Raw genomic sequence first — 57,343 nt, forward strand, 5'->3', positions numbered from 1 at the left:
CCAGCCAAGCCCTGCGGCCACTGGCCCATTTCATCAAACCGATCCGTGGTGGCGCCTTAGCGAATGCGCAATTTCCGGCGGCCATGATCGATACGGTTGGGGCGTTTCAAAAGCCGGCGCGCTGGTAAATCCGCATTGGCGATCAGGGGGACAAGAGTTGACTGCCTTCAAGACGATTGATTCCGAAGACCTGAGCATCGCCAAGGTGTTTCAGTCCTTCTACAAGGTCCCCGATTACCAGCGCGAATATGTCTGGGGCGAGAAGGATGCCCAGGGCGAGCGCGGCGACGAGGTCGAGCAGTTCCTGCAGGATATTTTTGGCGAATTCGAGCAGGCGACCAAGGACGATGCGCCGGAATATTTCATCGGCACCATCGTGGTTTGCGCCGACAAGGACGGTGTGCTCGATCTGATTGATGGGCAACAGCGCACCACCACCAGTTTCCTGACACTGTGCGCGTTGCGGGATGCTTTGGCCGCTCTTGGCGCTGAAACACCGGCCACGCTGTCAGATCAGATTTTGTCCAGCAGCACCGACTGGCAGGGAGATACCGTCAACCGGATGCGCCTCGATCTGCAATATGAGGACGCGCAGGGCGTGATGGCCGAATACGGTGAAGGCAAGGGCTATGACGCGCGCAAGGACGGCACACGCTCGATCCGGAATCTGGCCAATGCCTATGCCGCCATTCGCGAGTTTCTGAAGGACAAGTTTGGCGATGATGTGCAAGCTGTCCGGCGCTTTCACGGCTATTTCACCAACAAGGTCAAGCTGATCCGCATTCAGACCCCGGATGTCAGCCGGGCGCTCAAGATCTTTGAGACCATCAATGATCGCGGCGTCGGCCTGGACGCGATGGACCTGCTGAAAAATCTGCTGTTCATGAATGCCAAGGCGGACCAATTCCGCAAGCTGAAGGATGAGTGGAAGGCACTGACACAGGCGCTCTATGGCGCGGGTGAAAAGCCGCTTCGCTTCCTGCGCTATTACATCCTCGCCAATTTCAATGTGCGCGACGCCAAAATCCGCGAAGAGGACATCTACAACTGGTTGGTCAAGGCCAACGATCAGACCAACCATATCGGCGATCCGCTGGGCTTTGCTGTCCGGCTCAAAGAAGCGGCGCTGGACTATGCCAATTTTGCTACGCTCAAGAACCAGCAGGGTCATTTGGAAAGCGGGCTGGCCAACACCAGGGCGCTGGGCGGCAGTGCCATCAAGCAACATCATATCCTGCTGTTGGCCGGGCGGCATTTGACGGGCGAACGGTTCACGCGACTTTGCAACGCGATTGAAGAGGTGATGTGCGTCTGGCTGATTGCTGGCGTTTTGACCAAGGATTATGAACGCGCCATCGCCCAAGGCACAAAAGCCCTGCGCGAAGTGAAGACCGATGCCGATCTGGATGCCTTCATCACCAGCTTCGTCGATGGTCAGAAATCGCTTTATCATGAACGGTTTCGCCAAGCCCTGCTTACGCTGAAAAGCTGGAATGTTCGGCAGTTTCGCCTGAAATATCTCCTCGCGAAGTTTACCCAGTATTTCGACATTCAGGCATACGGGGCTGCCGGCAAAGACCAACTGGGGCCTTATCTCGTCTCGAAGGTCGAAGTAGAGCACATCCTCGCGCGGGGGGCGGATGAAGCCGCGCAGGCAGAATTTGGCGACGGCGCGAAGGATATCAATCTGACTGAGAGTCTCGGCAATTTTGTGCTGCTGGAGAAGGCTGTAAACATCGTGGCGAGTAACGCCGCCTATTCTGTGAAAGCCGCGCAATACCCGAATTCGCAGTTCCTCCTGACCCGGTGCCAAACCGAACTGATGCAGGTAGGCGTGAACGATCAGATCACGCGAGCCATGAAAAGGCTCGACCCAAGCCCAACATGGACAGCCGAGACCATCCGCCAGCGCCAAGAGTGGTATGCTGATGTTGCCTTGGATGTTTGGGGCCTGCGACATGTGAAGCCGCACGATATTTTCGACGAAATGTTCGGCTAACGCGAAAGTCCATAGAATATGGCCAAACTGACTGAATCCCATGTCGAGGAAGCCGCGCTCGAATGGCTGGGCGAGATGGGCTGGCAGGTGGTCTATGGCAATGATGTCTCGCCAGACAGCGCGCGGCCAGAGCGGGCTGCCTATGGCGATGTGCTGCTGCTGGGGCGGCTGCGGGAGGCGGTGGCGCGGCTCAATCCCGATGTGCCAGAAGACGCGCGCGAAGATGCCCTGCGTCAGGTGGTGGCCGCACAAACGCCATCGCTGGTCGAAGAAAACCGGCGTTTGCACCGCATGATGGTCGAAGGCGTGCCGGTGGAATATCACGCGGCGGATGGCGTGATCCGCGGCGATCGGGTGCGTTTGATCGATTTCGACGGGCTGGAAACGGACAAAGACAGCAACGACTGGCTGGCCGTAAACCAATTCACCGTGATTGAGGCAGGGCATAATCGCCGCCCCGACATTGTGCTTTTCGTCAACGGCCTGCCGCTGGCCGTGGTGGAGTTAAAGAATCCCGGCGACGAAAACGCCACGATGGATGGCGCTTTCAACCAGTTGCAGACCTACAAGCAGCAGATTACCTCACTGTTTCGCACCAACGCGCTGTTGGTGATCTCTGACGGGCTGGTGGCGCAGACCGGTTCGCTGACGGCCGACGAAGAGCGTTTCATGCCGTGGCGGACGATGGACGGCGCGACCATTGCCGCCAAGGGGCTGCCCGAGCTTGAAGTCCTGCTGAAAGGCGTTTTCGACCGTGAGCGCCTCTTGGTGCTGATGCGCGATTTCACGGTGTTTGGCGATACAGGCAACGGCATCGCCAAGATTGTGGCGGGCTATCACCAGTACTTCGCCGCGCAAAATGCGATTGCGGCCACGCTGCGCGCGCTGCCTTCCGCGCGGGGCACAGGCTCTGAGCGCGACCGGCGGATTGGCGTGATCTGGCACACGCAAGGTTCGGGCAAGAGCCTGCTGATGGCTTTTTACGCGGGGCTTCTTGTGCGCCATCCCGTGCTGGAAAACCCCACGGTGCTGGTCATCACCGACCGTAACGATCTGGACGATCAGCTGTTCGGCACGTTTTCGATGTGCAGTGACCTGATCCGGCAAAAACCGGTTCAGGCCGAAAGCCGCGATCATTTGCAGGCCTTGCTGGATCGGGCTTCGGGCGGGGTGATTTTCACCACGATCCAGAAGTTCGCGCCCGCCGATGGGGATGCCTACCCCGCGATCAGCGACCGGCAGAACATCATCGTTATGGCGGACGAAGCGCATCGGTCGCAATATGGCTTTCGCGCCCGGATTGATCCCAAGACCGGCAAGCGCGCCTATGGCCATGCCAAATATCTGCGTGACGCACTGCCCAATGCCTCGTTCATCGGCTTTACCGGAACGCCGATCGAGACTGACGACGTCAACACGCCCGCTGTGTTCGGGGAATATGTCGATATTTACGATATCTCCCGCGCGGTGGAGGACGGGGCAACGGTTCCGATCTATTACGAAAGCCGTCTCGCCCGGATCGAACTGCCCGGGGACCAAATCCCGCTGATCGATGCCGAGATCGAGGAACTGACCGAAGACGAAGCCGAGCGGGATTCGGAGAAGCTGAAAGCGCGGTGGGCGGCGGTTGAAAGGCTGGTTGGATCAAAGGAGCGGCTGAAGTTGATCGCGGCCGATCTGGTGGAACATCTGGAAAACCGCCTTGCTGCGATGGATGGCAAAGCGATGGCGGTGTGTATGAGCCGCCGCATTTGCGTGGCGCTCTACGACGAAATCATCGCCTTGCGGCCGGACTGGCATTCGGACGATGACGCAGAAGGCGTAATCAAAATCGTTATGACCGGCGCCGCGTCCGATCCGCCGGAATGGCAGCGCCATATCGGCGGCAGAAAGCGGCGCGATGATCTCGCCAAACGGGCGCGCAAAGTGGGCGATCCGCTCAAGTTGGTCATCGTGCGCGACATGTGGCTCACGGGCTTTGACGCGCCCTGCATGCACACGATGTACATCGACAAGCCCATGCGTGGCCACGGGCTGATGCAGGCCATTGCCCGCGTCAATCGCGTGTTCCGCGACAAGGAAGCCGGGTTGATCGTAGATTACATCGGCATTGCCCAAAACCTGAAGGCGGCTTTGGGGATTTACTCTCCATCCGATCAGGAACAGGTCGGCATCGACGAAGCCATGGCTATCCGCGTCATGCTTGAACGCTTCGACATCGTACAGGCTATGTTCCACGGGTTTGACTGCGCGCCCGGCATTCAAGGCACACCTGCCCAGCGCCTCAAATGTCTGGCGGAGGCTATCGAATGGATCTTAGCGCGCCAGCATGAAGTGGCGCTGCACCAAACCTCGGACGATGCCAAAAAGGCGGCGCATCGCCGGTTTCAGGATGCCGTTCTTGCATTGGGCAAGGCCTTCGCTTTGGCCGCCGCCAGCGATGAGGCAAAAGCCATCCGCGATGAGGTTGCCTTTTATCAGACCATCCGGGCGGCCCTGGTGAAAAGCTCCGGCACTGGCAAGACGGAGCAAGAGCGGGAATTTGCCGTCCAGCAGTTGATCGACCGGTCAGTCGTCACCACCGAAATCATCGACATCCTGCAAGCGGCGGGCCTGACATCCCCAGACATCTCGATATTGTCGGACGAGTTTCTGGCCGAGATGAAGAATTCCGAGCGACCCAATCTGGCGCTTGAGGCACTGAAAAAGCTGCTGGCAGACAAGATCCGCTCTCGCTCGAAAACCCACGTAGTCGAGAGCCGAAAATATTCCGAACGGCTGAGCGAAGCTATCGCGCGCTACCACACCAATGCCATTAGCACCGTCGAGGTGCTGCAAACGCTGATCGAACTGGCCCGCGAAATCCGCGAGCAGCAGACGCGGGGCGAGGCCGAAGGTCTGACGCCCGAGGAAGAGGCATTCTACGACGCGCTGGCTGACAACGATAGCGCCGCAGAAATCTTGGGCAATGACAGCTTAAAGGTGATTGCAGCAGAATTGGTATCCAGCCTCAAATCCAATGCCAGCGTCGACTGGGCACATAGAGAATCCGCCCGTGCGAGGATGCGTGTTCTGGTGAAGCGCATTTTGCGTAAATACGGCTATCCCCCAGACCTGCAAGATGCTGCGGTGCAAACAGTGTTACAACAGGCTGAATTGCTTGCCGGGCGCTGGCAATGAGTTCGCCGGCATTCAAGAGCCAACTTTGCGTCTGCGTGCCGGCGTCCCAAAGTCAGCTGCGAGGCCTAGCGCTTTCCTGAATTCGGCGGCACAAAACACGTGCTGAATAGTGCACTGACGATTGCGGGGAGCGATGTTATGCAAGTGCTACGATCATCGTGTTAACCGTAAATGGCCTTCAGACATAGGCTCTTAGACGGGCAAAAGTTGCGTGCTGTGGGGAATTGGCGTATGGTCTTGTTGAAAGTTTAGCTAATTCATAGCGTTATTGGACGAAAGCTGGTCCTGTAAGCGGCACCACGGGTTTCTTCCCATAAAATCTCAAAATATTGATTTGGCTAGATTTTCCGTCGATTTCGTCTTCCGGATGCTCTCGCTTTGCGCCAGAATTTCGCACCGCGGTTTACGCCAGGTGGGGGCATTTCCGGGGAAAACGGGAGCCTGGCAAAAGGCGTTGCCGCCAAATAGGCACGTTTGCTGCTGTGGCTGCCGTCAGGAGAAGTTCTTGAGATCCGGCCACATCTCGGTCAGCGATGGCTTCACGTTTTCGCACAGCGCGATCACCTTGCCGTTTTCATATGCCATGGCATAGCGCGACCAGGTTTGGCCGAGCAGCGTGACCTTGCGGCAATAGGGCTGCATGGCGGCCAGGTCATCCTGCACCGACAGCACGTGGATGGGATGCTGTCCGCGCAGGCCCCAGAGGTAATACTGGTTGTGCCCGCTCAACGCTGGCGGCAGGTCGTGGCCGTAGAGATCGAGCGCGGCCGCTTCGCCATAGTTGTCCACCTTGATGGCCGTGACCGCGCGCTCCGGCGCCGGGATGCGGGCCCAGGCTGCATCGACCTGCCGCGCGAAATCGCGCCAGCCCAACTGGTCTGCCATGCTCTGTGGCAAGGCTGTGCCGGCAAAGCTGCGCTCTTGCTGCTGCGGCGCCAGCCCGGTTGCCCGCACATAGCGTTCCAACGCGGCTGGTGACAGGATCGGCAGGGCGACCGGCGCGGCCAGGGCGGCGACAATGACGGCTGCTACGGCGATCGCCGCCACACCCACTTTGACCGGCATGCTTTTAACCCAGGGTGTCAGCGCCGTCGCGCCGATCACGAACAAGGTGGGGTAGAGCGGCGCCAGATAATAGTCCTTGCCGTGACCAAGGCGCACGATGACGATCACCACGACCGCGCCGATCACCAGGAAACGAAGATCGGCCAGGCGCCTTGCCAGGAACGGCGCCGCCAGGCCCGCCATCCACAGCGGCGCGAACGCCGGGTTCATCACCAGCACCTGGTTGACGAGGAACGGCATGGCATCGACCGCCGCGTTCTTGCCCTTGGCCGCTGCTGCCAATTCCAGGAACGGAAAGCCGTGGGCATATTGCCAGAGGAAAGACGGCACCGCGATGATGGCGGCAATCGCCACGCCGCCCCACAAGGCCGGCCGCCGCAGCAGCACGCGGCCCGGCGTGACGAGCAGGCCGGCGGTTAGGCCGACCATCCAGAACAGCATGGCATACTTGATCTCAAGCGTGAGCCCGACCAGCAGCCCCGCCCCCAGCAACGCGCGATCATCACCGTCGCGACCGGCTTTGACCAGCAGATAGGCAAGCGCCGTCCAGGCCAGCGGCTCGAAAGCCGAGGTGTTGAGCGTGGCAACGATGCCCATCAGCATGGGCGCGAGGGCGCAGGCCAGGCCGGCCATCGCCTGTGCCAGCCTTCCCCCGCCCAGCAGCCGCGCGAAGCGCATCGCCAGCCATACCAGCGCCCCGCCCGCCAGCGCCGTCGGCACACGCAAGCCAAAGGCGCCCCATCCCAGCTTGAACAGGCCAGCGGCGAGCAAGGGCACGCCGGGCGGCTGGTCGACATAGCCGAACGCAGGGTGCTGTCCGCAGACGATGAAGTAGAGCTCGTCGCGGAACAGGTCGTACCGCCCGGCAAACAGCAGGTGGACTGCAGCAACGGCAAGGCCCGCAACCAGCGCCAGGCGCTGGTCCGGACATTTGGCGCTGGAAACAGGCACTGTCATCGATCCATTCCTGCGGGCATCAGTTCGAGGGCTCGCCCACGTCGATGCGGTTTCCATCCGGATCGGCGAACACGAAAGCGCGCTGGCCATAGTCCTTGTCGGCCAGGCGTTTGATGATCCGCACACCTTTGCTTTCGCAGATGGCGTAGAGTGCCGCCACGTCGCTGACGTAGATATGCATGACGTTGGTGGTCGACGGCTTGTGACCGGGCGTGCGGCTCAGGTGAATTTCCGCGCGCCCCTTCTTGAGGACCATGAAGCCGACCGGAGATCCGTTCTCGAATACTTTCTCAAAGCCGAGCACGCCCACGTAAAAGTCGTGCGCGGCGTGAATGTCCCGCACGCTGATTCCGGGTGCGGCGCGTCCGAACGTGATGTCAGCTATTCCAGGTTCCACCATCGTCTTGTCCTTGCCAGGCAGGGGCGGCGGTGCGCGTGCCGATTGCGGAGCGGTGTCCTTGGCGCGGTGTTGAACACCGGCCGATTATCCATGTCAACCAATGGGCTGATCGGCCGGGCAAAGCTGCCAGCGGTCGGGCATGGCTGCCATGGCACGCGAGTCCGCCAGGTGGCCATGGCATCGTCCATCAAGCCGCGACTGTACAATCGTACGGTTTTTCGCTACGCCGCGTGCGGGACCGGAAAAACCGGCAGGCCGGGAGAGAGGATTGGCTATGCGTATCGGCACCGAATCGGGACTTACAGCCGCAGACACTCACGGCATTCTGCTGCGGCCGGAACACGAGGTCTTGCAGTCGAGCGACTCGCTGGAATGGCAGTCGTTCTATGCCTCGCACCAGCGCGAGGCCCCCTATGCCGACACGTTCGGCGGAAATGACCATCATCTCATCATCGTGCATCTCAATGGCCCGGTGCGCATCCGGCGCGAACTGAGCGGCGAACGGCGCGAGGCGCGGATCGGCACCGGTGGGCTGTTTATCCTGCCGGCGCAGCGCGACTTCGGCGTGGCGCTCATGTCACCGCTGGAGACGGTGCACCTCTACGTCCATCGCAAGCTGATCGCGGCGACAGTGCGCGAACTGTGCGACGATGCGCTGGACTCGGTGGAGTTCCTGCCGCGCATGGGAGAGCACGATCCGCTGCTCGAACAACTGGCGCGGCTGGCCTGCACGATGATCAAGGAGCGGCAATCCGATCTGTTTGCCGACAGCGTCGCCCGCCTCATCGCCGCGCAACTGGTTCGCCATCATGCTCTGGCAAAACGGGTGGAACTGCCGCGGATCACCGGGCTCCAGCCGAGCCAGATCGCCCGGGTGCGCGCTCTGGTTGCAGAGAAGATGGAAGCGCCGATCAGCGTGGACGATCTTGCCCGTGCGGCCAATTTGAGCCCGATCCATTTCGCGCGCCAGTTCAAGCGCTCAACCGGGCGGGCGCCCTATCAGTACATCATCGAGCAGCGGGTGGAGCGTGCGCGCGACCTGCTGCGTGGCGATCTGCCGATTGCCGAGATCGCCGTGCGGTGCGGCTTCACGCACCAGGAACACCTTACCCGGATCTTTGGCCGGACGACGGGCGTTACCCCGGCCGCCTATCGCCGTTCGCTTCGCTGAGCGGTGGCCACTGGGCCCCGGGACGCCCATCCCGGGGCCAGCATCGCCATCAATACTTGATCGCGAAACGGAAGCCATAGAGGCGCGGTGCGCCGGGCGAACCGGCGAACAAGTTGGCATTGGCGTTATAGACGATATCGCCCCACGGACGCTGGTTGCCGATGTTGTTGACGAACAGTGTCGCCGACCATTTATCGTCCTCGCCCGAATACGTGGCCGAGGCCTGGCCGGTCCAATAGGCCGCCTGCTGTTCGATATCGAGCAGTTCGAACCCGACATAGCTGGACGACTGGTAGCGGGCGTCACCTTGCAGCACGATCTTCGCGGTGCCGATGGGAATGGTCTGGCGCACGCCGAAGTTCATCGTCCATTCCGGCGAGCGCAACGCGCGCAGGCCCGAACAATCCACCACCGAGGAGGCAGAGCCCGGCGCCGGGGCGGTCACCGCGCAGCGGGTAGGCGGCGGCGCGGGCGTCGAATAGCGAAAATCGGTGTATTTCGCATTGAGATACTGGATGTTGGCAGTGAGCAGCGTGTTGCGCGCAGCCAGGAACTGTGCCTCTCCCTCGGCGCCATAGTTGCGCGAGTTGCCGATGTTTTCGGTAAAGAAAGCCGAAGCACCGTTCGAATCGACGCCAAGATGCGCGATCTGCTGGTTCTTGTAGCGCCAATAGAAGGCTTCGAGATTGAGCTGGAGGCGATTATCGAAAAAGCGGTTCTTTGATCCGATCGTGTAGGCCTGGATCGTTTCGGGGCGGTATTGCTGCCGGGTGGGATCGACGGCGAAGGAGAACCCGCCACCGCGATAGCCGGTTTCGACCGAGGCATAGAGCAGCGAGTGCGGACCCACGTCATATTCCGCACCGGCCCGCCAGGTTGCGCGGCTGTTCTTCTGCTCCATGTTGAGCACCGCGCGGTTGTTGCCCAGGATGCTGGTGGGCGCGGACGGATCAGCATAGATGCTGCTGAATGCCGGAACCGGGCTTGGCAGCGGGCCCACCAGGCCAAGGCTGGAGATCAGCCCGGCCGGGGTCTGCGTATAGGGCAGCACCAGGCCACCCGGGCAGCTGGCCGCAACGCAGACCGCCACCAGCGTCTGCGACGCGCCATCGACGGTCTTGCGATCGCTGGTATAGCGCAGCCCGCCGCTCAGGCGGAACGTGTCGGTAAAGGCCAGCGTCACCCGGCCGAACGCGGCATAGGATGTCGTATCGAGCGCGCCACCCAGATAGTTGGTCAGCGTTTGCTGGGCGAACACGTCGGCGGTTTGCGATTCCTCGCGATAGTAGAACGCGCCGAGCAGGTAGCGGAAGAAGCCCGTATCGGGCGAAGCGAAGCGCGCTTCCACGCTCTTCTGGGTGGTCTTCTCGTCGAACAGGCTGATGAACGAGGTAACCGCGTTAAGCGCGTGCACATCGGCACGGCGATAAGCGGGAATCACGGTCAGCGTGCCGGCAGCGGTAGTCCAGCTCAGCTCGGCATTGACCCCCCAGAACGTGCTGTTCTGCCCTGGATAGGGGGCGAGCGGCTGAAGCGTGCGACCGATCTGGAAGCTGACCTGCTGCGGGAACAGCGCCTGCACCTGCGGATCGTACAACCCGGTGCCGCGATCGGTGGGTGCCGGCGTGATTGCCCCGGTCACAGGATTGCGCACGCCAACCAGGGCCGCGCTGCCACCCACGCCGCCAGCCTTGTAATAATCGGCAGCGATGCGGATCGAGAAATCGCTCGTCGGGCGGAACAGCAATTGGGCACGGGCACCCTTGCCGTCCTCGTCATTGGTACCATCGCTCAAATAGCCATCATGCTTGCTGTAGATGCCGGCAACACGCAGCGCGGCCTTGTCAGACAGCACCAGATTGACATCGCCTTGCAGCACCACCGTGTTGTAGTTGCCGAGCGTGGCGGAGAAATCGCCGGAATTGCCGTCCAGTTTCGGGCGCGCCGGCAAGATGTTGATCGCGCCACCGGTGGCGTTGCGGCCATAGAGCGTGCCCTGCGGGCCCTTGAGCACTTCGACCCGTTCGACATCGTAGAACACGCCGGTGGTAGCGCTCGGCCGGCCGACATAAACGCCGTCATAGTTGAACGCGATCGCCGGATCGCTGAACGAATTGACCGCGAACGTGCCCACGCCGCGCAAGTAGAACAGGTTGGACGAGCCGCTGGAGGCGACCTGCAAGGCGGGCACCAGCGTCGTCAGCTGCGAGGACTGGGTGACATTGAGCCGGGCGAGTGCGTCAGACGATACCACGCTGACCGCGATCGCGGCGCGCTGGAGGTTTTCCGAGCGACGTTGCGCGGTAACCACGATGTCCTTGAGGCCTTGCTCGCTCGCGCCGCTCTGCGCGCTGCTGGCCGCCTCTGCGGGCTCCGCAGCAGGCGCCTGGGGCGCGGCGGCCGATGCGGTCTGCGCGGCAGCGGGCATTGCGCACAGCGCGAGCGCCAACGGTGCAGTCGACAGGAAATAGCGTGGGTTCAAGGCATCCTCCCATTTGCGTTGTTTGCTGTATCCCTTGCGCTGGCTGGTCCGGCGGCAGGGCACATGCGGTTGATGCTGGTCTAGGCAGGCCCTTTGCCGGAATCCTGCATGATGCAGCACGACCGATGCATGAAAACGGCACGCGCAGTTCCCCGGTCGTTTCCGTGCAGGCAAATGCCCGGAACATGCAGGAACTTCCCTGTCGCCGGGGAGAATGCCAAGGATGGCGCAAAGACCGGGCCGCAGCGCATGCTGCAGAGCGCCGGATGGTTAGGAGAGATGCGAGTGAATAACGACCAGGCCGTGGCAACCGATCTTCCCCGCGGTGCATATCTGATCCGCGGCGCCCGCATCCTCACCATGGACCCCGCACTTGGCGACCTTGCCCGCGGCGACGTGCTGGTGCGCGGCGGCGCCATTGTCGCCGTGGCCGAGGAGTTACCAGCCGACGATGCCGAGGTGATCGATGCTGCCGGCATGATCCTGATGCCCGGCTTCATCGAGACGCACTGGCACATGTGGAACAGCATCTGGCGCGGTTTGTCGCATGATGCGCCCGGCTATTTCGCGCTCCACCGCCTTGCCGGGAGCTACACCGCCGAGGATCACTATGCCGCCATCCGCTATGCCGCGACCGAGGCGATCAATGCTGGCGTCACCACTTGCCACAACTGGTCCAATGCGCTGCGCAATACCGAAGACGCGCTGGCGCAGGCGCAGGCCCTGGCAGACAGCGGCATCCGCGCGCGCTTCGGTTATGGCCATCTGCCGCATCCTGGCTCCACCGCCGTCGACGATGGCGAAATTGTCCCCATGCTCGACTGGCTCGGCCAGCATGGCGATGGGCGGATCGATCTGGGCGTCGTCATCCACACCACGCAGCACTTCGTCACCGAAGTGGAAGCGGCGCGGCGCCACGGGCTCAAATCGATCGCCCCGCATGCCGACCTGTCGCAGGTTCTGCACCTTTTGGGGCCAGAGTTCATCTTTACCCATGGGCCCGGCACGCCGGACCAGCTGCTCCAGCTTTTGGCGGCGCGCGGCGTCAAGATTTCCCTCTGCCCTTCTACCGACACAATAATTGGTGCCGGCTTGCCGCCGCTGATCCGCTTCCTCGAAAACGGCGTACCGTTCCACGACATCGGCTTCAGCGTCGATGTAACGGCGCAGACCTGCGTGGATCCGTTTGCCGCGATGCGCACGATCATGGCATCTGCGCGAATCGCCCAGCAGCGCGGCGCCTCGTTCACCGAGATCATTATGCGGCCCGGCAACCCGGCAGATCCCACCAATGGCCTGACCATGCCGCGCCAGATGCTGCAGCTCGCGACGTTGAACGGCGCGCGGGTGCTGGGGCTTGAAGACACGACCGGATCGATCGCGCCCGGCAAGCGCGCCGACCTGATCCTGGTGCGCACCAGCGATCTCAACATGATCGCGGTGGACGATAGCAACGCCACCTTCCAGCTGGTCCAGCACGGCCAGCCGGCGAACGTTGACACCGTCATGGTCGACGGCCGCTTCCTCAAGCGCGCTGGCCAGCTGCTGGGCATCGATGTGGCCGCCGTCGGCAAGGCCGCCGCGCGATCGCACGATGCGATCCGCCGCCGCGCCCAGGTCGGCTGCGACGCGACGCTCTAGGGGGCGTGGGGATCAGTTCCCGCCGGCTCCGCCAGGGCGCGGATGCCGGCGGCGGCAAAACGGACGATCGGATCGAAGCTCGCCACGACATCGCTGCTGGACAGGCGCCCGTGGGTCAGCCGGTCGAGCAGCCGGGTGTCGGCAAACATGCTCACCATGCCGCCCAGCAGCAGGACATAGCCACGTGCGGCCAGATCGGGCGTGAGGCGCGGCTCCACCACCTGGATGCGGGCGATCATTTCTTCGGCCACCCCGCCGAAGATCGCCGCGGCAACCGGGGTCCACCGCGCGTCCTGGGTCATCATCGCGTGCAGGCGGGCATAGGAGCGCCAGCCTTCGTCGCCCTCAGCGATCCGTTCGACATAGGGACGCAGAAAGGCCGCCAGCAGTGCTTCCAGGTCTGGCTTGTCCAGCGCGTCGAGCGCGGCGAGGCGTGCCGTATTGATGATATCGGCGCGCCGTTCCAGTACGGCGGCAAACAGCTGATCCTTGGCGGGGAAGTGGTGGGTCAGCAGGCCGAGCCCGACCGGCCCGCGTTCGGCGATCATCCGCATCGAGACCCCGTCGAAGCCATGCACGGCAAACAGCGCTTCTGCTGCGTCGAGGATGATCTCGCGCTTGGTCTTCTTCTGCGTACGTCCCATCACGCTCGTTTCGTCCCCCGGTGCAGCGCGGCGCTTCGACAGGGCCGCGCGGCGGCGTTAGCGGATCGCGCCGCGATTCTCGACGCAAGCCTCGTGAAAAATTGCCGCGCGAATGCCCTCTACCGCACATTGCGGCGTGGTCAGCACAGTTCGGCCGGCTTGCGGCGCGATCGCGGCTGCAGCGCGGGCCAGGCTGAACTGCGCCAATGCCACCACGCTGCAATCCTCGGGCAGAGTGGCAGCGACCGCTGCAACAATCGCGTCGTGCCGCGCGGCATCGCCGCTTTGCAGCGCGTCGAGCGCACCGGGACAATGCACCGGCAGCACCCGGTCGGGATCGGGAAATTCGGGCAGCATCGAGGGCAGCGTCGGTGCAAAGCTCGCCAGCAGCGCGATGCGCCCTGCCCCCGCCGCCGCGACGGCCCGTGCGATCATCGCCGTATTGGGTTTGTGCACCGGCAGCGGCGCCAGATCGGCGGCAACGGCGTCGATCGCCGGCCCAAAGGCAGAGCAGGTGAACAGAATGCCATCGGCCCCTGCCCCCGCCGCATAGCGGCCCAGCGTGCGGAACCGCGCAACGATCGCGTCGGTAAGCGCGCCAGCCTCGGCCAAGTCGCGCGACAGGCTGTCGTCGAGCAGGTTGGCCAGGCGCGCCTGTGGCCAATGCTCGGCAAAGGCGGCGTTGATCGGCGCGATCGAGGCTTCCAGCGCATGAATCAGTGTAATCGCGGTCATTGCCCCTCCACGAAACGCGCGATCGTTTCGCCAAATGCACCTGGCGCCTCGACATTGGCGAGGTGCGCGGCCGGCAAAGTGGCAAACCGCGCGGTCGGGATATGCGCGGCGAAGTCTTGCATCATCGCGGGCGCCGCCGCCTTGTCCTCGGCACCAGCCAGCACCAGGCATGGCATCGCGAGTTTTGGCAGCAAGGCCATGTGATCGAGCGTGGCGATGATCCGCGCTGCCGCAACAAAGCCGGCGGCGGGCGTCTGGCGGATCATGCCGCGCACCCCGTCAAGCGTCTGCGGCGAGGCAGCAGCGAAATCGGGCGTGAACCAGCGGTCGAGGCTGGTTTCGACCTGCGTCTCGATCCCCTCGCGCTCCACCATCGCGATCCGCTCATGCCACATCGCGGCGACGGGCGGGGGCGTGCGCGCGGCACAGCAGGCCAGCACCAGGCGCTCCACCCGGGCAGCATGGCGCAGCGCCACCTGCATCGCCACCATCGCGCCAAACGACATGCCGACCAGGCTGAACCGATCGATGCCATGGGTTGAGAGCGTCTCGGCAACCGCATCGGCATAGTCGGCAAAGCCAGCGCCTTCGGGCAGCAATGCACTGGCGCCATGGCCCGGCAGGTCCACCCGCACCACGCCAAACCGCTGGGAAAGCTGCTCCACCTGCGGGCGCCACAACGCGGCCGAGGTGGCGATGGCATGGAGGAAGACGAGCGGCGGCGCGCCGGCGGGGCCGTCGATATGGATTGCAAGCGTCATGCCATCATGCTCCAGCGGCCCAGCCCGATCCCGGTATACCAGTCGGTGATGCAGTCATAGTGATAGGTTTCGAACGGCGCGCCTTCGGCAATGCCCTGGGCGACCAGCCAGTTGCGCACTTCTTCCGCGCCATTGCCGGCTGTGTTGACCGTCGCTTCCGCAAAGTCGGCAGCCGCATCCAGCCCGCCAGCTTCCAACTGCTGGAGAAAGCCACGGTCGAACGCCTCGTCGAGCTGGCCCATGCGCGGCGTGCCAACATCGTGGCTCAGCCCGCCGGTGGCGAGCACAGCCACGCGCGCGGCGCCCATATAGCCCCTGATAGCCTGCCCCAGTGCCCGGCCGAACGCCACGCAGCGCCGCATCGCCGGCATCGGCGGCTGGACCGTGTTGACCAGGATCGGCACTACCGGGATGGCCCCCGCAATCCCGGCCAGATCGAGCGGGGTCATCATGCCGTGGTCAAGCGTCAGTTCCATCGACAGCGCCGGGTCAAAGCCCGCCGCCATCACCGACTGGAGCAGATGCGCGGCAAGCGCGGCATCGCCCGGCAATTGCTGCTTCGGGATCTTGAGCCAACCCTCCACCGGGCTGGGGTAGGATCGCGCCACGCCGATGCAGAAAGGCGGCAGGTTATCGAGAAAGAAATTGTGCAGGTGATCATCGGAAACCAGGACCAGCGCGTCGGGCTGCGTCGCCGCGATCTCCTGCCCCACCCGCGTGAACTGGCGAAAAGCGGCCTCGCGCCGCGCGGGCGCGGGCGCATCGGGCATATTGGTCATCACGGGGGTGTGGCTCACGGCATAGACGCCGGTAATCTCAGCCATGGGTCGCATCTCCTACGGCGCGCAGGGCAGCCAGATAGTCGGCTTCGGGAACCCGCAGTTGCAGGCAATAGGCGCGCAGCAGATAGGGGTTGGCGCCCAGCAAATAGAGCCTGCCGATGTCGGTGGCGTCGAGCGCGGCGCGGGCCGCATCAGACAGCGGTTCGTCCGCGATGTAGCGCGCCGGATTGTCGAAGAAGCGGGTTTCCTCCGCGCGGTCATGCTGGACGCGATAGAGGATGCGGTTGATCGCATAGGCCTCTTCGGTGGGCATGTCCTGCACCCAGTTGCGCGCGGTCATGCCGATGCTCCCGCACCTACGGCGCCGACGAGCCAGTCGACGATGGTCGGCAGCGTTTGCGGGGTGATGCCCATGTGGCCGCCGGGGAACATGCGCACTGCCTTGGGGCTGCCGTGGCCGACCAGAAGATCGATATCGGCCACCGGGCACTGGCTGTCGCCACGCCCATTGACCAGCAGCAGCGGTGCCGAAGGGCGATCGAGCAGGCCTTGCTCAAGCAGCGAGAGCTGGGCAAAGCCCTGGATATAGCCCTCCCAGCTATCGACGCCGAGCATGCGCATCCGCGTCTCGACCAGTTCCATCAGATAGCTGTCAGGATGGCGCGAGCGTTCGATCCATTCGCGCTGGAACATGAAGTGCGCGCCGCCACCCCAGTTCACCGCGCCGGCCACGCGGTCAGGGACGACATGGGCGAGCTTGGTCGCCCAATAGCCGCCGAACGAGCGCCCGAGCAGGCCGACCTTGGCGCCATCGAGATCCGGCTGCGCCGCTGCCCAGTCGAACACGGGGAGGAACTGACGCTCGGCATCGGCGGTGCCCTTTACGGGCGATTCGCCGGTGCCTGGCCCATCCATCGCGATGGTGGCGATACCGCGGGCCAGCAGCAGGTCGCACGCCGCGGTCATCTGTTCCTTCCACGCGTCCACCCCGCCCCACATCACCACGACACGGGGGCGAGCAACGCCCTGGGGCCGGCGGTAGTAGAACACGACCTCGCCGCCTTCACCGGCATGGCCGTCAAACGGCACCACCACGCGGGCCAGCGGCGGCGACATCAGCGCGCCGGCGGCCAGATAGGCATCCCGCTCGCGCGCGGCACAGGCAAGCTTGTCGGGATGGTTGGGGCACGGAAAACGGCCGAGGAAAAAGAAACCGTGCGCGCGCAGATACTCCTTGCGCCGCAGCGCCGGATCGCTTTCCGTCTCGGCGCGCTGCCACGCCTTTTCGCCAGCGTCGCGCCAGGCCGCTGCCCAGTTCACCGGATCGAGCCCCTGGAGCGTTGTGAGGACGGCAGCGGTATCGTCGGCGGCCAGGTTGTTCATCGGGTGGATCGCCTTGCCCGTGCGATCGAGCATCCACGCCTTGGCTTCGTCCAGGGTACGCGGCCGCCCGGTGTCGGGGGTGGCGGGCGGCAATTGGGGTTCGGTGTCGAACATCGCTATCTCCTGCTGCTGCTGCTGCGCGCGCAGCGCATGCAAAGGCATCAAATGGGCTGGGCGAGCATGGCGAGTGTCTCGCCGACGATCCGGGTCTGCTCGGCGGGCGGCGCGCCGGCGCGCTCGAGACGACCGATTTCCATCGAGTTGCGCACGACCAGCTGGCAGCGCGCCGTGCGCCGCTCGGCAAAGCGGGCGAGCACTTCGGGCAGGTCGTCACCGCGGGCCAGTTCCTCGCCAAGCACGATGGCATCCTCCACCGCCATGCCAGCACCAGACGCGAGATGGGGCGTAGTGGGATGCGCGGCATCACCGATCAACAGCACGCGCCCGACATGCCAGGGTGGCGGCAGCAGGAACGCCTCGAGCGGCCGCATCACGATCTGCGAGCGGGGGCCAAGGCCCTCGCGCAGCGCCCGCAACGGGCCGCTGTATCCATCCAGAAGATCACGCAAGCCGAGGTACAGTTCCTCGTCTGGCACCACGCTGCGGCGCGGACAGGTTTCGAGCAGAAACATGTACAAGCTGTCGCGCGACACGGGCGACAGCCCCACCTTGACCGGTCCGCCCAGGAAGAAATGGCGGCGGTCGATCTCTGCCGGGCGATCGGCGAACAGACGCCAGATCGTTTGCCCGGTATATTCGGGCTGAGGCGCATCTGGCAGGATCAGGCTGCGGGTGCGCGAAAACACGCCGTCGGCCCCCAGCACCAGATCATAGCTGGCACGGCCGCCATCGCTGAACACGACATCGACCTGGTCATCCCGCTGATGCAGCGCGTCGACGGTCAGCCCCAGCCGTACAGTGGCGCCCGATGCGCGGGTCTTTTCCGAGAGGATGCGGTGCAGCGTCGGCCGCATGATCCCGCCGCTGCCGGGCATCCCGGCCGGATCGGGCACTTCGCCCACCTGCTGCCCCTCGATCGTGCAGACCCGGATGCCGTTGCCGGAAAAGCCGTCGCGCAGCACGTCGTCCAGAATGCCCAGTTGATCAAAGGCGCGCAGCGTCGGGCTGGTGATGGTGATGCCGGCGCCATAGACGCGCCAGGCTGGGTCGATGTCGATCAGGTCCACCGCCACACCCAGGCGCCGCAGCACGAGGGCCGAGGACATACCCCCGATTCCGCCGCCGATGATCAGGGCCGAGCGCACGCTGGTCATGCCCGCACCCGCGCGATGCTTGCCGCGCCCATCCTCACGATCATGTCTCTCTCCGCTCCTTGAAGGTCGTTTCGCCATTTCGATTAGCGACCAACCGTACAAGCGTACAGCCCCCGGAACGGGCGTGCCTGCGCTTTCGGGCGAATCTGTGCAAGCCGTGCCGAAGCACGCTGGAATCGTGCAGGAAGACAGGCCGCCACGCTCCTAGCCTGCCCTCGACCAAGCCACTGTCCCGTCAGGGTTGGAGCGCGAACACGCGCCGTGGCACGCTCAGGAGATTGGAAATGTCCGACGTCATCACCCGCTTCGGTTCGCTGGATGATTACGAGAAGGGCGGCGTCGAGATCATCAACGACGATCCCCGCAACTATGTGTTTTCCAACGTCTTCGAGGTGGCAAAGACCAACGCGCCCTATGCCCGTGTCGCGGTGGGCATCAACTTTGAATATGTCATCGAAGCTGCCCGCGCCGAAGGCACCTCACCCTGGTACACCTGCGCACACGACGAGTTTGTCCTGTGCATGGATGGCGATGTCGAAGTCCACCTCGTCAAGCTCGCCCGTCCGGATGATCATGTCGATCCCGAGCACGAGGGCGCGGTGCAACTGGCCGACGCCATGCCCGAAGGCCGCAAGATGGGCCGCCTCGTGCTCGGGCGCGGCCACCAGGGACTGCTGCCGGTGGGGGCGGCCTATCGCTTCCATGCCGAAAAACCCGCCGTCATCCTGGTGCAGACGATCCTTGGCGACGTGACCGTCCAGAAATGGGCGGAGATCTGCCAGACCACGGCCTGATCGCGCCGCGCCTTTCCCGACCCTTTCAGGAGAAATTCCATGGCCATGTCGCTATCGCTCGACGCCCAGGCTGCGCCCACCACCAGCACCGCCAGCACCGACACCGAAACGCTGGAAATCAGCAACCAGACCGGGTTCCGCGCCTTCCGCGCCGGCGGCTTCCACTTCAAGCGTGACGAGTATTTCGCCCACCTCTCGTGGCCGGGCGGAACCCACATCATCCCGATCGACGTGTTCCTGCGGGCAATGATGCGCGATGTCGCCTGGGGCTTCTTCTATGGCGTGGTGAACTTCGACGCGGTGTTCGGCACCATCAACCACTATGGCGAAGTGACGATGTTCGCCGGGCGCTTCAACGATGCCTACCGCAGCGCCGGCCGCGACTATTCCGAGCGTTTCCAGTCGGCCGCGCTGATGGCGACGTTCAAGGAACTGCTCTCTGACTGGACGGTGGCGGGCTATGACCCGTTTGCCGCGCCGATGGAAACCGGCGTTCCCTGGGGTGTAAAGCAGGGAGCCAACGATGCCGCCATCACCCGCCAGCGCGTGACGGCGCACCGCATGGTCGGCCTGCTCGGCGACACGCCGCTGCGCACCGATACCGCCGGCTTCCCGGTAAACCGCCAGTTCGCCGATGTGCCGCAAGACCAGCCGGTGGTCGAGGCTGAGCCCGGTTTCGAGCACGAGGTGAGCGCCTATAACCTGTTTGGTTACCTGTCCCGCTCTGACGTGACCTGGAACCCCAGTGTCTGCTCGGTGGTGGGCGATAGCCTGTTCTGCCCCACGTCGGAGGAGTTCATCCTGCCGGTCGAACATGGCAACGATCGCTGCGAGTGGTTCCTGCAGCTTTCCGACGAGATCACCTGGGACGTGAAGGACAAGGAAACCGGCAAGCCGCGCGCCCGCGTGCTGGCCCGTGCCGGCGACATCTGCTGCATGCCTGCCGATATCCGCCACCAGGGCTATTCGACCAAGCGCTCGATGCTGCTCGTCTGGGAAAACGGCGCCGCCAAGATCCCGCAGATGATTGCCGAGGGCACCGCCCCCGTCACGCCGGTGCAGTTCTGACCATGGCGCGGATCGATCCCCTTCCCGCTTTCCCGACCAAGCTGCTGATCGACGGAAAATGGTGCGATGGTGCCGATGGCGGCACGATCACCGTGGCCAATCCCTTTGACGGCGAGACCCTCGCCGAAGTCGCCATCGCCACGGCCACCGATGTGGATCGCGCGGTCGAAGCGGCCGCGCGCGCCTTCCCGGCCTGGCGGGCGCTGGCTGCACACGATCGCGGGCGCCTGCTGCTCAAGCTGGCCGACGCGATCGAGGCAGATACTGCCAACCTTGCGCGGCTCGAAGCGCTCGATACCGGCCACCCGATCCGCGATTGCCTGTCGCTCGACGTGCCGCGCACGGTGCTGTGCTTCCGATATTTCGGCGGCATGGCAGACAAGCTGGAAGGTTCTGTCGTGCCGGTCGATGCGGGCTTCCTCAACTATGTCGAGCGCGAACCGATCGGCGTGGTCGGCGCGATCGTGCCGTGGAACTTCCCGTTGATGTTCACCAGTTGGAAGCTGGGCCCCGCGCTCGCGGCGGGCAACACGGTGGTGATCAAGCCATCGGAAATCACGCCGCTGTCCACCTTGCGGATTGGCGAGCTGATGCAGCAGGTCGGCTTTCCGGACGGCGTGATCAACATCGTCACCGGCTACGGCCACGACGCGGGCCAGCGCATTGCCGAACATCCCGGCATCGGCAAGGTCGCGTTCACGGGCTCTACCGCCACCGGTCGGCGGATCGTCGAGGCATCGGCCACCAACCTCAAGAAGGTGCAGCTGGAACTGGGCGGCAAGGGACCGAACATCGTCTTCGCCGATGCCAATCTGCCGGCGGCAGTGGGTGGATCGGCCTTTGCGATCTTCCACAATCAGGGCCAGGCCTGCATCGCCGGATCGCGGCTGATCCTGCACGAAGCCATCGCCGACGCTTTCCTTGAAAAGTTCGTGGCGCTCGCCCGCTCGATCCGGCTGGGCGATCCACTCGATCCGCAGACGGAAATGGGGCCGCTTACCTCGCGGCTGCACCAGGAGCGCGTGCTGTCTTTCGTCGAGGTCGCGCGCGAACAGGGCGGCGACGTGCTGACCGGCGGCCGCGCGCCTGTCGATGCAGCGCTGGCGGCGGGCTGCTTTGTGGAGCCGACCATCGTGCGCGCCCAGCCCGATCACCGGGTGGCGCAGGAGGAGGTGTTCGGTCCTTTCGTCACCGTGCTGACCTTCCGCACCGACGAGGAGGCGCTGGCGATCGCCAACGGCACCGAATATGGCCTCGGCGCCGGTCTGTGGACGCAGGACATCACCCGCGCGCACCGCTTCGCCAAGCAGATCCACGCCGGCATGGTGTGGATCAACAGCTACAAGCGGGTCCATCCGGGCTCACCCTTCGGGGGCGTCGGCCGTTCTGGCTATGGCCGTGAAATGGGTTTCGAGGCGATGCGCGAATACACCGTGGCCAAGTCGGTGTGGGTCAATGTCGACGCGCAAATCCCGCCCTTCTACCGGCGCTGAGCCAAGGATGCGGCACTTCACCTATCAGGGCCTGCCAACACAGGTCACCTTTGGAACCGGCACCGTGGCTTCGCTGCCCACGGTGCTGGCGCACCAAGGTGTGCGTCGCGCCGTGCTGCTGTCCACCCCGCAACAGGCAGAGCAGGCACGCGCGGCAACCCGGTCGCTTGGCAACACGATCGTCGCCACGTTCACCGACGCGACGATGCACACCCCGGTCGAAGTCACGGCCCGCGCCGAAGCGGAATTGGCGGCATGCGGCGCCGATGGCGTGGTCGCGTTCGGCGGCGGCTCCACCATCGGCCTGGGCAAGGCGCTGGCCGTGCGAACCGGCGTGCGCCACATCGCCGTGCCCACCACCTATGCCGGATCGGAGATGACACCGATCCTGGGCGAGACCGCAGGAGGCCGCAAGACCACCCGCCGGGCGCCGGAAATCCTCCCGCATGCCGTGGTCTATGACGTGGACCTGACGCTGGGCCTGCCGCCCGGCATCTCGGGCACCAGCGGCATCAATGCCATCGCCCATGCAGTCGAGGGGCTCTATGCCCGCGATACCAACCCAGTGATGCAGTTGGTCGCGCAGGAAGGCATCCGCGCGCTGGCGTCAGCACTGCCGCGCGTCGTTGCGGACGGGGCCGACGTGGCGGCGCGTAGCCAGGCGCTCTATGGTGCATGGCTGTGCGGCATGGTGCTCGGTTCGGTCGGCATGGCGCTGCACCACAAGCTGTGCCACACGCTCGGCGGCAGTTTCGATCTGCCCCATGCCGAAACCCACGCCATCGTGTTGCCCCACGCGCTCGCCTACAACGCGCCAGCGATCTCCGAAGCGATGGCGATGCTCCGCTCTGCCCTGGGTGACGACGATCCGGCTGCGGCGCTCCATCGGCTGGCTCGGCAAGTTGGCGCACCGTGCGCGCTGCGCGATCTGGGCATGCCCGAATCCGGCATCGACGTGGCAACCGACCAGGCGCTCGAAAACGCCTATTGGAACCCGCGCCCCTTGGAGCACGCAGGGGTCCGCGACCTGATCGCCCGCGCCTGGGCTGGCGATCCACCCGCTGCAAGCGAAAGCGAGGCCGCATGAGCACGCCCGACTTCGCCGCCATCACCACGGCCGCGATCGACCGCATGGCCGAGGCACCAAATGCCCGGTTGCGGCAGATCCTTGCCGTGGTGCTGCGCCACCTGCACGACGCCATCCGGGAAACGTGCCTTACCGAGGCCGAATGGGAAGCGGCAATCGCGTTTCTCACCCGCACCGGGCAGATGTGCACCGCCGAGCGGCAGGAATTCATCCTGCTTTCGGACGTGCTTGGCGTCTCGATGCTGGTCGATGCGCTCAATCATGCTGCTGGCGAGGGCGTGAGCGAGTCCACCGTCTTTGGCCCGTTCTATGCCGGCCGCCAGCCGGTGCTTGCCGCCGGGGCTTCGATCCTCAAGCGCCCGGAAGAAGGCACGCCGCTGCACATGCGCGGGACGGTATCCACGGTACGCGGCGCACCCCTCGCCGGTGCGCTGGTAGAGGTGTGGCAGACCGCACCGAACGGGCAATACGACGTGCAGGACCCGCAGCAGCCTGCCGGACACCTGCGAGCCAGCTTTGAAACTGCCGCAGACGGCAGCTTTGCCTTCGCCACGATCGTGCCGGTCAGCTACCCCATCCCCGACGATGGCCCGGTCGGCGCGCTGCTTGAGGCGCTTGGCCGCCATCCGAACCGACCGGCCCACATCCACTTCATGATCACGGCACCAGGCTATCGTCGCCTCGTCACGCATCTGTTCATCGAGGGTGACCCATATCTGGCAAGCGACGCGGTCTTCGGCGTGAAGCAATCGCTGATCGTGCGGCCCCAGGCACAGGCCGATGGCAGCCTCGGGATCGACTATGCCTTCACCCTGGCCGACGCGCCCGAGAGGCACGATGAATGATCCAGGCCTGTGGCGATACCGCCCCAATGCCCCGGCGCCCGGAACCCTGCTCGGCCCCATCGCGGACATTCCGGTTGGCACCGCCAGGGAATATCGCTTTGGCCGTGGCCGCAGCGCTTTCTCGATGTTCGTGGTCCACATCCCGGATGGCGGCGTGTGCGCCTATCTCAACCTCTGCCCGCACTATTCGCTGCCGCTCAACCACGCGCCAGACGAGTTCCTGCAGAGCGGCGCCATCCTGTGCAGCCAGCATTTTGCGCTGTTCCGCGCCGACACCGGCGCCTGTTTCTCGGGCGCCTGCGAGGGCCGGTCGCTCACCGCCATTCCCGTCGGCGTCTCGGGCCAGGGCCTGCTGACGATTGCCGACTGACACGCATCTGGGCGGCGCACGGTCTGCACCGCTGGAGGAACCATGAAGAACAAGCTCTACGATAGCCCCGCCGACGCGCTGGACGGCCTGTTGTTCGACGGCATGACGATCATGTCCGGCGGCTTTGGCCTGTCGGGCAATCCGGAAAGCCTGATCCCGGAAATCCGCGCACGCGGCGTTCGCGGCCTTACGGTCATCTCGAACAATGCCGGTGCCGACGGGTTTGGCCTGTGGATGCTGCTGGAAAGCCGGCAGGTGAAGAAAATGATCTCGTCCTATGTCGGCGAGAACAAGCTGTTCGAGCAGCAATACCTCTCCGGCGAGCTGGAACTGGAACTCACGCCGCAAGGCACGCTGGCCGAGCGCATCCGCGCGGGCGGCGCGGGCATTCCCGCGTTCTATACCAAGACCGGAGTGGGGACGCTCGTGGCCGAGGGCAAGCCGATCGAAACCTTCGACGGCGTGGAATACGTCCGCGAAACATGGCTGCGTGCCGATCTGGCGATCATCAAGGCATGGAAAGCCGATCCCGAAGGAAACCTGATGTTCCGCAAGACCGCGCGCAACTTCAATCCCAACATGGCGACGGCGGGCAAGGTCACGGTTGTCGAAGTGGAAGAGATCGTCGCGGCCGGCGCGCTCGACCCGGACTGCATTCATACACCTGGCATCTATGTCGACCGGATCGTCCGGTCGACGATCAACGAGAAGCGCATCGAAAAGCTGACCACCCGCGCGCCGGAGATTGTGGCATGAGCTGGACCCGCGACGAAATGGCGGCCCGCGTCGCCCGCGAGTTGCAGGATGGATACTATGTCAATCTTGGCATCGGCATCCCGACGCTGGTGGCAAACCATGTTCCCCCCGGCATCGACGTGACGCTGCAATCGGAAAATGGCCTGCTCGGCATCGGGCCGTTTCCCTATCCCGGCGAAGCCGATCCCGATCTCATCAACGCCGGCAAGCAGACCGTCACCACCCTGCCCACGTCCAGCTTCTTTTCCAGCGCAGACAGCTTTGCGATGATCCGCAGCGGCCGGATCGACATGGCCGTTCTGGGCGCGATGGAAGTCAGCGAAGGCGGCGACATCGCCAACTGGACCATCCCGGGCAAGATGGTGAAGGGCATGGGCGGGGCAATGGACCTCGTCGCGGGCGTGCGCCGCATCGTCGTGGTGATGGAGCACACCAGCAAGAGCGGCGGGCAAAAGATCCTGCCGGCCTGCACGCTGCCGCTGACCGGCCGGGCCTGCGTCGATCTGATCGTCACCGATCTCTGCGTGCTCGCCTGCGCCAAGCCGGGCCTGCGCCTGGTCGAATGCGCGCCTGGCGTGACGGTGGAGGAAATTCGGGCAAAAACCGGCGCCAGTTTCTCGGTCGCGCTGTCTTCTCCGTCCTCAAGCCAGGGTCTCTGATGCGCCACGCCTTTATCTGCGACGCTATCCGCACCCCGATCGGCAGGCTGAACGGTGCGCTCTCCACCATCCGCGCTGACGATCTCGCCGCCATTCCGCTGCGCGCGCTTGGCGAGCGCAACGGCGGGGTGGACTGGGAAGCCATCGACGACGTGCTGCTTGGCTGTGCCAACCAGGCGGGCGAAGACAACCGCAACGTCGCGCGCATGGCGGTGCTGCTGGCAGGCCTGCCCGAAGCGGTGCCCGGGGCTACCATCAACCGGCTGTGTGGCTCTGGCCTCAACGCCGTCGGTATGGCCGCCCAGGCGATCCGCGCCGGCGATGCCGAGTTGATCATTGCAGGGGGCGTCGAAAGCATGACGCGCGCCCCGTTTGTGCTGGGCAAGGCAACCACCCCCTTCGACCGCGGGCAGAAGATCGAGGACACCACCCTGGGTTGGCGCTTCATCAACCCGCTGCTCCGCGCGGCCTATGGCGTGGACACGATGCCGCAGACCGGCGAAAATGTGGCGGACGAGTGGCAGATCACGCGCGAGGAACAGGACGCTTTCGCGCTCGCCAGCCAGGAAAAGGCCGCAGCGGCGATCGTCAGCGGCCGAATGGCGGTGGAAATCGTGCCGGTCGGCATTCCCCAGCCCAAGGGCGAGCCCACGATCTTCGCGCGCGATGAGCACCCCCGCGCCACCAGCCTGGAAGCGCTTGCCAAGCTCCGTCCGGTCGTCCGCCCCGACGGGACGGTAACCGCCGGCAATGCCTCGGGCCTCAACGATGGCGCGGCGGCCATGCTGGTTGCCAGCGAAGCGGCCGCCCGCACCCACGGCCTGACGCCCCGCGCCCGAATACTTGGCATGGCCGCAACGGGCATTGCCCCGCGCGTGATGGGCGCAGGCCCGATCGAGGCGGCCCGCAAATTGTGCCGGATCACCGGGATCGCGCTCGAACAGGTCGACGTGATCGAGTTGAACGAAGCCTTCGCCAGCCAGGCGATCGCCACGCTCAGGTCCCTTGGCATCCGTGCCGACGATCCGCGCGTCAACCGCAATGGCGGCGCGATCGCGCTGGGTCATCCGCTGGGCATGTCTGGCGCGCGGATCGTCATGACCGCCATCGAGGAACTGCACCACAGCGGCGGCCGCTATGCGCTGGCATTCATGTGCGTCGGGGTCGGCCAGGGCATCGCGCTGATGCTCGAAAAGGTCTGACGGCGGCCGGGGCCTCCACCCCATTCGGACAGGTCTTGTAACGCGCAAGAACGGAGGTGCTGCGCAGCGCTGCAAGGGAAGCCCCTTGACCCCCAATCCCAAAACCCCGATTGGACCCCACAACACCCCTTTTGCGGAGTCCATCACAGGTCCATGCGCCGCGGCTGGTCCCTTACCTTGCAACAGCGCATTCGCAGCGATCAGGCCACGCCGCTCTATATGCAGCTGGCCCATGCCCTGATCCACGAGATCGAGCGTGGGCGTCTGCAACCCGGCTCGGCGCTTCCCAGCAGCCGGGAACTGGCGGCGGAACTGGGCTTCAATCGCAAGACGGTGGTGACGGCCTACGAGGAACTGATGGCGCAGGGCTGGCTGGAAGCGGCCGGGCGCAAGGGCACAGCGGTGGCCAAGCGGCTGCCCCGCAGCCGGCCCGAGGCGATCGAGGCAAGCCCGCCCATCGGCCGGCGGCCGATCTATCGCTTCGTCTCCCCACCCGATCGGCCCATTGCCGTGCCGCCTGGCCGGGTGATCAAGCTGGACGAGGGCAGCCCCGATGGCAGCCTGTTCCCACCCGAGGCCCTGGCGCGCGCCTTTCGCACCGCTGCGCTCTATGCCGCGCGGCGGCAGCAGCTGGGCTATCGCGATCCCTGCGGCAGCGACAAGCTGCGCGTGAGCCTCGCTACCATGCTGCGCGAGGAGCGCGGGCTGGTGGTGGACGCGGAAAACGTGTGCGTCACGCGGGGCAGCCAGATGGGCATCGCGCTCGCCGCACGGCTGCTCGCCCGTCCCGGTGCGGTCGCCCTGGCCGAGGCGCTGACCTATGAACCCGCCGTCGCCGCGTTCCAGGCCGCCGGAGTGCCGGTGCTGCCGGTACCGCTCGACGACGAGGGCATCGACGTCGACGCGGTTGAGCATGCCTGTCGCAGCCGGAAGGTCTGCGCGGTGTTCCTCACCCCGCACCACCAGTTCCCCTCCACCGTTTCGCTCGCGCCGGAGCGACGGCTGCGCCTGGTGGAGCTGGCCCGCCAGTTCGGCTTTGCCATCATCGAGGACGATTACGACCACGAATTCCGCTTTGGCTCGCAACCGCTGCTGCCGATGGCCGCCTATGCGCCTGATGTGGTGATCTATGTCGGCTCGTTGTCCAAGCTGCTGCTGCCGGCGCTGCGCGTGGGCTATATCGTGGCGCCAACGCCGGTGATCGCGGCGGCGGCGCATCAGGTTTCGATCGGCGATGGCATGGGCAACAGCCTGACCGAGGATGCCGTGGCCATGCTGTTCGAGGAAGGCGAAGTGCGCCGCCACGCTCGCAAGGCCACGCGCATCTATGGCCAGCGCCGGGATGCGCTGGCCCAGGCAGTGCAGGATGAACTGGGCGATCTGGTCAGCGCCCGCCTGCCCGCTGGCGGCCTGGCAATGTGGCTGGAATTCCAGGATCTTGCCGCGCTTGCCCGGATCGAGGAAGGCGCAGGCGCGGCGGGCATCACCTTTGCCCAATCGGCATCCTATCGCCTGGCCGAGAATGCCCCCCATGGCCTGCGCCTGGGCTTTGCCAGCCATGCCTCGGAACGCACGGTACAGGCGGTGCGCGTGCTGGGTGCACTGGGCCGGGGTTGAGCCCGGCGTATTGGCCCCCGACAAATTGCGGATCTGGCACTTTTGCCGGGCCAGGGAAGCGGCAAGATGGCGGCCATGGACTTTCCTTCTGGCACCCCTGCCGATCTGGCCCGGCTCGTGGCGGACTATCCGCTGGCATGGCTCGTCAACCATGGCGAGGCCGGCTTTTTCGCGACGCCTTTGCCGCTGGTGGCTGAACTCGACGACAGCGGCGAGGTGACGGCGCTGATCGGCCATTGCTCGCGCCGCAATGCGCAGGTCGCCGCCTTGCAGGCCGATCCGCGCGCGCACGTGCTGGTCATGGGGCCGCAGGGCTATGTCTCGCCCGCGCTGGTGAGCAAGCCGCACTGGGCCCCCACCTGGAACTTTGCCGTCGCCGCCTTCGCAGTGACCGTGGCGTTCGACGAGGACGGCACGATGCCTGCCGTGCGCCGACTGACCAGCCATGTCGAAGCGGACCAGCCACGGCCCTGGCAGATAGAAGAGGCTGGCGCGCGCCTGCCCCACCTGATGGCGCGGATCATCGGCTTTCGCGCCACCGTCACCGCCACCGATGCGCGGTTCAAGCTGGGCCAGGAGGAAGACCTGCCCGAACTGCGCGAAATCATCGCCGCCCATCCCGATCCGGTGCTTGCCGGGTGGATGCAGCGGCTCAACGACGACCGCCTGCAGGCCCATGCAGCGGCACACAGGGACGACACCACAGGATAGCCGAACCGGGCGATCCATGACATGCACAGGGGAAGTACCATGAGGACCACACTGCATCTTGCCTGCCTGGCCGGCGTTTCCGCGCTGGCACTCGCTGCCCAGCCGGCCATGGCCGCAGATGAACCGGCGGCCGAAAGCGCCGGCAGCATCGTCGTCACCGCGACCAAGCGCGCCGTGGCGCTCGACCAGACGCCGATCGCCGCCAGCGCCGTCTCGGGCAAGGACCTGGCCGCCGCCAACGCGCAGAGCCTGGGCGATTACATCGCCCGCCTGCCCGGCGTGGTGTTCAACGATTATCAGCCTGGCATTTCCGAAGTGGTGATCCGCGGGATCGCGGCGACGACCTATCACGAACAGGGCCAGACCACGGTCGGCTATTACCTCAACGAAGTGCCGCTGGTTGAACCGGGCTTTCCCATCGCCATCCCCGATGTCGACACTTTCGATCTCAACCGGGTGGAAGTGCTGCGCGGCCCGCAGGGCACGCTGTTCGGTTCTTCCACCTTGGGCGGCCTCGTCAACTATGTGGTGAACCTGGCCGATCCGACCAAGATCGATGCCGCCGCATCGGGCCTGGTCGGCACCACCAAGAACAGCCACGGCGAAGCGAACTATGCCGCCAAGGCCATGATCAACGTGCCGCTGGTGACCGACAAGCTGGCGGTGCGCCTGGTCGCGCTGCAGCGCTTTGACGCGGGCTATCTCGACAATCCCGCCACAGGCGTGAACGGCAGCAACGATTTCCGCACGCGCGGCCTGCGCGGTTCGGTGGTGTTTACGCCCACGGCCGCGACCAAGATCAGCTATCTGTCATCGTGGCAGGATACCTACCTGGAAGACCAGACCTACCTCGATCTCGATCACCCCTACATCCGCAACACCGCACGGGCCGAGCCGCAGCGCACGCGCTTCTGGATGAACTCGCTGCGCCTGGACCAGGACCTGGGCGGCGCTGAGTTGACCGCGATCGGCTCGGTTATCGAGAAGCACAATTTCACCCAGTTTTCCTATCCCTATTACTACGTCACCGGCGTGACCACGGGATCGGGTGCGGCCTATTCGGCCGGCAATGCCAATGCCAATATCAAGACGGCGGAAGTGCGCCTTGCCTCCAAGGGCAATACCCCGCTGCGCTACCTGATCGGCGCGAGCTATATGGAAGCGCGCAAGCATAGCTACGACCAGATCTTCCAGAATGGGGCGGCGGCCTACATCGACGCCAATCCCGCGCTGTTCGGCGGCTATGCCGGCAGCGTGCTGACCCCCGGCGACCGCCTCTATGGCTACCTGTCTGACACCTATAACCAGGACGTGGGCGTCTTTGGCGAACTGACCTATGCCCCGCGCCACGATATCGAGATCACCGTGGGCGGCCGCTATTTCTGGAACCGCTACAACGCCACCGTCGTCAACCAGGCGGGCGCGCTGGGCGGCTACCCGGGTGGCTACAACCCCACGGACGCCAAGGGCTACGTCTCCAACAAGGAAGACGGCTTCACCCCCAAGGTGACGATCACGGCGCGGCCAACCAAGGATTTCCTGGCCTATGCCACCTATTCGGAAGGTTATCGCGTAGGCGGGATCAACCCCAACGCCGGCCTGCTGCCCACCATCCCGGTCAAGTACAACAGCGACCGCGTGAAGAACTATGAAATGGGCGTAAAATTCCACGCGCTCGACAACCGCCTCTATGTCGAGGCCACGGTGTTCAATATCGACTGGAAAGGCATTCAGGCACGCCTGTTTGGCCCGGCACCGTCATACTATTCCTATGTCTCCAACGCCGGCAGCGCCAATATCAGCGGCGTGGAACTGTCCGCCACGGCGCAACTGGCGCGCTTTGCCAGCTTCAGCACCAGCGCCACGGTCCAGGATGCGCGCCTCACCGCGTTCCTGCCCGATACCTTTGCCGTGGGCGGCGGCTATGCCTCGGGCTCGGTCCTGCCCGGATCGTCGCGCTGGTCGGTGGCCAACAACCTTAAGTTCGAGTTTGCCGATGCGCCGCTCAAGCCTTCGTTCGAAGTGGCGCATCGCTACCTCTCCTCGGCCCCGGTCGCGTTTGGCAACACGGCCACGCGCGGCAATTTCAACATCTTCGATCTGCGCGCCAGCGTGACCGTGGGCGAAAAGCTGCGGGTGATGGTGTTTGCCAACAACGTGTTCGACAAGTTCGGCATTCTCAACGCGCCCTTCACGTCGCAGGCGGTGCCCGCCGGCTCGATCGTTCGCCCACGCACGCTGGGCCTGCGGGTCGACTGGTCGCTCTGATGCGCCAGGCCGCGCCGGTTCTTTCCCTGGTACTGGCGCTGGCCGCCGGGGCCGCTCATGCTGAGCCGCCCCGGCATCTGGCCTATCAGGCCCACGAAGCGACCTGGGCGCAGCCAGCGCTCTCGCCCGACGGCGCCTGGCTGTGGTTCGATATCCTGGGTGATATCTATCGCATGCCGGCCGGCGGCGGCACGGCGCAAGCGGTGCTCACCGGCACGCCGTTCGAACGCAATCCGGTGCCCTCTCCCGATGGGCAATGGATTGCGTTCATTTCCGATCGCTCGGGCGTGACCAACCTGTGGGTCGCGCGCAGCGATGGTAGCGGCGCACGCCAATTGACGCACGAAACGTCGCTCGTGCTCATGACCTCTCCGGCATGGGCGTCCGATGGCCGCAGCGTCTATGTCAGCCGCGCGGTCCATGCCGTCCTCGCATTCGAGCTGTGGCGCGTGCCGCTCGACGGCGGCGCGGCGCACGTGCTGGTCAAGGCGCAACCCAGCGGCAACGAAGGCTGGGACGAGCGCGTTAACGCCCTGGGCGCGGCGCCTTCGCCCGATGGCAAGGCGGTGTGGTATGCCACCAAGCGCGGCCACACCTGGACCGAGAAGGACCCGCCCACCTGGTCCATCGTGCGGCAGGATCTGGCTACAAGCGCGGTGGAAACCGTGGTGCCGGGCGGCATGCGGCCAGTGCTTTCGCCCGATGGCCAGTTGCTGGCCTATGCTGCGCGGCGCGATGGCACCACGCCTGCCACCAGCGAGACCGGCCTGCGCCTGCGCAACCTGGCCACGGGCGAAGACCGCTGGATTGCCTGGCCGATCGACCACGATGGGCAGGAAGGCGGCTATTACTACGACCTCACCCCCGGTTATCGCTTTACCCCCGATGGCCGCGCGCTGATCCTGGCCAAGAACGGCGGTTTTGTGCGGATCGACCTGGCCAGCGGCGCGCAAACCCCGATCCCGTTCACGGCACCGGTCGACCTGACGCTCGCCCCGCCAAGCCGCGTGCGGCAGCGCGTCGAAGACGGCCCCACGGTGCGCAGCCATCTGGCCGAAGGCGCGGCGCTGTCTCCTGATGGCAAGGCGATTGCCTTTACCGCGCTGGGCACGCTCTATCTCGCCGACCGCGCCGGTGGCGCCCCGCGCGCATTGTTTGCCGGCAATGCGTTCCAGCCCGCCTGGTCGCCCGATGGGCAGACCCTGGCTTTCGTGCGCTGGAGCGCGGAAACGGGCGGCGGCGTGTGGACCATTCCCGCCCAAGGTGGCACGCCCCACGCGCTGGGACCGCAAGGCGCCTATTGGTCCGAACCGCGCTGGAGCCGCGATGGCAGCGGCGTGGTGGCCCTGCGCGCCGCGCAGTTCGACCGGTTGCACGCGCCCAACGAACTCGATCCCGCCTGGCCGGCAGACGTGGTCGCGTTGGGCCGGGATGGCAGCACGCCGCGCGTGATCGCGCACGGCGCCGGCCTCAAGCAGCTGCAGCAGACCGACGATAGCAGTTGGTGGGTCAACAGCGGCGACGCCCTCGCCCGCGTGGAAGCAGATGGCACCCTGCGCCCCCGCGCCCGCATCGTCGCCCGCGCGGCCGGGCAATATGTCAAGGAACCGCGCCCGGTCGACGAACTGCGCCTGTCGCCTGATGGTCGCTGGCTCGCCGCGCGCACCGCGTTCGAATTGCACGTGCTGCCCCTGCCCGCCACGGACCAGCCGGTGAACCTGGCCGATGCCAGCGCGGCGCAGCGCCAGATCACCCGCATCGGCGCCGATACCATGCGCTGGGATGGCGACGGCCTGTCGTGGACCACCGGGCCGTTCTGGCGCCATGCCGCGCCTGCGGCACTCACCGCCGCCGATCCCGAAAGCACCGCCACCCCGCGCGATCTCTCGGTGCAGGTACCCCGCGCGCTGCCCGCTGTGCCGCAGGTGCTGCGCGGCGCCACGGTTTTGACCATGGACCACAGTGCCGTCATCGCCGATGCCGATGTGGTGATCATGGGCGACCGTATTGCCGCGATCGGCCCGCGCGGCGCCGTGCCGGTTCCCGCGGGGGCGCAAGTGCGCGATCTGGCGGGCAAGTTCATCATCCCGGGCCTGATCGACGCGCATGCCCACTTCTTCCCCATTCCGCGCAACATCCACGATGGCACGCACTGGGAATTTCCCGCGCTGCTCGCCTATGGCGTCACCTCGGTGCTGGAAGTGCAGCCATTCACGCCCGATATCTTTGCCTATGCCGATCGCATGGACGCCGGGCTGTCGACCGGGCCGCGCCTGTTCAGCACCGGGCCGGGCGTGTTCGTCAACAGCGCGATTACCTCGCAGGGCGTCGCGCAGGATGTGCTCACCCGCTATCGCGATGCCTATCGCACGCGCAACATCAAGAGCTACATGATCGGCGACCGCGCCGCCCGGCAGGATATGGCCAATGCCGCGCGCAAACTGGGCATGATGCCCACGACCGAGGGCGCGGCCGACTATGTGCTGGAGCTGACCCACGCGATCGACGGCTTTTCCGGCAACGAGCACAACCTGCCCATCACCCCGATCCATGACGACGTGGTGCGCCTGTTCGTGGCCAGCCAGATCGCCTACACCCCCACGATCACCGTGCTTTACGGCGGCGCGCCTCTGCTCTTCGACGAAATCGAAAACCACGCCCCGCAAGACGATGCGCGGCTCACGCGCTTTACCCCGCCGTTCGCGCTGGCGGCCCGGCTGCGCGATCGGCACTGGACCGCCGCACCCTGGCAGACCTGGCAGCGCTTTGCCCGGGATGCCGTGCGCCTGCGTCGCGCCGGCGGCCTGGTGGGCGTGGGCAGCCATGGGGAAATGCAGGGCATCGGCGTGCATTGGGAAATGGGCGCCTTCGTGACCGGCGGCGCGACCCCGTTGGAAGCGCTGGAAATGGCGACGATCGACAACGCCCGGATCATCGGCCGCCCGGATGACCTGGGCAGCATCACGCCCGGCAAGCTGGCCGATCTCGTCGTGCTCGATGCCGATCCACGCACCGACATTGCCAATGCCCGCGCCATCGCGCTCATCATGCGCGGTGGCATCGCGTTCGATGGCCGCACCCTGGCCCGCGATTGCCAGGCGGCGGTTGCGCCGTGGTGGCAGGATACCGCGCCATGAAGCCCGCGACACTGCGCGCCTGGAGCAAAGTGCACACCTGGTCCAGCCTCACCTGCACGCTGTTCCTGCTGATCCTGACGCTGACTGGCCTGCCGCTCATCTTTCATGACGAGATCGACGGCCTGTCAAAATCGACCCGGCCCGAACGCTGGAGCGCGGCCGACCTGCTGCCGGTTGATCGCGCCATGGCGGCCGCGCTGGCGCGCCATCCCGGCAGCGTGCCGATCTACCTGAGTTTCGATGAAGATCGCCCGGTCATCAACCTCACCACCGGCCCGACCGGCGATGCGCCCGAAGCGGCGATGCAGTTCAACCCGATCGACTTGCGCACTGCCGCGCCACCCCAGGGCGATGCCCCCGGCCATGGCGTGATGGATACGGTGCTCGATCTGCACAAGGATCTGCTGCTGGGCAAAGTGGGCGAATATTTCCTGGGCGCGATGGGCCTGTGCTTTGCCCTGGCGCTGGTTTCGGGCGTGGTGCTCTATGCGCCCTTCGCGCGCAAGCCGGGCTTTGCCACGGTACGCCGGGGCAAGTCCAACCGCCTGGGCTGGCTCGACTGGCACAATGTGATCGGCGGCGTCACGCTCGCCTGGGCCATGGTCGTGGGCCTGACCGGCACGATCAATACGCTGGCCGATCCGATCACCGCCTGGTGGCGCGGCGATGCCCTGGCCCGCCTGGCGCATGACAGCACGGGGCCGATCGTGCCCTATCGCCCCGGCATTGCCGCGCTGGCGCTGCGCCATGCGCAGGCCGCCGTGCCGGGGATGACGGTGCAGTTCGTGGCCTTTCCCGGCGCTGCTTTCAGCAGCCATGATCACATCGCGGTCTATCTCAAGGGCGCCACCCCGCTCACCGCCAAGCTGCTCACCCCGGTGATGGTCGATGCGCGCACCGGCCAGGTCGATGGTGTGGCGCCGATGCCGTGGTACATGAAAGGCCTGCTGCTGGCGCAACCGCTGCACTTTGGCGATTATGGGGGGCTGGCCATGAAAATTCTCTGGGCGCTGCTCGACGTGGTGAGCATCGTGGTGCTGGGCAGCGGGCTCTACCTGTGGCTGGGCAAGCCTCGGCCGGCCCGCAAGGCGCGCGCGGCATGAAGCAGGCACATCCCCTGGTGCCGGTGGCAATCATCGCGGTCGTTTCTCTGGCCGGCATGATCGCCGGGTTGGCGGGCGACGGCTGGGAAGACGTCGCCGCCGCGCTTGGCCTCACCGCCAGCGTGGCGCCCATCGCCTGGGCGCTGCGCCGCGGCCGGTCGCTCAGGCGGTAAAGCGCTCTACCCCGCCCACCACGGTGCGGATCACCTTGGCCTGCTCGATGGTTTCGGGATCGATGCGGAACAGGTCACGGTCGAACACCGCGAAATCGGCCTGCATACCGGGCATGATCACGCCGCGCAGGTGCTCCACCTTGCCGGCATAGGCCGCCTCGCGGGTATAGCCGCGCAGCGCCTGGGCCATGGTGATCCGCTGCTCGGGATACCAGCCCTTGGGATTCTTGCCATCGATCGTCTCGCGCATCACTGCGGCATAGATGCCGGTCAGCGGATCGAGCGGCGCCACCGGCCAGTCAGACCCGAAGCAGACATGCGCGCCGCTGCGCACCATCGAGCCCACGGCAAAGCTGGTGCGCAACCGCTCCGGCCCGATCCGCCGCACGGCCCAGCGGCCATCGTCGATGGCGTGATAGGGCTGCATCGAGGCGATCACCCCCTGGCGGGCAAAGCGCCCGATCGCTTCTTCGCGCAAGTGCTGGGCGTGTTCGATGCGAAAGCGCCGGTCGCGCGCGCCATTGGCCTTGGTCACCGCCGCCATGGTATCGAGCACGATGTCGTTGGCTTCATCGCCGATGGCATGGGCGGTCACCTGCAGGCCGGCCTTGTCCGCGCCCGTCATCCACGCCGCCAGATCCTTGGGATCGGTCACGACAATGCCATGCGCGCCGGACTCGTCCTGATAGGGCAGATACATCAGCGCGGTGCGCGACCCGAGCGAGCCGTCGAACACCACCTTGCACGCGCCCCAGCGCACCCAGTCGTCGCCGCGGCCTTCCTCGGCCACGATCCGGGCCATGCGCTCCCAGTCTTTTAGCGGGGTGAACTGATAGAACCGCATGCCGGTTTCGCCCTGCGACCGCAGCCGGTGGGTGATTTCATAGGTCGACCAATCGAGATCGGGCACGTGCACTTCGGTCACGCCCTTGCTCAGCCCCAGGGCGATCCCGGCACGCACCGCCGTGTCGAGCCTCGCCGGGCTGGGCTGGGCAATGGCGCGCAGCACCAGATCCTTGGCCGCGTCCTTGACGATCCCGGTCGGCTCCCCTTGCGCATCGCGCACGATCACCCCGCCCGGCACGTCGGGCGTGTTGCGGTCGATCCCCGCGAGCTTGAGCGCCAGCGAATTGCACAGGATCATGTGCAGGTCATAGCGGATTACCGCCACCGGCGTATCGGGGGTAACGGCATCGATCCACTGCCGGGTGGGCAGGGTGCCGCCCCAGCGATCCTGGTCCCAGTTGCCCCCTTCCAGCCATTCACCCTTGGGCAGCGCCCGCGCCGCCTTGGCGATCTGCGCCACGAATTCATCGGGGCTGGCCGCATTGCGCAGCGACGGCTGGGTTAGCGCCAGCGACCCGATGGTGAAATGGGTGTGGCAATCAACCAGCCCGGGCGTGACGAAGGCGCCCTGCAGATCGACCACGCGGGTGCGCGGACCAGACCGCGCCCGCACCGCCTCGCGCCCGATCGCCACGACATGGCCCCCGGCCACGCCGATGGCATCGCTGCGCACGTCCGGCCCTACCCCGGTCCAGACCGCGGCGTTGACATAGGCCACCTCCACCGTCCCCTGCGCGGCCGCCAGCGCCCGCACTGGCAGGGCAGAGGCCGCCACGGCGTTGAGCGAACCCGACACGAAAGCGCGACGCGTAACCATGACCTTGCTACCCCATTTGCATTCTTACCGACTGGCACTTTGCGCCGGCATGGACAAGGCGCGGCGTCCAGCTTGCAGATCACGCGGGGACCAGAGCTGTGGGTGGTGGGCGCTTGGGGGTGAAGGTGGAGCGTCGAGGCTTTGACCGCTTTAGCAGTATAGAATGCGGCGGGGGTCTGGGTTTGGGACAGAACCGACGTTCGCGAGCCGCGCCGGGAATGGCAGGTCTCCATCCAACACCTGCCATTTCTGAAGCACTGATGATCGTTCCCGAAATGTGAAGGGTTTCGGGCGCTTGCGGAATAGCAGGTTCAGAACCCGCTACCCAAGATAGCTTAGATTAATCAACCTATATGGAATGTAGACCTTCTATTGCAAACCACGATCAGCGCCTTGGTCAATTTGAATATGTATCGCCGCTTCATACGTGGGCATTTTATTTATCCTTTAGCCCCGCTATTTCGCCGTCCCCTGGATGATGCAAATGGCTTTTCTTTCCAACCTTGCCCCGTCGTGAAGTTCAGAAGGCGTTCGAATGCTCTCGAGAGAAGATCATCATCATGAGTACGCCTTATCGCACTAATCCTTTTTATGTATCTCTCTGCGATTTCTTGCGCAGGTGCAAATTGCTTATGAATAACAAGAGCGCCAACGTGACCATGAGCGAGGGTCACGATCGCGTAATGATCGCTTGGCCCTCCCATCAACTCGTCTTGGGCAACAAGAGTTGTTACTGCCTTCAGTATAAGATCTCGCGTGTGAGCGTCGTATGATTTCCGACGAGCGGCTACCTTAAGTTGACATTCTGCAAGTGCATGCTGAGCGTATTCACTCTCAGGAAATGCCTGAATAGACTTGGCAAACATGTCCATAGCATCATCGTAATCGCCGATCTCAGACAGATATTGCCCATATTGTAGCCAGTAGTGACCATCTAACTGGAAGGGTAATTCGAATTTTTCGTATACCCTCAGTCCTGCACGCATTGAACCATGCGATATAGAAATGTCTTTTAGGAAGTTGTGACTCAGTAAATATCTAAACAATACAGCATCGAGTCGGGATACATTCTTTGCAATTGGATGATCATATTTTGTAAAAGTCTCTAGTAGTGCTGATACTGCATTCATTACTTCATCAATGTCAGCCACTGCCTCAAAGATGTGCCTAACGTAAAGTTCATGACGAGCAGACAAACGTCCGTTGGCTTGATTAACAACAATGCCGTCAAGGGCACTGAGTGCGTCTTCAAAAGGCAGGTTTGCACCACTCTGCTCATAAGCCTCTCTGGCGGCACCCGGATCAATACCTGCGCGCGAGAGGGATCCCATTCCACATATCAGAAGGAGTTTTTGCTCATCAAGGGAGCCGAGCCCTTCAAATTCTTTAGTAATTACATCCGTGAAAGCTGCCGCGTAGGTACTTTCCTTCAAGGCAATCAGCAACTGCGACTTAGATTGAGCAAGCTTATTACGCCTCTCGGCAGCCGTCATACGCAAAAGCGCCGGTGAAGGCACATATTTAATCAGGCGATCTATCAAAGGTTGATAATCGGCGGGCGAAAACCGTTCAAATTTGAAAGTCTTGCTGTCTCCAGCAAGCTGCCGCTTGAGGCGGCTGTTCCACTCGCCCGTGCGTGCGCTGCTAAAGATCGTCATTCTGCCTTGTGGAACCGATAGAAGATCCTCGTGAAATGAATCGCCAAACACAAAGGCGTCGGCGATATAGACCACAATATGTTCGCTAACTACGATATCGGACAAGAGTTGTAGTGCTGATCTCAGGGACGGGACCTCGGCTCTAATTTCATAGAAGGGGATATCCCCGTTGTCCTGTGAATAGCGCAAAAGCGCCTGCATTAGGGCAGTAGACTTTCCGCTACCCGCTTGCCCCACTACCATGGCAATTCGGTCCTGATCAAAAATGGCGCGGGTCACAAATTTCATCAGATCATCTGTGTGCTTGAGCCAGACAGGCACGTCAGATACAGCTATCCTCCAACTTGGAGGCGCGCCTTCAAGAAAATTACGAGCAGCTGCATCTCGAACTTTCGCCTCAAATTTCGCAGCATCAGCAAAAGTCTCAGAATGCTTGTGTTGATAAATATATGTAGCAAGCACGGCTGTCCGATTGTTTAGATTCTGTGCATTCACAGCCTGTGCTGCAAAAGCACTTAGTCCTGTTGAAACGTCTACAGGACTGAAAGACACGCCCAGCTCTTTTCTCAGAAGCTCGTCAAAGTCTTTTAGTGTGCCTCGAAGGTAAACAATTTGGCGCGATGCCAAATCCAAGCGATCGATTGGACTGAGGTCATCGGGACAGACAAGGAATGCTTGCCCAAGGGGGGCGCCCGCCACCGGACGAGCGCGATCTAACTCAAGGGACAGGATTGGTTCCTCAAGCCGGCTGCCAATAAATATTGGTACGCCAGATACATAATCCTGAGCAAGCTGACGGTACCAGTGATGCTCACCGTCTATTAGGGCCTTATTATATTCACTTTCAGTGAAAATGAATCCATGCTCAGGTTTGTCAACGTCGCCGTGGAGCTGAATTATAGGAAGTGTTTCAATGCCATGGTCATTATGAGACTTATCGATCATTCCGTTGTAAGGTTTTCGTCTCTGGACTGAATAGGGAATGGCTGCAACCGCATCATCAATATTCCACGTGTAAAGCCGTTTCCAACTAAACTTAAGTAATGACTTAAGTTCATCGGAAGGTGTAACGTTTTTATATTGCTCAGCTAATATTTCGTGAAAGCGCTGTTTGCTCACGATGCCAGGGACGCATGCAGCGAGAACTTTTTTCAGAGTTTCGCGACCGTAGGGAACGCCAGCTTCTCTGGCGATGATTTCAGCAAGACCGTCTCCTAGCGCCACATCTTTATTAAAGCGGTTGCGTGAGGTTTTTGATGCACCTGCTCCCAGCACAAGGAACGCTCGTCCCTTACGAATTGCGGTGAAAAGATAATTTTTCGCTTGCTCATCAATTTCCACAACAGCTGCCCCTGCTCGCGTAACGTACGTCTAATCCTAGCCGAGGATGAGGGCAGAGAAAACCATTGCCTTTCGCCCAGTAGCTTGCGCAAGTTTCGGATCTACCACTTCACGATGGATAGTTCGCTTCTCATTCGGCCCCGTATGGCAGGATTTGATGCTTTCAAACGTCGGAGTTACGTCGGATAAGGGCGTAAGGCCGTCCGGTTGCTGAATTGCAAAGAAATGACGGGTTCCGGCGTGAGTGGGCATTTCCGCCTCGGCCGGGGAACGGCTTGAGTTGGTCGAAAGAGGCCTCCGATCACGGCCCGATCAACCCTCAACAATCGAGCCACTCGCATAGGCCGCAACGACGCGCCACCCCAAGGTCTCGTACAACGCCCGGCCGTCGTCCGTCGCGACCAGCAGTTCCAGGCTATCGGCATTACGCCGTGCGCCATGCAAGGTCTGCATGAGGACATGGCCCAGGCCTTTGCGGCGGTGCGCGGGCTCGGTCACGATGCGGTCGTAGACGAAGATGTGATCCGTTTCGGCGCCACAGCCGCTGGCGGCCAGTTCGCCGGTTTCACCAAGGATGCGGACGGCCACCACCGGGCCGGATTGCTCGGTGGTGACGCTGTAGCCGTGCGCCAGCGTTCGGCGCGGCATTGCGCCGTGGGCGCGCATCACGTGGCTGGCTGGGTGCACCGTCCAGTGCGGCGGCAGGGCGGCGCGCAGGGCCTCTGTCGTGGCGCACACCTTGATGAACTGACGGGGCTGGTGGATCGCGCGGGCGAGGTCTTTCAGGCCATCGCACAGGTGCGGAAAGACCCAGCGCACGGTTTCCATGTCTGATCCGGTATCGACGCGAAGGCCGCCGTGCTCGGGCACCGGCATGGGCAATCCACGCGCCAGCGAGCGCGCGGTGAGCCAGGCGTGCAGCAGATGCGGATCAAGGCCCTGGAGGTTCATCGCGGCGCGGCCCGGCGCGGTTACAGCAGCATCGCCTGGCGCTGCGCGATGCGGTCCTTGAGGCGGGCGATGGTGGCGGCGATGGCGGGCGCCTGCTCCAGGATCAGCACCGGATCGTCGCCCGGCACGGCCTGGGCCAGGGCATGGGCATCGGCCACCAGGTCCACGTCCACTTCCGACAGGCGGCGCAGCGTATCAGCCTCGTTGCGATAGCGCGCGGTCATGAAGTCGTTGCCGGGCACCGGCATATGCGCCACCTGCGCGTCGAGCGCGCTGATCGTCTGGGCCAAGGCCTCCAGCCGCTTGGCGTTGGCGACCAGGTCTGCGGGCGGGAACGGCTGGGCGCGCGAAGGCGGCGGGATCATCTCGCGGCGATAGCGCCCTTCGGCTTCGCTCAGCGTCTTGCGCGCCTGTTGCAACAGCTCGCTCACCATGCGGCGCACGCGCTGGTCATCGGCGCGCAGATCGTTTTCCACGCGATAGAACGTATAGCCATAGCCGCGGAAAAGATTGAGCGCGACCTGGCCGGCGCGCGCCGCCAGCCCGTCGTCCTTGGCCCCGCTCATGTCGGCGCGCCCACTTCCGGGCCGAGCGGGTAGAAGCCGGTGGGCTGGCCACCGATCGCAAAGGGCATGCCCACCGCCGCATTGGGCGCGGAGACCAGGCCCTTTTCCGCCATCTTGAGCGCCAGGTAATAGCGCACAGATTCGATCGGGGTAAGGCCGATCGCCTGGAGCGAGATCAGCTCGCGCATGCGCTCGTCGCGCGGCATGATCAAGACCTTGAGGTCGTTGAGCATGATGCCGTAGACCTTGAGGAAATCAGCAAGGTGAACTTTCACCGCCTCGCGCACGTCGTTGATGTGCTCGTTGATGTTTTCCAGCTTGGTGACCTGCACGATCTGGTTGATCGCCTGCTCGATCGCCGGGCCAGCGTAATCGGCCACTTCGTTGGTATCGATCACCGTGCCGGAAAACGGCATGTGGGTGATCAGGTCGAGCGCTTCCTGCTTGCTGTCGATGTGGATGTAGTAATCGACGACATACGACACTTCGGCCATTTCCGCCGAGGTGGCGATGCCGCTGTTGCGCACCAGCAGCTTGGAGCGGTTGATATAGATGACTTCATAGACCCACGGCGAGGAGCCGCCGAAAAAGCCCTTGGCGATCGAGCCGATCAGCGGCTTGTCAGGCGTTTCGATGGCATATTGCCCGGTTTCGTAGACATCGAGCACCGCCCCGCGCGACTTGAGCACGCAGAAGTGGTTGCTTTCCACCGTCAAGAGCGAGCCCGAGACGATGCTTTCATCAGCGATCTTGTAAGCGACGGTACGGGTTCCGAGCGCATCGGACCCATCGTTGCGCACCGTGGTGATCACTTGTCTGGTAATGGCCATCGCATGTCTCCTGAACGGAAGCGGGAAAGGGGCGCGGGCCCTAGCGCGGGGAACACAGCCCCGGGCCGCGCACGGTGCGGTAGAAGCGGTCGAGCGTGGCAGAACGCCGGGGCGCGCTGGGCAGCACGGCCGGGGCATCGTCTTCATCCTGCGCCCTGGCATCAGGATCGGTCAGGCCCGGCATTGCGGGCGCGGCCGCCTCGACCGCCGGCACGGGCCGGCGCGGTGGCGCAAGCGGCACGGCCTGGCGGGCCTGTCGCGACGCCTGCCGGCGCAGCAAAACCAGCAGGACAACGAAAGCCAGAATGAACAGATGACTCACGCGGCGCCTCTCCGGTCTGGCCCTGCTAGATCGCAAGCTAGACCTTTCGCTGGCAATTTCTTCTGACAAATGAGATTATTACCAATATTTCATGCGTGTCCGCGCAGGTTCACAAGAGCGGTTCCAACCCGCCCAAAAGCCCGCTTTGCGCGCTCTGCAATTGATTGTAGGATGCGCCTGCCCAGGGAGGGGAACGAGACCATGGACGATCGCAAGATCCGCAAGGTACTGATTGTTGGCGGCGGATCAGCCGGATGGATGACGGCTGCGATGCTCTCGCAGGCCCTGGCGCGCGATTGCGCCATCACCCTGGTGGAAAGCGAGGAAATCGGCACGATCGGTGTGGGCGAAGCGACCATTCCGCCGATCCGCGTGTTCAACCAGACCCTGGGCATCGACGAGCGCGAGTTCCTGGCGCGGACCAAGGGCAGCTTTAAGCTGGGGATCGAATTCGTCGGTTGGGGCGCGGAAAATTCGCGCTATTTCCATCCCTTCGGCCCCTATGGCCGCAACTTCGACATGGTGCCGATGCACCAATACTGGCTACAGGCGCGTCGCCAGGGGGAAACCGCCCCGCTCGACGAGCATGCCATGGCCTGGCACCTGGCGCGGGCCGGGCGCTTTGCCCACCCCTCGCCCGATCCGCGTAGCGTGATGAGCACGTTCGACTATGCCTATCACTTCGATGCCGGGCTCTATGCCCGCTTCCTGCGCACGATTGCCGAACAGCGCGGCGTCACACGGGTGGAAGGCCGCATTGCCGACGTAGCGCTGCATGGCGAGACCGGCTGTGTCGAGGCAGTCACGATGGCCGACGGGCGCCGGATCGAGGCAGAACTGTTCATCGATTGCTCGGGCTTTCGCGGGTTGCTGATCGAGGGGGCGCTCAAGACCGGATACGAAGACTGGTCGCACTGGCTGCCGTGTGACCGCGCCGTAGCAATGCCTTGCGCGCATCCGGCCGCCGATCCCAACCCCACGCCCTATACCCGATCGACCGCGCGCGCGGCGGGGTGGCAGTGGCGCATCCCGCTGCAACACCGCATCGGCAACGGCTATGTCTTTTGCAGCGCGTTCCTGGACGAAGACCGCGCGGCCGAGGATCTCGCCAGCAGCCTGGATGGAACGGCGCTGGGCGATCCGCGCGCGGTGCGCTTCCAGGCGGGGCGACGCAAGCTGCACTGGAACCGCAACGTGATTGCCGTGGGCCTGGCCTCGGGCTTTCTCGAACCGCTCGAATCCACCTCGATCCACCTGATCCAGGCCAATGTCTCCAAGATCCTGGCCCTGTTTCCCGATCGCGATTTCGATCCCGCCACGCGCGATGAATTCAACCGCGTCGCCCATGGCGAGATGGAGCGCATCCGCGACTTCATCATCCTGCACTACAAGCTGACGCAGCGGCAGGATGCCGAGTTGTGGCGCCATGTCGCGGCGATGGACATCCCCGACAGCCTGGCCCTGAAAATTGCGCATTTCCGCCGCCATGGTCGCCTGATCGCGCGTGAGCTGGACCTGTTTGCCCCGCCATCATGGCTGGCCGTGCACATCGGCCAGAACAACCTGCCGGAAGGGCACGACCCGCTGATCGACTATCGCGGCGTCGACGGGCGCGAATGGCTGGGCCGGCTGCGCGGCGCCATGGCCGCGGAGGCGGCGCAGCAACCCATGCATGGCGCCGTGCTGGCCGGGCTTGCCCCGCAGCCGGCATGAGCGAAAGCGCGGGCGAATGGCTCGACCGCGCCCGCATCCTGCGCGCGCGGCAAGACATGGTCGGCGCGCAAGGCGCCATCGCGCGCGCCCATGCCCTGGCGCCCGACGATCCCGCCGTCGCCTTTCTCCACGCGCAATCGCGCTATGAACTGGGCCATCCCGCCGCGCACCTGTTCGCCACGGTCTGCCGCCGCTGGCCCGACCATCTCGACGCACAGCGCAACTACGCCCTGGCGCTGGCCAGCGAAGGCCAGGCGGCAAAAGCATTGGCCACGCTGGAGGCGGCCTTGGCGCGCCACCCCGCCTGGGCCGACGGGCACCGCGTGCTGGGCTCGCTGCGCTGGGTGAACGGCGACCGCCACACCTTCGATGCCAGTTTTTCCCGCGCTGCGCGCGCCCATCCGGCGCAGCCCACCCTGTGGCTGGGGTGGTTTGCCGCCGTGGCCCAGGTGCGCGACTGGCCCCGCGCCGCCGCCATCCTGGACGAAGCGGAACGACACCTGGGCACGCTGCCTGCCCTGATCCAGGCGCGGGTGTTCCTGGCCGGGGAAAGCGGCGATGCGGAAGAGATGGCCCGGCTGATCAACCAGGGTACGCTGCCCGGCAGCCCGGTGATCACCATCGCCCGCATCCGCCAGGCACTGCGTGACGGCGCGCCCGACATGGCACTGGCCCTCGCCCTGCCCTTGGCGCAGCAGGCGCCAGGATCGCCGCTGGCCGGGCAGGTCTGGCCCTATGTTTCCACCTGCTGGCGCCTGCTGGACGATCCGCGGACCCAATGGCTCGATGGCGATCCCGCATTTGTGCGCAGCGTGGCAGTGGGGCTGAGTACGGGGGAACTGGCACAACTGGCCGATCTGCTGCGCGGGTTGCACCGGGCGCAATTGCCCTATCCCGAACAATCGGTGCGCGGCGGCACGCAGACCGACCGCAGCGTGCTGCTGCGCCACGAACCCGTGCTGGTGCGCACGCGCGAGGCATTGCTGGCGGCAACGCGCGATTACATTGCCGCCCTGCCCCCGCCCGATCCTGCCCACCCGCTGCTCTCACGCCCGCGCGATGCGGTGCGGATCAGCGGCAGCTGGTCGGTCCGGCTGCACGGGCACGGCTTCAACGTCACCCATTCGCATCCTTTGGGGTGGATCAGCAGCGCCTTTTATGTCGCCCTGCCCGAGCCGGCTGAAAGCACTGCGCCCGATGCCGGGCACTTTCACTATGGCGCCCCGCCGCAGGAACTGGGCCTTGACCTTGTCCCCTATGGCACGATCGCCCCGGTGGTGGGGCAACTGGTGCTGTTTGCCTCCACGCTGTGGCATGGCACGGTGCCGTTCGATGCGGGGGAGCGGCTGAACATTGCCTTCGACGTCGTGCCTGCACCCTGATCCTCCCCCACCGGGGGAGGGGGACCAGCCGCAGGCTGGTGGAGGGGACTGGCGGCTGCAAACGGCGTTTCAGGCCGAAGATCCCCTCCACCACGCTTCGCGCGGTCCCCCTCCCCGTGCCGGGGAGGATCTTCAGCGGCCGCGAAACGTCCACTGCCCTACGGGCTGCCAGGTGGCGCCGCCTTGGGGCAGGCGCTCAATGGCGTGGAGGTCGAGGCCGGCAAAAGCAAAGGCCTGGCCCTCGAACCGGCCCGCCAGCGCCGCCTGGAGCGCGCGGGCTTCGCTGCGGACAACCTTGTTCTGGACAGTTACATGAAAGCGCGGCCGGCCTTGGTCTGCCAGGCCGAGCAACCCCTGGAGCGCTTCGGCCAAATCAGCATGCACCGCTGCCAGCGCAGGGCTGTGCACAGCAACGGCCATGCCAGTGCCCAGGTCTGCCAGCCCGGCGAGCTGCGCAGCCGGCGGCGGGGTTTGCGCGCAAACGCGGGCAGCCAAGCGCTGCACCTCGCCCTGGGCGGAGGGCGGCAGCGCGTGAAACAGCGTGACATGGGCAGGCACATGATTGCGTTCGGGCGGATAGTTCGCGCGCCGCAACCCTTCCATCTGGCCAAAGAGCGCGGCGGGTAGCCGGGCTGTCAGGACCAGGGGCCCGCTCACCCGGCGCGACCCGCCGCGCGGGAGAAATCGGAACAGCCGGAGCGATGCGCGCGCGCATCAGGCGGCAAATCCGTAAAACTCCGTATCGGACCAATAATGCGAGAGACGCGCAAATGCCAGCCTAGAGATCGCCGCGTGCGCGGCGGATGGCAAACCATTTGGCAACATTGGCATTATGTTCGGCCAGAGTATCGGCAAAGACATGGCCACCGGTCCCATCGGCTACCATATACAATGCATCGGTATGCGCCGGATGCAGCACTGCCTCGATCGAGGCGCGGCCGGGATTGGTGATCGGTCCCTTGGGCAGGCCGGTCATCGAATAGGTATTGTAATCGTTTACAGCCTGAATTTCCGACTGGCGGATGCGACGGCCGAGCGGCTTGCCGCGGGTGATCGGATAGATGATCGTGGGATCGGCCTGCAGCAGCATGCCTTTGCGCAGGCGATTGGAATAGAGCCCGGCCACCATGCGGCGTTCGGCTGGCTTGCCGGTTTCCTTTTCCACGATCGAGGCCAGGATCAGCGCCTCTTGCGGGGTCTTGGCCACGGTATCGGCGCTGCGCTGTGCCCACAGTTCGGCCAGGGTCTTGGTCATGGCCGCCTGCATGCGCGCCAGCACTGCCTTGCGCGGTTCGCCACGGCGGAATTCATAGCTGTCGGGCAGCACGGTGCCCTCTTCGGGAACGTCGACGGTGCCGGTGAGCAGCGGCTGCGCCATCAGCCGTTCCTGCACCATGATCGCGGGCATGCCCTCGGGTACGGTGACCAGGCGGCGCATCGCGCCTTCGGCCCCTTGCAGGATCTTGAGGATGGTAGAGCCACTGGCGTGGGCCGGCAGGCTGAATTCGCCGGCCTTGATCGGCGCGGTGGTGCCCAGCAGGCGCGCGCGGGCGCGGAACGTGCTGGCCGAAGCCACCGCCCCTTCTGCCTCCAGCTTGCTGGCGATGGAGCCGATGCTGGCGCCATCGGGAACGACGAACGCCGTATCCTTGGCCAGCGGGCCTGGGCCATACCAGCCCCACAGGAAGTGGGTGCCCCATGCTGCCGCCAGGAGCAGCGCCCCCAGGATGACCAGCCGGACTTTACCGATGCGGGCAATCATGGGAGCGCGTTTCCTTGGTTTACGGCGGCCTTTCGGCTTGCCACGCGGGTTGGCCTTGCGGCTCAAACCGCCTTCATGATCAGGCTGGCGTTGGTGCCGCCAAACCCGAACGAGTTGTTGAGCACGGCGCGCACCTGGCGCTTCTTGGCCACGTGCGGCACCAGGTCCACGCCCTCGGTGCCCTCATCCGGGTTGTCGAGGTTGAGCGTGGGCGGCACGATCTGGTCGCGGATGGCGAGGATGCAGAAGATCGCTTCGACCGCGCCGGCGCCACCGAGCAGGTGGCCGATCGCCGACTTGGTGCTGCTCATCGAGGCGCCCGACAGATCATCGCCCAGCACGCGCTTGACCGCGCCCAGTTCGATGGTGTCAGCCATGGTCGAGGTGCCGTGGGCGTTGACATAGTCAATGTCGCCAGGCTCCAGGCCGGCCTTGCGCAGCGCCATGCGCATCGCGAGTTCGGCGCCCTTGCCTTCCGGGTGCGGCGCCGTCACGTGATAGGCATCGCCCGACAGGCCATAGCCGACCACTTCGGCATAGATCTTGGCGCCACGCGCCTTGGCGTGTTCGTATTCTTCCAGCACGACGACGCCGGCGCCCTCGCCCATGACGAAACCATCGCGGTCCTTGTCATAGGGGCGGCTGGCCTGTTCCGGCCGGTCGTTGTAGCTGCAGTTGAGTGCGCGGGCCTGGGCAAAGCCGGCCACGCCCAGCGGGTTGATCGTGCTTTCCGCGCCGCCCGCCAGCATCACGTCAGCGTCGCCATCCTTGATCATCCGCGCGGCATCGCCAATCGAATGGGCGCCGGTGGAGCAGGCGGTGACAACCGCATGGTTGGGGCCCATCAGGCCATACTTGATCGAAACCTGGCCCGAGATCAGATTGATCAGGCGACCATGCACGAAGTGCGGAGAGACGCGGCCGGGGCCCTTTTCGTGCAGGACGATCGATTCGCTCTCGATGCCCGGCAAACCGCCGATGCCCGAGCCGATCGAGCAGCCGGTGCGCGTCTTGAGATCATCGTCCATGTCCACCAGGCCGGCATCTTCCAGCGCCTGGCCGGCAGCATCGATGCCATAGACGATGAACGGATCGACCTGGCGCTGAATCTTGTGATCGACTCGGCGTGACGCATCAAAGCCATAGGGATGGTCGGCCGGCTTCACTTCGCAAGCGATCTGGCACTTCTGGTTGCTGGCATCGAACCGCGTGATCGGCCCGGCGCCAGACTTGCCGGCGAGCAGATTCGCCCAAACGGTTTCCACGTCCGCGCCCAGCGGGGTGACAAGGCCGAGGCCGGTTACGACGACACGACGCATTCTTTTCTCCGCAAAATCACAAACGAACAGGCCCAGCCCCGCAGATATGGGGACTGAGCCTGCCGAATTCCTCCCCTGCCCGGCCCGCACTTGCTGGCCGGAACGGTTGGGGAAGCGGGGCGATCAGCCCTTGTTTTCGTCGATGTACTTGATCGCGTCAGACACGGTCGAGATCTTCTCGGCCGCATCGTCGGGGATTTCCACACCGAATTCTTCTTCAAAGGCCATGACCAGCTCGACGATGTCGAGCGAGTCAGCGCCGAGATCGTCGATGAAGCTGGCGTCTTCGGTGACCTTGTCGGCCTCGACGCCGAGGTGCTCGACAACGATCTTCTTAACGCGGTCGGCGGTATCGCTCATTATATGCCCCTTCGCAGGAAACAGGTTGGTGGTCGCGGGTCAGGCATCGCCCTAATAGGCTGTTGAACCGCTGGCAAGAGGCGCCCGCATCCTGGCCTGTCAGCCGTGGGACACAAGCGCCGGTCGGAATGCGGTGCCGCTCAGCCCTTGGGCTGTTCGACAACGCGAATGTTGAGCTCGCGCAACTGCTTGTGCTCGGCTGGCGAGGGCGCCCCCATCAGCAGGTCTTCGGCCCGCTGGTTCATCGGGAACAGCGTGATCTCGCGCAGGTTCTGCGCCCCGCACAGCAGCATGACAATGCGGTCGACACCAGCGGCCATGCCGCCGTGGGGCGGCGCGCCATACTGGAACGCACGATAGAGGCCGCCAAAGCGCTCTTCCACGTCAGCCTTGGTCAGGCCCACGATTTCGAACGCCTTGACCATGGTTTCGGGCGACTGGTTGCGGATCGAGCCCGAGGCGATTTCATAGCCGTTGCAGACCAGATCGTACTGGAACGCCTTGATCGTCAGCGGGTCCTGGTTGGTCAGCGCGTCCATCCCGCCCTGCGGCATGGAGAACGGGTTGTGGCTGAATTCCACCTTCTTGTTGTCTTCATCCCATTCATAGAACGGGAAATCGACGATCCAGCACAGCTTGTAGGTGCCTTCTTCGACCAGGCCAAGCTGCGCGGCCACGCGGTTGCGAGCCAGGCCCGCCAGCTTGGCGGCCTGATCGGCCTTGCCAGCGGCAAAGAACAGCCCGTCGTTTTCGCCCAGGCCCAGCTCGGCATAGAGCGCGGCCATGCCTTCGGCGCCGTGATTCTTGGCAATCGGCCCGCCAAACTCGCCGCCCTTGCGGGTGACATAGCCCAGGCCAGCATGGCCTTCGGCGCGGGCCCAGTCGTTCATTTCGTCAAAGAACTTGCGGCTCTTGTCTGCGGTGTTCGGCGCCGGAATGGCGCGGACGACGCCGCCGGTGCCGACGATCTTTTCAAACAGGCCAAAGCCGGACTGGGTGAAGTGGTGCGAAACGTCGGTGATCAGCAGCGGGTTGCGCAGGTCCGGCTTGTCAGACCCGTACTTGAGGATCGCCTCGTCATAGGGAATGCGCGGGAACTGGCCAATCGGCGTCACCGGCTTGCCTTCGGCAAAGGCCTCGAACACGCCGCCGATCACCGGCTCCATCGTTTCCCAGACTTCTTCCTGGGTCACAAAGCTCATTTCCAGGTCGAGCTGGTAGAATTCGCCCGGCAGGCGATCGGCGCGCGGATCTTCGTCGCGGAAGCACGGCGCGATCTGGAAATAGCGGTCGAACCCGGCCACCATCAGCAGCTGCTTGTACTGCTGCGGCGCCTGCGGCAACGCATAGAACTTGCCGGCGTGGATGCGGCTCGGCACCAGGAAGTCGCGCGCGCCTTCCGGGCTCGATGCCGTCAGGATCGGCGTGGAATATTCGGTGAAGCCCGCGCCTTCCATGCGGCGGCGCATGTCGGAGATGATTCGCGTGCGCGTCACGATGTTGGCGTGCAGGGTTTCGCGGCGCAGATCGAGGAAGCGATAGCGCAGGCGGATATCCTCGGGATATTCCTGCTCGCCGGCCACCGGCATGGGCAGCTCTTCTGCCGCCGAAAGCACCGTCGCCACCTTGGCGAACACTTCGATCGCGCCCGTCGCCAGGTTGGCGTTGACGGTCGCTTCGTTGCGGGCCTTGACCACGCCTTCGATCGTCACAACGCTTTCCACGCGCACGGATTCGAGCAGCGGCAGCGCCGGGCTGTCGCTATCTGCCACGATCTGGGTGATCCCGTAGTGATCGCGCAAATCGACGAACAGCACGCCGCCATGGTCGCGCTTGCGATGCACCCAGCCCGAAAGGCGAACATTTTCGCCGACATGCTCGCGCGAGAGGGCGCCGCAGGTGTGGGAACGGTAAGGATGCATCGAAACTCTTTCCAATCGGTCTGCAATAAGGCAGGTGAGACAGGCTTAAATGTCAGGCGCGGCCAAGAGGCGATGGCCACGCTTTTGTCAAGCCGCCGCTCCCGGACGGGGGCACCACCGGCCCCATGCCGCCACGGGTGTTTGGCACCCAGGTGCGGTTCGGGCCATACAGAAAAGAACGATGAAGATACATCCGCTGATTACCACGACCGCCGCGCTTGCCGATCTGTGCGAGCGGCTGGCCAAGTCAGACTTCGTCACGGTCGACACCGAATTCATGCGCGAGAACACCTATTGGCCGGAATTGTGCCTGGTGCAGATCGCCAATGAAGAGGAAGCTGCGGCGATCGATCCGCTGGCGCCGGGGATCGACCTGTCGCCCATGCTCGATCTGCTGGTGGACAACGAAGACGTGCTCAAGGTCTTCCACGCCGGCGGGCAGGATGTTGAAATCATTTACAATCTCTCGGGCCGCACGCCGCACCCGATCTTTGACACGCAGATCGCCATGATGGCCCTCTCGCAAAGCGAGCAGATCGGCTATTCGAACCTGGTGGAAGCGTGGCTGGGCCTGTCGATCGACAAGGGCGCCCGCTTTACCGACTGGTCGCGCCGCCCGCTGACCGAACGCCAGATCGAATATGCGATCGGCGACGTGACCCACCTTTCCAAGATTTTTCCGCGCATGCTCAAGCGCCTGATCAAGACGGGGCGCGGCGAGTGGCTGGATATCGAGATGGAAAAGCTGGCCGACCCGGAAAACTATCGCAACGACCCGGGCAAGGTGTGGGAAAAGATTCGCCCGCCCAGCCGCAATCCCGCCGTGCTTGGCCGGTTGCGCGCGATTGCCGCCTGGCGCGAGGCCGAGGCAATGGACAAGAATATCCCGCGCGGGCGCATCATGCGCGATGAAACCCTGGCCGACATTGCCAGCCACCCGCCGCGCGAACAGCACGACCTGGCCAAAGTGCGCGGCCTGTCCACCGGATGGAAGGATAACGATATCGGACGCCGCCTGATGCAGACGCTGGCCGATGCCAAGCCGTTGACCGAGGCGGAAATGCCCCCGCGCGCGCCGCGCGGTGCCCCGCTGGGCAAGGAAGGCGCGCTGGTGGCCGACCTGCTCAAGCTGCTGCTCAAGATCCGCAGCCGCGAAATCGACGTGGCTTCGCGCCTTTTGGCGCGCAGCGATGATCTGGAGGCACTGGCCGCCGGGCAGCGCAAGGGCTTGGCCCTGCTGGAAACCTGGCGCTACGAACAGTTCGGCCGCGATGCGCTGGAACTGGTGGAAGGGCGCCTGGCCTTTGCCGTGGTCAACGGCAAGCTCAAGATGGCGCACATCGACCAGATCGGCAACAACGGCCCGGCCAAGGCAACGCCAGCCGAACCCGAAGCTGACGAGCCGACCGGGGAATGAGCACCTACCTGCCCACGCTCAAGCAGCTGCAATACCTCGTCGCGCTGCATGAACATGGCCACTTCGGCAAAGCCGCCGATTCGTGCTTCGTCTCGCAGTCAACGCTGTCGGCTGGGCTGCGCGAACTCGAATCGCTCCTGGGCGTAACGCTGGTGGAGCGCACGCGCCGTGTCGTGCGGTTCACCCCGCTGGGCAACCAGGTGGTGGCCAAGGCGCACCGCCTGCTGCGCGAAGCGGAGGAACTGTCCGAACTGGTGCAATCGCATGGCGTGCCGCTGGCCGGCGAGCTGCGCATGAGCGTGATCCCCACGATCGCGCCGTTCCTGCTGCCGCGCATCTTGCCGCGCCTGCGCCAGGAACGCCCGCAATTGAAGCTGTTCCTGCGCGAGGAGCCCAGCGCCGCCGCGATCGAATCGCTGCACCATGGCCGCGCCGATTGCGTGCTGCTGGCCCTGCCCTTTGCCACCGGCGAGGTGGACGTGGCGCCGCTGTTCAAGGACCGGCTCTATGTGGCGTTCCCGCAGGACGATCCGCGCAACCCGCCCGAATCGGTGCCACCCGCGCTGATCGATGAAACCCGCCTGCTGCTGCTGGAAGACGGGCACTGCTTGAAAGAGCATGCCCTGGCCGCCTGCAACCGGCCGGAGCTGCGCGCCAGCGCCACGATGATCGGCACCAGCCTGCACACTCTGGTGCAGATGGTGGACAATGGCCTGGGGTTGACCATGCTGCCCGAAATGGCGGTGGACGCCGGCATCCTCAACGACACCCATATCGTTGCCCGCCCGCTGCAATCCGATCACGCCTATCGCGAAATCGCCCTGGTGTGGCGCAAGAATTCGCCCCGCGCCGACGAGTTTCGCCTGCTGGCAGAGGAATTGCGCACACCATGAAGGTGCAGCGCCACAACGCGCTGGAAGATCTCTATGGGGTTGCGACCGGGTGCCTTCTGCTGGCGCTGGGCCTGTACCTGCTGCACCAGGCGCGGTTGATCACCGGGGGCATGGCCGGCCTTGCCCTGCTGCTGTCCTATATTGCGCCATATTCGCCCGGCACGCTGTTTGCCGCGCTCAACCTGCCAATCTTCCTGATCTTCTGGCGCAGCCAGGGCACGCGCTACACGCTGCGCAGCCTGGTCGCGACGCTGGCCATTACCGGCCTGGTCACGCTGGTGGCCAAAGGCCTGGTGCTGACGTCAGCCAGCCCGGCCGCCGCCGCTGTGATCGGCGGCACGGTGATGGGTATGGGCCTTTTGGCAGTGACGCGCCACGGCACCGCCGTGGGCGGATCGAGCGTGATCGCCCGCTGGCTCAGCCGCAAAAAGGGCTGGAGCTTTGGCCGCCTGCTGATGATCACCGACGCCACGATCATCGCCACCTCGGCCCTAGTGCTCGGCCCCGAACGCGCGATCTGGTCGCTGGCCAGCGCGGTCTGCGCCAACCTGATGATCATGACTTGGCACCGGCCCGATCGCTATCTGGCGGAGAGTTTGTGAGGGCGCTGACAGATCTAGCGCATTGGCGGTGGTGGATTCTGGATAACTCGCGAAAGTCTGCATCGCTGCATGCAGGCTACCGCGCTTGGAAGCACCCGTAGCTTAAAGCCTTCTCGTAAGACTCACGGCCAAATCCGGGAAAGCCTGCTTCAAGGCGCTTAACGCAATCCTCGTGCGTGAAGCGTCCTGCAAGATAGGCTTTCCCCAGATCATAAGTCGAATTCAGCAGTTTCGTAGCCGTGGAAAGAGCGGCAGCCGCTTCGGATTCATCGAATATGTCTGCTAGAAGCGCTTGGTCTATATGCGGATATGTGGACATAACAGTATTATGATAGACGAGGATGAAAGCAGCATCGAGCAACGCCGCATTGCGTATTCTGGCTATCGCGCCGTCGCGCTCTCGCAATGCGTAATCCGATTCGCTCATAGCCCGGCTTCAGTACGTTCGAGGATTTTGGACCAGTCTCTGATTGGGCGTGAAATCTAACGCGTTACTCAATCCATATGCTTCAAGCCCACCCGCAGGTAATCCCAGCCGGTGATCACGGTCAGCCCGGCCGCGCCCCACAGCGTGGCGAGGCCCACCGTATGCGGCACGTTGATGACGATGCCTTGGAGCGTAAGCGTCCACCACGGCGTGGCGCAGCCCAGGATCAGCGCGCCGAGCGAAATCATCTGAAACGTGGTCTTCCACTTGGCGAGCTTGGACACCGGCACCGAAACCTGGATGCCGCCCAGAAACTCGCGCAGGCCCGACACCGCGATCTCGCGCAGCAGAATCACCAGGCCGGCGATCACGTGCATGTCCCCGACATAGGGGCCGGTCAGCACGCCTTGTGCGGTCAGCACCAGGATCACGGCGGCCACCATGATCTTGTCGGCAATCGGATCGAGGAACACGCCCAGCTTGGACACCGTGCCCTGCGCCCGCGCCAGATAGCCGTCGAAATAATCGGTCACGCCCATCAGGCAGTACATGGCAAAACCCAGGGCATAGCCAGTGGGCCAGCCCGGCCACCACAGCAGGGCAACCAGCAAGGGCACGGCAACGATGCGCGAAAGGGTGAGGATGTTGGGCAGCGTGAGCATGTCTTTTCCGCAATAAGGCGGCCGGGGCCAACATGGAAACGGTTTGTGCACGAAGGGCCTGCCATCGTGTTCGGGCGGTGCCTTTGCCCCCGCCCACCTTGCCGTGTGCCCTGGGGCCACCCATGTAAGACGGGCTGCGGGTTAAATCTTGTGGCGCCCACCGCTTGCCCCTTGCCCACCCGGCGTGGCGCGCTAAGGCAGGCGGAACAGAGACCAGGGATGCCCGGCACCGCTTAGAATGACAACTACAACGCATCTCCTTCGCGCCCGTCGCTTCCTGCCATTGTTCGTCACCCAGTTGCTGGGCGCGTTCAACGACAATCTGTTCAAGAATGCCATGGTGCTGTTCGTGGTGTTCAACGTGTACAATTCGGAAAAAGCCGAAGCGCATTTTTCCGGCATGGCGACGGCCCTGTTCATCATTCCCTTCGTGGCGCTGTCTGCCCTGTCGGGCCAATTGGCCGACATGCGCGACAAGGCACGCATCATCCGCATCGTCAAAACCTGCGAGATCGGGATCATGACCGTCGGCGCCACCGGCCTGCTGCTGGCGTGGAAGGGCTTCCATGTCGAAGGGCTGGCCATCCCGCTGATGCTGCTGGCGCTGTTCGCCATGGGCGTGCATTCCACCTTCTTCGGCCCGATCAAATACGCCATCCTGCCCCAGCATCTTCATGCCGATGAAGTGCTGGCCGGCACTGGCCTGGTCGAAGCGGGCACCTACATGGCGATCCTGGCCGGCACGATCGTGGCCGGCTATATCTCTGCGCCGGCAGCGGCAGTGACAGTGGTCGTCACCGCGCTGATCGGCTTTTTCGCCGGCCGCAGCGTGCCCCCCGCCCCGCCCGAACAGCCGAACGAGCCGCTCGCCCTGCCGCTGCTGCGTCCGTTCCTGGCGCGCCCGTGCAATGTGGTGCGCGCGCTGGGCCTCGTGCCGGTGGTAGTGGCCGATCAGGTGGTCTCGCTCTATCGCCTGGTCCATTCCACCACACGCCATCCGCGGGTGTTCCTGGCTATTGCGGCGATCAGCTTCTTCTGGGCCGTGGGCGCGATCCTGTTCGTGCAGTTCCCGCCGCTGGCCAAGAACGTGCTGGGTTGCAGCAAGGAAGTGGCCAGCCTGTTCCTGGTGATCTTCTCGGTCGGCATCGCGATCGGCTCGGTCTCGATCAACCGCCTGCTAAAGGGCACGGTTTCGGCGCGCTATGCGCCGATCTGCGTGGTCGGAACGGCGCTGTTCGTCGTTGGCTTCCACTTCGTCTGCGCGGCCTGGCCGGTGCCAGCACAGCGCGGCCTGCTCAACCTGACGGCCTTCATCACCGCGCCGCTGGCCGTGCCGCTGATCGGTACGCTCTTGGGCATTGCCATCACCGGGGGCATGTTCATCGTGCCGCTCTATGCCTTTCTCACCACCGTGGTGGAAAAGTGCGAGGCAGCGCGCACGATCGCGGCCAACAACATCGTCAATTCCGGCGCGATGCTGGCCGGCTCGCTCTTGGCCATGGGCCTGACGGCGGCCGGCATGCGCATTGTCGACCAGTTGCTGCTGACCGGCATTCTCTGCCTGTTTTCAGCTTGGCTCGGCTGGCTGCTCTATCGCGCCGAAGTGGCCCACCTGGGTGCGCAGGAAACCCACACGTTTGACGAGATGGCGGGTTAATAGCTCCCGCTGCTCGCCCCGGCGATCAGCTCATGAAGGCCATGATCGCCATGAAGCAGGCGCAGTAGGCCATCAGGAATTCCTTCACGTCCTGCACGGTGATGCGCTTCCAGTTCATCGGCTGGGAGCGCAGCGCGGC

General features: G+C 64.4%; 49 protein-coding genes (1 of these 49 cut by a window edge). 25 read left to right on the plus strand and 24 right to left on the minus strand.

Annotated features, from left to right (window positions below; all coding sequences use genetic code 11):
* Positions 1 to 157: 157 nt before the first annotated feature.
* Positions 158 to 1,999 carry a DUF262 domain-containing protein gene (locus SCA01S_RS08460; protein ID WP_062784824.1) on the plus strand — a complete coding sequence of 614 codons (1,842 nt, stop codon included), beginning with the start codon at positions 158 to 160 and terminating at the stop codon, positions 1,997 to 1,999.
* Positions 2,000 to 2,017: 18 nt separating this feature from the next.
* A complete protein-coding gene (locus SCA01S_RS08465; protein WP_062784826.1) occupies positions 2,018 to 5,179 on the plus strand; it encodes a type I restriction endonuclease subunit R in 3,162 nt (1,053 codons plus the stop codon).
* Positions 5,180 to 5,671: 492 nt separating this feature from the next.
* Here the strand turns inward: SCA01S_RS08465 and SCA01S_RS08470 are convergent, their stop codons facing one another.
* Together SCA01S_RS08470 and SCA01S_RS08475 are read right to left on the minus strand one after the other, a co-directional pair.
* On the minus strand, positions 5,672 to 7,201 hold the full coding sequence (locus SCA01S_RS08470) for an ArnT family glycosyltransferase (protein WP_062784828.1): 1,530 nt from the start codon (positions 7,199 to 7,201) through the stop codon (positions 5,672 to 5,674).
* Between the two features lie 19 nt (positions 7,202 to 7,220).
* Positions 7,221 to 7,601 (minus strand): VOC family protein, encoded by a 381-nt coding sequence (locus SCA01S_RS08475; RefSeq protein ID WP_062784830.1) that lies wholly within the window; start codon positions 7,599 to 7,601, stop codon positions 7,221 to 7,223.
* 274 nt (positions 7,602 to 7,875) lie between these two features.
* On the opposite strand from SCA01S_RS08475, the gene SCA01S_RS08480 reads away from it, so the two are divergent.
* On the plus strand, positions 7,876 to 8,772 hold the full coding sequence (locus tag SCA01S_RS08480; protein ID WP_022678209.1) for a helix-turn-helix domain-containing protein: 897 nt from the start codon (positions 7,876 to 7,878) through the stop codon (positions 8,770 to 8,772).
* Positions 8,773 to 8,821: 49 nt separating this feature from the next.
* Here SCA01S_RS08480 and SCA01S_RS08485 read toward each other — a convergent pair whose 3' ends face one another.
* Positions 8,822 to 11,254 (minus strand): TonB-dependent receptor, encoded by a 2,433-nt coding sequence (locus SCA01S_RS08485; RefSeq protein WP_157088906.1) that lies wholly within the window; start codon positions 11,252 to 11,254, stop codon positions 8,822 to 8,824.
* Positions 11,255 to 11,539: 285 nt separating this feature from the next.
* On the opposite strand from SCA01S_RS08485, the gene SCA01S_RS08490 reads away from it, so the two are divergent.
* Positions 11,540 to 12,895: an amidohydrolase family protein gene (locus SCA01S_RS08490; RefSeq protein WP_062784834.1), complete on the plus strand. Its 1,356-nt coding sequence runs from the start codon at positions 11,540 to 11,542 to the stop codon at positions 12,893 to 12,895.
* Here SCA01S_RS08490 and SCA01S_RS08495 read toward each other — a convergent pair.
* From SCA01S_RS08495 to SCA01S_RS08525, 7 genes are read right to left on the minus strand one after another with little or no spacing between them, the layout of a single operon-like run.
* Positions 12,892 to 13,539, minus strand: coding sequence for a TetR/AcrR family transcriptional regulator (locus tag SCA01S_RS08495; protein ID WP_245652510.1), 648 nt, complete (start codon positions 13,537 to 13,539; stop codon positions 12,892 to 12,894). The genes SCA01S_RS08490 and SCA01S_RS08495 overlap by 4 nt on opposite strands.
* Before the next feature lie 57 nt (positions 13,540 to 13,596).
* Positions 13,597 to 14,274 carry an arylsulfatase gene (locus SCA01S_RS08500; protein ID WP_062784838.1) on the minus strand — a complete coding sequence of 226 codons (678 nt, stop codon included), beginning with the start codon at positions 14,272 to 14,274 and terminating at the stop codon, positions 13,597 to 13,599.
* Positions 14,271 to 15,035 (minus strand): alpha/beta fold hydrolase, encoded by a 765-nt coding sequence (locus SCA01S_RS08505; protein ID WP_062784840.1) that lies wholly within the window; start codon positions 15,033 to 15,035, stop codon positions 14,271 to 14,273. The genes SCA01S_RS08500 and SCA01S_RS08505 overlap by 4 nt, the downstream gene beginning before the upstream one ends.
* Entirely contained in the window at positions 15,032 to 15,859 is an 828-nt protein-coding gene (locus SCA01S_RS08510; protein ID WP_022678214.1) for a DODA-type extradiol aromatic ring-opening family dioxygenase, read from the minus strand. The genes SCA01S_RS08505 and SCA01S_RS08510 overlap by 4 nt, the downstream gene beginning before the upstream one ends.
* A complete protein-coding gene (locus SCA01S_RS08515) occupies positions 15,852 to 16,157 on the minus strand; it encodes an Aromatic-ring-opening dioxygenase LigAB, LigA subunit (protein ID WP_022678215.1) in 306 nt (101 codons plus the stop codon). Before SCA01S_RS08515 ends, SCA01S_RS08510 begins: the two co-directional genes overlap by 8 nt.
* Positions 16,154 to 17,314 (minus strand): alpha/beta hydrolase family protein, encoded by a 1,161-nt coding sequence (locus SCA01S_RS08520; protein WP_051146480.1) that lies wholly within the window; start codon positions 17,312 to 17,314, stop codon positions 16,154 to 16,156. Before SCA01S_RS08520 ends, SCA01S_RS08515 begins: the two co-directional genes overlap by 4 nt.
* A 47-nt stretch (positions 17,315 to 17,361) precedes the next feature.
* Positions 17,362 to 18,474 (minus strand): FAD-dependent oxidoreductase, encoded by a 1,113-nt coding sequence (locus SCA01S_RS08525; protein WP_062784842.1) that lies wholly within the window; start codon positions 18,472 to 18,474, stop codon positions 17,362 to 17,364.
* Between the two features lie 284 nt (positions 18,475 to 18,758).
* On the opposite strand from SCA01S_RS08525, the gene SCA01S_RS08530 reads away from it, so the two are divergent.
* The 15 genes from SCA01S_RS08530 (at position 18,759) to SCA01S_RS22545 (ending at position 35,757) form a co-directional block, all read left to right on the plus strand.
* Positions 18,759 to 19,268 carry a cupin domain-containing protein gene (locus SCA01S_RS08530; RefSeq protein WP_062784844.1) on the plus strand — a complete coding sequence of 170 codons (510 nt, stop codon included), beginning with the start codon at positions 18,759 to 18,761 and terminating at the stop codon, positions 19,266 to 19,268.
* A 39-nt stretch (positions 19,269 to 19,307) separates the two neighbouring features.
* Positions 19,308 to 20,336, plus strand: coding sequence for a hypothetical protein (locus SCA01S_RS08535; protein WP_062784846.1), 1,029 nt, complete (start codon positions 19,308 to 19,310; stop codon positions 20,334 to 20,336).
* A gap of 2 nt (positions 20,337 to 20,338) precedes the next feature.
* Entirely contained in the window at positions 20,339 to 21,829 is a 1,491-nt protein-coding gene (locus SCA01S_RS08540) for an aldehyde dehydrogenase family protein (RefSeq protein ID WP_062784848.1), read from the plus strand.
* 7 nt (positions 21,830 to 21,836) lie between these two features.
* Positions 21,837 to 22,916: a maleylacetate reductase gene (locus SCA01S_RS08545; protein WP_054131909.1), complete on the plus strand. Its 1,080-nt coding sequence runs from the start codon at positions 21,837 to 21,839 to the stop codon at positions 22,914 to 22,916.
* A complete protein-coding gene (locus SCA01S_RS08550) occupies positions 22,913 to 23,761 on the plus strand; it encodes a dioxygenase family protein (protein WP_062784850.1) in 849 nt (282 codons plus the stop codon). Before SCA01S_RS08545 ends, SCA01S_RS08550 begins: the two co-directional genes overlap by 4 nt.
* Positions 23,754 to 24,131, plus strand: a complete 378-nt coding sequence (locus SCA01S_RS08555) for a Rieske (2Fe-2S) protein (protein WP_062784852.1) — start codon at positions 23,754 to 23,756, stop codon at positions 24,129 to 24,131. The genes SCA01S_RS08550 and SCA01S_RS08555 overlap by 8 nt, the downstream gene beginning before the upstream one ends.
* A 42-nt stretch (positions 24,132 to 24,173) precedes the next feature.
* Positions 24,174 to 24,887 carry a CoA transferase subunit A gene (locus tag SCA01S_RS08560; protein ID WP_062784854.1) on the plus strand — a complete coding sequence of 238 codons (714 nt, stop codon included), beginning with the start codon at positions 24,174 to 24,176 and terminating at the stop codon, positions 24,885 to 24,887.
* Entirely contained in the window at positions 24,884 to 25,546 is a 663-nt protein-coding gene (locus tag SCA01S_RS08565) for a 3-oxoacid CoA-transferase subunit B (protein ID WP_062784856.1), read from the plus strand. The genes SCA01S_RS08560 and SCA01S_RS08565 overlap by 4 nt, the downstream gene beginning before the upstream one ends.
* Positions 25,546 to 26,748: a 3-oxoadipyl-CoA thiolase gene (pcaF, locus tag SCA01S_RS08570; RefSeq protein WP_062784858.1), complete on the plus strand. Its 1,203-nt coding sequence runs from the start codon at positions 25,546 to 25,548 to the stop codon at positions 26,746 to 26,748. Before SCA01S_RS08565 ends, pcaF begins: the two co-directional genes overlap by 1 nt.
* Before the next feature lie 153 nt (positions 26,749 to 26,901).
* Positions 26,902 to 28,365: a MocR-like pyridoxine biosynthesis transcription factor PdxR gene (gene pdxR / locus SCA01S_RS08575; RefSeq protein WP_062784860.1), complete on the plus strand. Its 1,464-nt coding sequence runs from the start codon at positions 26,902 to 26,904 to the stop codon at positions 28,363 to 28,365.
* 75 nt (positions 28,366 to 28,440) lie between these two features.
* Positions 28,441 to 29,076: an FMN-binding negative transcriptional regulator gene (locus tag SCA01S_RS08580; RefSeq protein ID WP_167542881.1), complete on the plus strand. Its 636-nt coding sequence runs from the start codon at positions 28,441 to 28,443 to the stop codon at positions 29,074 to 29,076.
* Positions 29,077 to 29,115: 39 nt separating this feature from the next.
* A complete protein-coding gene (locus tag SCA01S_RS08585; protein ID WP_062784864.1) occupies positions 29,116 to 31,344 on the plus strand; it encodes a TonB-dependent receptor in 2,229 nt (742 codons plus the stop codon).
* Positions 31,344 to 34,481 (plus strand): amidohydrolase family protein, encoded by a 3,138-nt coding sequence (locus tag SCA01S_RS08590; RefSeq protein WP_062784866.1) that lies wholly within the window; start codon positions 31,344 to 31,346, stop codon positions 34,479 to 34,481. Before SCA01S_RS08585 ends, SCA01S_RS08590 begins: the two co-directional genes overlap by 1 nt.
* Positions 34,478 to 35,584 carry a PepSY-associated TM helix domain-containing protein gene (locus SCA01S_RS08595; RefSeq protein ID WP_062784868.1) on the plus strand — a complete coding sequence of 369 codons (1,107 nt, stop codon included), beginning with the start codon at positions 34,478 to 34,480 and terminating at the stop codon, positions 35,582 to 35,584. The genes SCA01S_RS08590 and SCA01S_RS08595 overlap by 4 nt, the downstream gene beginning before the upstream one ends.
* A complete protein-coding gene (locus SCA01S_RS22545) occupies positions 35,581 to 35,757 on the plus strand; it encodes an ARID/BRIGHT DNA-binding domain-containing protein (RefSeq protein WP_166643369.1) in 177 nt (58 codons plus the stop codon). The genes SCA01S_RS08595 and SCA01S_RS22545 overlap by 4 nt, the downstream gene beginning before the upstream one ends.
* Here the strand turns inward: SCA01S_RS22545 and SCA01S_RS08600 are convergent.
* The 6 genes from SCA01S_RS08600 to SCA01S_RS08620 all read right to left on the minus strand — a co-directional run bounded on the left by SCA01S_RS08600 (position 35,747) and on the right by SCA01S_RS08620 (position 43,088).
* Entirely contained in the window at positions 35,747 to 37,420 is a 1,674-nt protein-coding gene (locus SCA01S_RS08600) for an amidohydrolase (RefSeq protein ID WP_062784870.1), read from the minus strand. The two genes, SCA01S_RS22545 and SCA01S_RS08600, sit on opposite strands and share 11 nt — an antisense overlap.
* Positions 37,421 to 37,860: 440 nt before the next feature.
* Positions 37,861 to 40,419 (minus strand): P-loop NTPase, encoded by a 2,559-nt coding sequence (locus tag SCA01S_RS21725; RefSeq protein WP_084390881.1) that lies wholly within the window; start codon positions 40,417 to 40,419, stop codon positions 37,861 to 37,863.
* Positions 40,420 to 40,731: 312 nt separating this feature from the next.
* Complete coding sequence (locus SCA01S_RS08605) at positions 40,732 to 41,370, minus strand: GNAT family N-acetyltransferase (RefSeq protein WP_062784872.1); 639 nt, start codon at positions 41,368 to 41,370, stop codon at positions 40,732 to 40,734.
* Between the two features lie 20 nt (positions 41,371 to 41,390).
* Positions 41,391 to 41,936 (minus strand): hypothetical protein, encoded by a 546-nt coding sequence (locus tag SCA01S_RS08610; protein ID WP_062784874.1) that lies wholly within the window; start codon positions 41,934 to 41,936, stop codon positions 41,391 to 41,393.
* Positions 41,933 to 42,766, minus strand: a complete 834-nt coding sequence (locus tag SCA01S_RS08615) for an SPFH domain-containing protein (RefSeq protein WP_022677533.1) — start codon at positions 42,764 to 42,766, stop codon at positions 41,933 to 41,935. The genes SCA01S_RS08610 and SCA01S_RS08615 overlap by 4 nt, the downstream gene beginning before the upstream one ends.
* A 40-nt stretch (positions 42,767 to 42,806) precedes the next feature.
* Positions 42,807 to 43,088, minus strand: a complete 282-nt coding sequence (locus SCA01S_RS08620; protein WP_062784876.1) for a hypothetical protein — start codon at positions 43,086 to 43,088, stop codon at positions 42,807 to 42,809.
* 201 nt (positions 43,089 to 43,289) lie between these two features.
* Here SCA01S_RS08620 and SCA01S_RS08625 point away from each other — a divergent pair, with 201 nt between their 5' ends.
* Both SCA01S_RS08625 and SCA01S_RS08630 read left to right on the plus strand, forming a co-directional pair.
* A complete protein-coding gene (locus tag SCA01S_RS08625; protein WP_062784878.1) occupies positions 43,290 to 44,801 on the plus strand; it encodes a tryptophan halogenase family protein in 1,512 nt (503 codons plus the stop codon).
* Positions 44,798 to 46,183, plus strand: a complete 1,386-nt coding sequence (locus tag SCA01S_RS08630; RefSeq protein ID WP_062784880.1) for a putative 2OG-Fe(II) oxygenase — start codon at positions 44,798 to 44,800, stop codon at positions 46,181 to 46,183. The genes SCA01S_RS08625 and SCA01S_RS08630 overlap by 4 nt, the downstream gene beginning before the upstream one ends.
* A 132-nt stretch (positions 46,184 to 46,315) precedes the next feature.
* On the opposite strand, the gene SCA01S_RS08635 is transcribed toward SCA01S_RS08630, so the two are convergent.
* The 5 genes from SCA01S_RS08635 to aspS all read right to left on the minus strand — a co-directional run bounded on the left by SCA01S_RS08635 (position 46,316) and on the right by aspS (position 51,546).
* Positions 46,316 to 46,840: a 2'-5' RNA ligase family protein gene (locus tag SCA01S_RS08635; protein ID WP_062784882.1), complete on the minus strand. Its 525-nt coding sequence runs from the start codon at positions 46,838 to 46,840 to the stop codon at positions 46,316 to 46,318.
* A gap of 121 nt (positions 46,841 to 46,961) precedes the next feature.
* Entirely contained in the window at positions 46,962 to 47,945 is a 984-nt protein-coding gene (gene mltG / locus SCA01S_RS08640; RefSeq protein WP_062784884.1) for an endolytic transglycosylase MltG, read from the minus strand.
* A 62-nt stretch (positions 47,946 to 48,007) separates the two neighbouring features.
* Complete coding sequence (gene fabF / locus SCA01S_RS08645; RefSeq protein ID WP_022675711.1) at positions 48,008 to 49,264, minus strand: beta-ketoacyl-ACP synthase II; 1,257 nt, start codon at positions 49,262 to 49,264, stop codon at positions 48,008 to 48,010.
* Between the two features lie 123 nt (positions 49,265 to 49,387).
* Positions 49,388 to 49,624 carry an acyl carrier protein gene (locus tag SCA01S_RS08650; protein WP_028657713.1) on the minus strand — a complete coding sequence of 79 codons (237 nt, stop codon included), beginning with the start codon at positions 49,622 to 49,624 and terminating at the stop codon, positions 49,388 to 49,390.
* A 140-nt stretch (positions 49,625 to 49,764) separates the two neighbouring features.
* Complete coding sequence (gene aspS, locus SCA01S_RS08655; RefSeq protein WP_062784886.1) at positions 49,765 to 51,546, minus strand: aspartate--tRNA ligase; 1,782 nt, start codon at positions 51,544 to 51,546, stop codon at positions 49,765 to 49,767.
* A 181-nt stretch (positions 51,547 to 51,727) separates the two neighbouring features.
* Here aspS and rnd point away from each other — a divergent pair, with 181 nt between their 5' ends.
* Genes rnd through SCA01S_RS08670 form a run of 3 tightly spaced genes read left to right on the plus strand, consistent with a single transcriptional unit; the run spans position 51,728 to position 54,458 of the window.
* Complete coding sequence (gene rnd, locus SCA01S_RS08660) at positions 51,728 to 52,963, plus strand: ribonuclease D (protein WP_062784888.1); 1,236 nt, start codon at positions 51,728 to 51,730, stop codon at positions 52,961 to 52,963.
* Positions 52,960 to 53,856 carry a hydrogen peroxide-inducible genes activator gene (locus SCA01S_RS08665; RefSeq protein WP_022675704.1) on the plus strand — a complete coding sequence of 299 codons (897 nt, stop codon included), beginning with the start codon at positions 52,960 to 52,962 and terminating at the stop codon, positions 53,854 to 53,856. The genes rnd and SCA01S_RS08665 overlap by 4 nt, the downstream gene beginning before the upstream one ends.
* Positions 53,853 to 54,458, plus strand: coding sequence for a YitT family protein (locus SCA01S_RS08670; protein ID WP_062784890.1), 606 nt, complete (start codon positions 53,853 to 53,855; stop codon positions 54,456 to 54,458). The genes SCA01S_RS08665 and SCA01S_RS08670 overlap by 4 nt, the downstream gene beginning before the upstream one ends.
* Before the next feature lie 76 nt (positions 54,459 to 54,534).
* Here the strand turns inward: SCA01S_RS08670 and SCA01S_RS22165 are convergent, their stop codons facing one another.
* Entirely contained in the window at positions 54,535 to 54,885 is a 351-nt protein-coding gene (locus tag SCA01S_RS22165) for a hypothetical protein (RefSeq protein WP_157088908.1), read from the minus strand.
* A 68-nt stretch (positions 54,886 to 54,953) separates the two neighbouring features.
* A complete protein-coding gene (pgsA, locus tag SCA01S_RS08675) occupies positions 54,954 to 55,547 on the minus strand; it encodes a CDP-diacylglycerol--glycerol-3-phosphate 3-phosphatidyltransferase (protein ID WP_062784892.1) in 594 nt (197 codons plus the stop codon).
* Positions 55,548 to 55,785: 238 nt separating this feature from the next.
* Here pgsA and SCA01S_RS08680 point away from each other — a divergent pair, with 238 nt between their 5' ends.
* A complete protein-coding gene (locus SCA01S_RS08680; protein WP_062784894.1) occupies positions 55,786 to 57,204 on the plus strand; it encodes an MFS transporter in 1,419 nt (472 codons plus the stop codon).
* A gap of 25 nt (positions 57,205 to 57,229) precedes the next feature.
* Here the strand turns inward: SCA01S_RS08680 and SCA01S_RS08685 are convergent, their stop codons facing one another.
* Positions 57,230 to 57,343 carry the end of a hypothetical protein gene (locus SCA01S_RS08685; RefSeq protein ID WP_062784896.1) on the minus strand. 135 nt of this gene lie beyond the right edge of the window, so 114 of the gene's 249 nt are visible here — the last part of the coding sequence; its start codon lies off the right edge, out of view; it ends in the stop codon at positions 57,230 to 57,232.

The sequence above is a fragment of the Novosphingobium capsulatum NBRC 12533 genome (genome assembly GCF_001598375.1).
In the GTDB taxonomy this organism is placed as follows: domain Bacteria; phylum Pseudomonadota; class Alphaproteobacteria; order Sphingomonadales; family Sphingomonadaceae; genus Novosphingobium; species Novosphingobium capsulatum.

What these genes read in the sequence shown, in the direction of transcription:
- SCA01S_RS08525 (WP_062784842.1), bottom strand. Translation starts at nt 18,474, where the DNA reads ATGACCAGCGTGCGCTCGGCCCTGATCATCGGCGGCGGAATCGGGGGT.
- SCA01S_RS08535 (WP_062784846.1), top strand. Translation starts at nt 19,308, where the DNA reads ATGGCCATGTCGCTATCGCTCGACGCCCAGGCTGCGCCCACCACCAGC.
- SCA01S_RS08600 (WP_062784870.1), bottom strand. Translation starts at nt 37,420, where the DNA reads ATGGTTACGCGTCGCGCTTTCGTGTCGGGTTCGCTCAACGCCGTGGCG.
- SCA01S_RS08515 (WP_022678215.1), bottom strand. Translation starts at nt 16,157, where the DNA reads ATGACCGCGCGCAACTGGGTGCAGGACATGCCCACCGAAGAGGCCTAT.
- SCA01S_RS08585 (WP_062784864.1), top strand. Translation starts at nt 29,116, where the DNA reads ATGAGGACCACACTGCATCTTGCCTGCCTGGCCGGCGTTTCCGCGCTG.
- SCA01S_RS08665 (WP_022675704.1), top strand. Translation starts at nt 52,960, where the DNA reads ATGAGCACCTACCTGCCCACGCTCAAGCAGCTGCAATACCTCGTCGCG.
- SCA01S_RS08540 (WP_062784848.1), top strand. Translation starts at nt 20,339, where the DNA reads ATGGCGCGGATCGATCCCCTTCCCGCTTTCCCGACCAAGCTGCTGATC.
- SCA01S_RS08580 (WP_167542881.1), top strand. Translation starts at nt 28,441, where the DNA reads ATGGACTTTCCTTCTGGCACCCCTGCCGATCTGGCCCGGCTCGTGGCG.
- SCA01S_RS08465 (WP_062784826.1), top strand. Translation starts at nt 2,018, where the DNA reads ATGGCCAAACTGACTGAATCCCATGTCGAGGAAGCCGCGCTCGAATGG.
- SCA01S_RS08510 (WP_022678214.1), bottom strand. Translation starts at nt 15,859, where the DNA reads ATGGCTGAGATTACCGGCGTCTATGCCGTGAGCCACACCCCCGTGATG.
- SCA01S_RS08595 (WP_062784868.1), top strand. Translation starts at nt 34,478, where the DNA reads ATGAAGCCCGCGACACTGCGCGCCTGGAGCAAAGTGCACACCTGGTCC.
- SCA01S_RS08505 (WP_062784840.1), bottom strand. Translation starts at nt 15,035, where the DNA reads ATGACGCTTGCAATCCATATCGACGGCCCCGCCGGCGCGCCGCCGCTC.
- SCA01S_RS08560 (WP_062784854.1), top strand. Translation starts at nt 24,174, where the DNA reads ATGAAGAACAAGCTCTACGATAGCCCCGCCGACGCGCTGGACGGCCTG.
- SCA01S_RS08650 (WP_028657713.1), bottom strand. Translation starts at nt 49,624, where the DNA reads ATGAGCGATACCGCCGACCGCGTTAAGAAGATCGTTGTCGAGCACCTC.
- SCA01S_RS08615 (WP_022677533.1), bottom strand. Translation starts at nt 42,766, where the DNA reads ATGGCCATTACCAGACAAGTGATCACCACGGTGCGCAACGATGGGTCC.
- SCA01S_RS08530 (WP_062784844.1), top strand. Translation starts at nt 18,759, where the DNA reads ATGTCCGACGTCATCACCCGCTTCGGTTCGCTGGATGATTACGAGAAG.
- SCA01S_RS22545 (WP_166643369.1), top strand. Translation starts at nt 35,581, where the DNA reads ATGAAGCAGGCACATCCCCTGGTGCCGGTGGCAATCATCGCGGTCGTT.
- pdxR (WP_062784860.1), top strand. Translation starts at nt 26,902, where the DNA reads ATGCGCCGCGGCTGGTCCCTTACCTTGCAACAGCGCATTCGCAGCGAT.
- SCA01S_RS08545 (WP_054131909.1), top strand. Translation starts at nt 21,837, where the DNA reads ATGCGGCACTTCACCTATCAGGGCCTGCCAACACAGGTCACCTTTGGA.
- SCA01S_RS22165 (WP_157088908.1), bottom strand. Translation starts at nt 54,885, where the DNA reads ATGAGCGAATCGGATTACGCATTGCGAGAGCGCGACGGCGCGATAGCC.
- SCA01S_RS08475 (WP_062784830.1), bottom strand. Translation starts at nt 7,601, where the DNA reads ATGGTGGAACCTGGAATAGCTGACATCACGTTCGGACGCGCCGCACCC.
- SCA01S_RS08520 (WP_051146480.1), bottom strand. Translation starts at nt 17,314, where the DNA reads ATGTTCGACACCGAACCCCAATTGCCGCCCGCCACCCCCGACACCGGG.
- SCA01S_RS08565 (WP_062784856.1), top strand. Translation starts at nt 24,884, where the DNA reads ATGAGCTGGACCCGCGACGAAATGGCGGCCCGCGTCGCCCGCGAGTTG.
- rnd (WP_062784888.1), top strand. Translation starts at nt 51,728, where the DNA reads ATGAAGATACATCCGCTGATTACCACGACCGCCGCGCTTGCCGATCTG.
- mltG (WP_062784884.1), bottom strand. Translation starts at nt 47,945, where the DNA reads ATGATTGCCCGCATCGGTAAAGTCCGGCTGGTCATCCTGGGGGCGCTG.
- aspS (WP_062784886.1), bottom strand. Translation starts at nt 51,546, where the DNA reads ATGCATCCTTACCGTTCCCACACCTGCGGCGCCCTCTCGCGCGAGCAT.
- SCA01S_RS08630 (WP_062784880.1), top strand. Translation starts at nt 44,798, where the DNA reads ATGAGCGAAAGCGCGGGCGAATGGCTCGACCGCGCCCGCATCCTGCGC.
- SCA01S_RS08495 (WP_245652510.1), bottom strand. Translation starts at nt 13,539, where the DNA reads ATGGGACGTACGCAGAAGAAGACCAAGCGCGAGATCATCCTCGACGCA.
- fabF (WP_022675711.1), bottom strand. Translation starts at nt 49,264, where the DNA reads ATGCGTCGTGTCGTCGTAACCGGCCTCGGCCTTGTCACCCCGCTGGGC.
- SCA01S_RS08590 (WP_062784866.1), top strand. Translation starts at nt 31,344, where the DNA reads ATGCGCCAGGCCGCGCCGGTTCTTTCCCTGGTACTGGCGCTGGCCGCC.
- SCA01S_RS08670 (WP_062784890.1), top strand. Translation starts at nt 53,853, where the DNA reads ATGAAGGTGCAGCGCCACAACGCGCTGGAAGATCTCTATGGGGTTGCG.
- SCA01S_RS08480 (WP_022678209.1), top strand. Translation starts at nt 7,876, where the DNA reads ATGCGTATCGGCACCGAATCGGGACTTACAGCCGCAGACACTCACGGC.
- pcaF (WP_062784858.1), top strand. Translation starts at nt 25,546, where the DNA reads ATGCGCCACGCCTTTATCTGCGACGCTATCCGCACCCCGATCGGCAGG.
- SCA01S_RS08680 (WP_062784894.1), top strand. Translation starts at nt 55,786, where the DNA reads ATGACAACTACAACGCATCTCCTTCGCGCCCGTCGCTTCCTGCCATTG.
- SCA01S_RS08550 (WP_062784850.1), top strand. Translation starts at nt 22,913, where the DNA reads ATGAGCACGCCCGACTTCGCCGCCATCACCACGGCCGCGATCGACCGC.
- SCA01S_RS08470 (WP_062784828.1), bottom strand. Translation starts at nt 7,201, where the DNA reads ATGACAGTGCCTGTTTCCAGCGCCAAATGTCCGGACCAGCGCCTGGCG.
- pgsA (WP_062784892.1), bottom strand. Translation starts at nt 55,547, where the DNA reads ATGCTCACGCTGCCCAACATCCTCACCCTTTCGCGCATCGTTGCCGTG.
- SCA01S_RS08605 (WP_062784872.1), bottom strand. Translation starts at nt 41,370, where the DNA reads ATGAACCTCCAGGGCCTTGATCCGCATCTGCTGCACGCCTGGCTCACC.
- SCA01S_RS08610 (WP_062784874.1), bottom strand. Translation starts at nt 41,936, where the DNA reads ATGAGCGGGGCCAAGGACGACGGGCTGGCGGCGCGCGCCGGCCAGGTC.
- SCA01S_RS08500 (WP_062784838.1), bottom strand. Translation starts at nt 14,274, where the DNA reads ATGACCGCGATTACACTGATTCATGCGCTGGAAGCCTCGATCGCGCCG.
- SCA01S_RS08555 (WP_062784852.1), top strand. Translation starts at nt 23,754, where the DNA reads ATGAATGATCCAGGCCTGTGGCGATACCGCCCCAATGCCCCGGCGCCC.
- SCA01S_RS08625 (WP_062784878.1), top strand. Translation starts at nt 43,290, where the DNA reads ATGGACGATCGCAAGATCCGCAAGGTACTGATTGTTGGCGGCGGATCA.